General features: G+C 62.2%; 45 protein-coding genes (1 of these 45 running past the window's edge). 31 read left to right on the top strand and 14 right to left on the bottom strand.

Annotated elements, in window-relative coordinates; all coding sequences use genetic code 11:
- Positions 1 to 865 (top strand): alpha/beta fold hydrolase (locus KBB36_RS07080; protein ID WP_290978270.1); only part of this gene is annotated, 865 nt, incomplete at its 5' end.
- Between the two features lie 57 nt (positions 866 to 922).
- Here the strand turns inward: KBB36_RS07080 and KBB36_RS07075 are convergent.
- The 4 genes from KBB36_RS07075 to KBB36_RS07060 all read right to left on the bottom strand — a co-directional run bounded on the left by KBB36_RS07075 (position 923) and on the right by KBB36_RS07060 (position 3,880).
- Positions 923 to 1,336 carry a DUF2794 domain-containing protein gene (locus KBB36_RS07075; protein ID WP_290978269.1) on the bottom strand — a complete coding sequence of 138 codons (414 nt, stop codon included), beginning with the start codon at positions 1,334 to 1,336 and terminating at the stop codon, positions 923 to 925.
- Between the two features lie 93 nt (positions 1,337 to 1,429).
- Positions 1,430 to 1,981 carry a response regulator gene (locus KBB36_RS07070; RefSeq protein ID WP_290978268.1) on the bottom strand — a complete coding sequence of 184 codons (552 nt, stop codon included), beginning with the start codon at positions 1,979 to 1,981 and terminating at the stop codon, positions 1,430 to 1,432.
- 11 nt (positions 1,982 to 1,992) lie between these two features.
- The gene (locus tag KBB36_RS07065; RefSeq protein WP_290978267.1) at positions 1,993 to 2,640 is read right to left on the bottom strand and encodes a chemoreceptor glutamine deamidase CheD; all 648 of its coding nucleotides are present in this window, start codon (positions 2,638 to 2,640) and stop codon (positions 1,993 to 1,995) included.
- A gap of 10 nt (positions 2,641 to 2,650) precedes the next feature.
- Positions 2,651 to 3,880 (bottom strand): pentapeptide repeat-containing protein, encoded by a 1,230-nt coding sequence (locus KBB36_RS07060; protein WP_290978266.1) that lies wholly within the window; start codon positions 3,878 to 3,880, stop codon positions 2,651 to 2,653.
- A gap of 310 nt (positions 3,881 to 4,190) precedes the next feature.
- Here KBB36_RS07060 and KBB36_RS07055 point away from each other — a divergent pair, with 310 nt between their 5' ends.
- The 11 genes from KBB36_RS07055 to KBB36_RS07005 all read left to right on the top strand — a co-directional run bounded on the left by KBB36_RS07055 (position 4,191) and on the right by KBB36_RS07005 (position 12,661).
- Positions 4,191 to 4,766, top strand: coding sequence for a hypothetical protein (locus KBB36_RS07055; protein WP_290978265.1), 576 nt, complete (start codon positions 4,191 to 4,193; stop codon positions 4,764 to 4,766).
- A gap of 116 nt (positions 4,767 to 4,882) precedes the next feature.
- Complete coding sequence (locus tag KBB36_RS07050; protein WP_290978264.1) at positions 4,883 to 5,395, top strand: Hpt domain-containing protein; 513 nt, start codon at positions 4,883 to 4,885, stop codon at positions 5,393 to 5,395.
- Between the two features lie 171 nt (positions 5,396 to 5,566).
- The gene (locus KBB36_RS07045; RefSeq protein ID WP_290978263.1) at positions 5,567 to 5,989 is read left to right on the top strand and encodes a hypothetical protein; all 423 of its coding nucleotides are present in this window, start codon (positions 5,567 to 5,569) and stop codon (positions 5,987 to 5,989) included.
- Between the two features lie 171 nt (positions 5,990 to 6,160).
- A complete protein-coding gene (locus KBB36_RS07040) occupies positions 6,161 to 6,478 on the top strand; it encodes an STAS domain-containing protein (RefSeq protein WP_290978262.1) in 318 nt (105 codons plus the stop codon).
- A complete protein-coding gene (locus KBB36_RS07035) occupies positions 6,475 to 6,840 on the top strand; it encodes a response regulator (protein WP_290978261.1) in 366 nt (121 codons plus the stop codon). The genes KBB36_RS07040 and KBB36_RS07035 overlap by 4 nt, the downstream gene beginning before the upstream one ends.
- A gap of 49 nt (positions 6,841 to 6,889) precedes the next feature.
- A complete protein-coding gene (locus tag KBB36_RS07030) occupies positions 6,890 to 9,175 on the top strand; it encodes a chemotaxis protein CheA (protein WP_290978260.1) in 2,286 nt (761 codons plus the stop codon).
- Between the two features lie 19 nt (positions 9,176 to 9,194).
- Positions 9,195 to 9,752, top strand: a complete 558-nt coding sequence (locus KBB36_RS07025) for a chemotaxis protein CheW (protein WP_290978259.1) — start codon at positions 9,195 to 9,197, stop codon at positions 9,750 to 9,752.
- 15 nt (positions 9,753 to 9,767) lie between these two features.
- Positions 9,768 to 10,634, top strand: a complete 867-nt coding sequence (locus tag KBB36_RS07020; protein ID WP_290978258.1) for a protein-glutamate O-methyltransferase CheR — start codon at positions 9,768 to 9,770, stop codon at positions 10,632 to 10,634.
- A 23-nt stretch (positions 10,635 to 10,657) separates the two neighbouring features.
- Entirely contained in the window at positions 10,658 to 11,707 is a 1,050-nt protein-coding gene (locus KBB36_RS07015; protein ID WP_290978257.1) for a chemotaxis response regulator protein-glutamate methylesterase, read from the top strand.
- Positions 11,708 to 11,834: 127 nt separating this feature from the next.
- Positions 11,835 to 12,224: a response regulator gene (locus KBB36_RS07010; RefSeq protein WP_290978256.1), complete on the top strand. Its 390-nt coding sequence runs from the start codon at positions 11,835 to 11,837 to the stop codon at positions 12,222 to 12,224.
- Between the two features lie 8 nt (positions 12,225 to 12,232).
- The gene (locus KBB36_RS07005; protein ID WP_290978255.1) at positions 12,233 to 12,661 is read left to right on the top strand and encodes a MarR family transcriptional regulator; all 429 of its coding nucleotides are present in this window, start codon (positions 12,233 to 12,235) and stop codon (positions 12,659 to 12,661) included.
- On the opposite strand, the gene KBB36_RS07000 is transcribed toward KBB36_RS07005, so the two are convergent.
- Positions 12,658 to 13,602, bottom strand: a complete 945-nt coding sequence (locus KBB36_RS07000; protein ID WP_290978254.1) for an alpha/beta fold hydrolase — start codon at positions 13,600 to 13,602, stop codon at positions 12,658 to 12,660. The genes KBB36_RS07005 and KBB36_RS07000 overlap by 4 nt on opposite strands.
- A gap of 103 nt (positions 13,603 to 13,705) precedes the next feature.
- Between KBB36_RS07000 and KBB36_RS06995 the strand changes: the two genes are divergently transcribed.
- A complete protein-coding gene (locus KBB36_RS06995; protein ID WP_290978253.1) occupies positions 13,706 to 15,100 on the top strand; it encodes an aspartate aminotransferase family protein in 1,395 nt (464 codons plus the stop codon).
- A gap of 109 nt (positions 15,101 to 15,209) precedes the next feature.
- On the top strand, positions 15,210 to 16,046 hold the full coding sequence (locus KBB36_RS06990; RefSeq protein ID WP_290978252.1) for a hypothetical protein: 837 nt from the start codon (positions 15,210 to 15,212) through the stop codon (positions 16,044 to 16,046).
- A 3-nt stretch (positions 16,047 to 16,049) separates the two neighbouring features.
- On the opposite strand, the gene KBB36_RS06985 is transcribed toward KBB36_RS06990, so the two are convergent.
- Together KBB36_RS06985 and KBB36_RS06980 are read right to left on the bottom strand one after the other, a co-directional pair.
- On the bottom strand, positions 16,050 to 16,457 hold the full coding sequence (locus tag KBB36_RS06985; RefSeq protein ID WP_290978251.1) for a carboxymuconolactone decarboxylase family protein: 408 nt from the start codon (positions 16,455 to 16,457) through the stop codon (positions 16,050 to 16,052).
- A 17-nt stretch (positions 16,458 to 16,474) separates the two neighbouring features.
- Positions 16,475 to 17,512 (bottom strand): LLM class flavin-dependent oxidoreductase, encoded by a 1,038-nt coding sequence (locus KBB36_RS06980; protein ID WP_290978250.1) that lies wholly within the window; start codon positions 17,510 to 17,512, stop codon positions 16,475 to 16,477.
- Positions 17,513 to 17,553: 41 nt separating this feature from the next.
- Here KBB36_RS06980 and KBB36_RS06975 point away from each other — a divergent pair, with 41 nt between their 5' ends.
- Positions 17,554 to 18,873 carry an MFS transporter gene (locus tag KBB36_RS06975; RefSeq protein WP_290978249.1) on the top strand — a complete coding sequence of 440 codons (1,320 nt, stop codon included), beginning with the start codon at positions 17,554 to 17,556 and terminating at the stop codon, positions 18,871 to 18,873.
- Here the strand turns inward: KBB36_RS06975 and KBB36_RS06970 are convergent.
- The 5 genes from KBB36_RS06970 to hisN are packed head-to-tail and all read right to left on the bottom strand — an operon-like array spanning position 18,830 to position 24,457.
- A complete protein-coding gene (locus KBB36_RS06970) occupies positions 18,830 to 19,693 on the bottom strand; it encodes a type 1 glutamine amidotransferase (RefSeq protein WP_290978248.1) in 864 nt (287 codons plus the stop codon). The genes KBB36_RS06975 and KBB36_RS06970 overlap by 44 nt on opposite strands.
- Positions 19,694 to 19,697: 4 nt before the next feature.
- A complete protein-coding gene (locus tag KBB36_RS06965) occupies positions 19,698 to 20,873 on the bottom strand; it encodes an iron-containing alcohol dehydrogenase (protein WP_290978247.1) in 1,176 nt (391 codons plus the stop codon).
- Between the two features lie 18 nt (positions 20,874 to 20,891).
- Positions 20,892 to 22,274 (bottom strand): aldehyde dehydrogenase family protein, encoded by a 1,383-nt coding sequence (locus KBB36_RS06960; RefSeq protein ID WP_290978246.1) that lies wholly within the window; start codon positions 22,272 to 22,274, stop codon positions 20,892 to 20,894.
- Positions 22,275 to 22,286: 12 nt separating this feature from the next.
- Positions 22,287 to 23,660 carry a glutamine synthetase gene (locus tag KBB36_RS06955; RefSeq protein WP_290978245.1) on the bottom strand — a complete coding sequence of 458 codons (1,374 nt, stop codon included), beginning with the start codon at positions 23,658 to 23,660 and terminating at the stop codon, positions 22,287 to 22,289.
- Positions 23,661 to 23,662: 2 nt separating this feature from the next.
- Positions 23,663 to 24,457, bottom strand: a complete 795-nt coding sequence (gene hisN / locus KBB36_RS06950) for a histidinol-phosphatase (RefSeq protein ID WP_290978244.1) — start codon at positions 24,455 to 24,457, stop codon at positions 23,663 to 23,665.
- A gap of 101 nt (positions 24,458 to 24,558) precedes the next feature.
- On the opposite strand from hisN, the gene KBB36_RS06945 reads away from it, so the two are divergent.
- The 6 genes from KBB36_RS06945 to KBB36_RS06920 all read left to right on the top strand — a co-directional run bounded on the left by KBB36_RS06945 (position 24,559) and on the right by KBB36_RS06920 (position 31,921).
- Positions 24,559 to 25,575, top strand: coding sequence for an ABC transporter substrate-binding protein (locus tag KBB36_RS06945; protein ID WP_290978243.1), 1,017 nt, complete (start codon positions 24,559 to 24,561; stop codon positions 25,573 to 25,575).
- A gap of 59 nt (positions 25,576 to 25,634) precedes the next feature.
- Positions 25,635 to 26,627 (top strand): ATP-binding cassette domain-containing protein, encoded by a 993-nt coding sequence (locus KBB36_RS06940; RefSeq protein WP_290978242.1) that lies wholly within the window; start codon positions 25,635 to 25,637, stop codon positions 26,625 to 26,627.
- A 2-nt stretch (positions 26,628 to 26,629) separates the two neighbouring features.
- On the top strand, positions 26,630 to 28,318 hold the full coding sequence (locus KBB36_RS06935; protein WP_290978241.1) for an ABC transporter permease subunit: 1,689 nt from the start codon (positions 26,630 to 26,632) through the stop codon (positions 28,316 to 28,318).
- Between the two features lie 16 nt (positions 28,319 to 28,334).
- Positions 28,335 to 29,102: a DeoR/GlpR family DNA-binding transcription regulator gene (locus KBB36_RS06930; RefSeq protein ID WP_290978271.1), complete on the top strand. Its 768-nt coding sequence runs from the start codon at positions 28,335 to 28,337 to the stop codon at positions 29,100 to 29,102.
- 92 nt (positions 29,103 to 29,194) lie between these two features.
- On the top strand, positions 29,195 to 29,863 hold the full coding sequence (locus tag KBB36_RS06925) for a hypothetical protein (RefSeq protein ID WP_290978240.1): 669 nt from the start codon (positions 29,195 to 29,197) through the stop codon (positions 29,861 to 29,863).
- 3 nt (positions 29,864 to 29,866) lie between these two features.
- On the top strand, positions 29,867 to 31,921 hold the full coding sequence (locus tag KBB36_RS06920) for an adenylate/guanylate cyclase domain-containing protein (RefSeq protein WP_290978239.1): 2,055 nt from the start codon (positions 29,867 to 29,869) through the stop codon (positions 31,919 to 31,921).
- Between the two features lie 266 nt (positions 31,922 to 32,187).
- Here KBB36_RS06920 and KBB36_RS06915 read toward each other — a convergent pair whose 3' ends face one another.
- Positions 32,188 to 35,268 (bottom strand): CHAT domain-containing tetratricopeptide repeat protein, encoded by a 3,081-nt coding sequence (locus KBB36_RS06915; RefSeq protein ID WP_290978238.1) that lies wholly within the window; start codon positions 35,266 to 35,268, stop codon positions 32,188 to 32,190.
- Positions 35,269 to 35,476: 208 nt separating this feature from the next.
- Here KBB36_RS06915 and KBB36_RS06910 point away from each other — a divergent pair, with 208 nt between their 5' ends.
- Entirely contained in the window at positions 35,477 to 36,373 is an 897-nt protein-coding gene (locus tag KBB36_RS06910; protein ID WP_290978237.1) for a 3-hydroxyacyl-CoA dehydrogenase NAD-binding domain-containing protein, read from the top strand.
- Here the strand turns inward: KBB36_RS06910 and KBB36_RS06905 are convergent.
- A complete protein-coding gene (locus KBB36_RS06905; protein WP_290978236.1) occupies positions 36,357 to 36,773 on the bottom strand; it encodes a VOC family protein in 417 nt (138 codons plus the stop codon). The genes KBB36_RS06910 and KBB36_RS06905 overlap by 17 nt on opposite strands.
- A 271-nt stretch (positions 36,774 to 37,044) precedes the next feature.
- Between KBB36_RS06905 and KBB36_RS06900 the strand changes: the two genes are divergently transcribed.
- The 9 genes from KBB36_RS06900 to KBB36_RS06860 all read left to right on the top strand — a co-directional run.
- Positions 37,045 to 37,866 carry an ABC transporter ATP-binding protein gene (locus tag KBB36_RS06900; protein WP_290978235.1) on the top strand — a complete coding sequence of 274 codons (822 nt, stop codon included), beginning with the start codon at positions 37,045 to 37,047 and terminating at the stop codon, positions 37,864 to 37,866.
- Positions 37,866 to 39,779 (top strand): AMP-binding protein, encoded by a 1,914-nt coding sequence (locus KBB36_RS06895; RefSeq protein ID WP_290978234.1) that lies wholly within the window; start codon positions 37,866 to 37,868, stop codon positions 39,777 to 39,779. The genes KBB36_RS06900 and KBB36_RS06895 overlap by 1 nt, the downstream gene beginning before the upstream one ends.
- Positions 39,779 to 40,666: a branched-chain amino acid ABC transporter permease gene (locus KBB36_RS06890; protein WP_290978233.1), complete on the top strand. Its 888-nt coding sequence runs from the start codon at positions 39,779 to 39,781 to the stop codon at positions 40,664 to 40,666. Before KBB36_RS06895 ends, KBB36_RS06890 begins: the two co-directional genes overlap by 1 nt.
- Before the next feature lie 6 nt (positions 40,667 to 40,672).
- The gene (locus tag KBB36_RS06885; RefSeq protein WP_290978232.1) at positions 40,673 to 41,746 is read left to right on the top strand and encodes a branched-chain amino acid ABC transporter permease; all 1,074 of its coding nucleotides are present in this window, start codon (positions 40,673 to 40,675) and stop codon (positions 41,744 to 41,746) included.
- Positions 41,747 to 41,783: 37 nt separating this feature from the next.
- A complete protein-coding gene (locus KBB36_RS06880) occupies positions 41,784 to 43,046 on the top strand; it encodes an ABC transporter substrate-binding protein (RefSeq protein ID WP_290978231.1) in 1,263 nt (420 codons plus the stop codon).
- A 68-nt stretch (positions 43,047 to 43,114) separates the two neighbouring features.
- On the top strand, positions 43,115 to 43,906 hold the full coding sequence (locus KBB36_RS06875; RefSeq protein WP_290978230.1) for an ABC transporter ATP-binding protein: 792 nt from the start codon (positions 43,115 to 43,117) through the stop codon (positions 43,904 to 43,906).
- Positions 43,907 to 43,993: 87 nt separating this feature from the next.
- Positions 43,994 to 45,472: a biotin carboxylase N-terminal domain-containing protein gene (locus KBB36_RS06870; RefSeq protein WP_290978229.1), complete on the top strand. Its 1,479-nt coding sequence runs from the start codon at positions 43,994 to 43,996 to the stop codon at positions 45,470 to 45,472.
- Positions 45,473 to 45,474: 2 nt separating this feature from the next.
- A complete protein-coding gene (locus tag KBB36_RS06865) occupies positions 45,475 to 45,966 on the top strand; it encodes a biotin/lipoyl-containing protein (RefSeq protein ID WP_290978228.1) in 492 nt (163 codons plus the stop codon).
- Positions 45,963 to 46,078, top strand: the beginning of a protein-coding gene (locus KBB36_RS06860; RefSeq protein ID WP_290978227.1) for a carboxyl transferase domain-containing protein. The gene runs 1,492 nt beyond the window's last position; only the first 116 of its 1,608 coding nucleotides appear in the window; its start codon is at positions 45,963 to 45,965; its stop codon lies beyond the right edge, outside the window. Before KBB36_RS06865 ends, KBB36_RS06860 begins: the two co-directional genes overlap by 4 nt.

Genomic DNA, 46,078 nt, shown 5'->3' with positions numbered 1-46,078 from the left:
GGCCCCGGCCGTGCTGATCCTGCATGGCTCGCATGGCCTGGGCGACGGCTCGCTCTTCTATCCGCAGGCCAAGGCGCTGGCGGATCGTGGCATCTCCGCCTTTGTGGTGCATTATTTCGACGGCCTGGGCGCCGCCCGCAAGGCTGCGCCCTCGCTGCATGACGAGCGGGAGAAGGTGATTGCCGATGCAATCTCCTATGTCTCGCGGCTTGGTTATGTCGATGCCGAGAAGATTGGCGTGTTTGGCCTGTCGCTCGGCGGCTTCCACGCCCTCAGCCTGGGCAGCCGGGATCAGCGGGTGCAGGCGGTGGTGAACATGTTTGGCGCCATGCCGGCGGAAGTGCAGCGCCGCGGCGTTGACCGCATGCCGCCCACCCTGGTGCTGCATGGCGACCGCGATCGCATCGTGCCGGTGCGCAAGGCGCATGAACTGGCCAGCCTGCTCAAGGATGTTGGCGCCGAATATGAAGTGAAGATTTATAACGGCGAGGGCCATGCCTTCAGGGGCGCCGCCAAGGAAGACAGTATTTCGCGCACCACCGATTTCTTTGAGCGCCATCTCGGCAATGACCGCGGCCTGCTCGACAAGCCGATTGAACTGGATATCGCCCTGGCGCCGATGGTGCCGGATACCGACACATTGCCGATCCGCTCCTTCACCCTGGGTGATGAAGCCAGCCTGGGCAATCTGGCATTGGCGAGCCTGAATCTGGGCAATCTGGCCTCGGAACAGCAGGTTCTGGCCCGCGCCACGGCGGCCGATGATGCCGACGACACCCTGCGTGAATTGACGCCGGAAGAGATCAAGGCGGAAGCCGCCATGCTCGACCTGCCGCCGATGGCGGAAGACGTTCCGATCAACTGACCCGGCCCGATCATCTGATCCGGCCAATCAACTGATATCGACGCTTTGCCGCCGCGCTTACAGCAGCGCGTTCTGCCTCGGCGGCTCGAAATAGCGCAGCAGCACCGCCAGTTCACGCCCCCGGCGCAATATGCGCCCGCCCTGGCCCAGAATGGCGAAAGCACCCTGGCGGCGTGCCAGTTTTGGGGTTTTCACGATCCGGTAGAGAGCCCCGTCGGCACTGCGCCGGAACACTGCGAAGCTACAGCTTTCCTTATCATGGCCGATGGCATAGTCACGCCACTCGCCGCGCCCGACCATGCGCGAATACAGGTTTAGGATCAGGGAGAATTCGCGCCGGTCGAAAAAAATCGCCCGATCTGCCGGCAGCACCTTGTCGGCACCGGGCGACTTGTCGGTCCCTGGCGCCTTGGCCGCAGCCCGTTTGTCTGCGGCGTGGCGAAACTGATTTAGGGCGATGACTTCGCTCATGCCGCGACAGCCCACCTCCATGACGAATACATGACGCAAGCTTGGCCCGACAATGCCGGCCCGTCAACCCATCAAACAGCGCCGGCAGCCGGCTCAAAGTTCCTTGAGCAATTCCTCGACCGAATTTTCGTCCATCACCTGGTCGCCCTTGGCCAGCAAATCCTTGCGGCGTTCTTCGCCGGTGTAATTGGATACACGATGCCGACGACGATCTGGGCCGAAGAAATCATCCGTGCGCACGAATGTGCGCGGACTTTCGATCACCACAGTAATGCGCTTGGCCATGGTAGAGGCGGAAAACGGCTTGACCAGGAATTCGGTGACGCCAGCATCGCGGGCTTTCATCACTTTCCATTCCTCAGACTGCGCCGTCACCATCACGATCGGTACAAACACATTCTTGGAAGCCGGGTTTTTGCGGACCCATTGCACGAAGCCGATGCCATCCATCTCTCCGTCCATGTGCCATTCGGAAAAGATGATGTCGACCACGTTGTTTTCGAGATAGGCCAGAGCATCCTTGGCATTGATCGCCTCGGCCACCTTGGAAATGCCAAGCGGACGCAGCACTTCCTTGATCAATTGCATATGGTTGTTATTGCTCTCGACCACCAGGCAGGCAACATTGTTGAGCTTGTAAGCCATTGGGGCGGCCGCTAGTCGAACAGCTCGATGCTGCCAGCGGTATTCTGCACGGCGGTGATCTTCTTCGCCGTTTCGCGCTGGAACACTGCCTTGGCATTGGCATCCTCGATCTGCTTCATGCGCACCACCCCGGTCTCGGGGAAATACTGCACCTTGCGCGGCAGATTGCCGCGCAGGTCGGCGCCCAATATCCTGAATCCTTCTGCCTTGAGATACCGCTCGACAAAATCGGCATTCTGGTGGCCGATGCCGCGCAGGCCGGAAAGTACATTGGCGCCACCGAAGATTTTCACCTCCAGCCGCTCGCGCCGGCCACCCACAGCCAGAATGCCGTTGATCAACTGCTCCATCGAATAGCTGCCGTAACGCAAGCTGGCCGAGAAGGGCAGGTCAGGGTTATTGTCGCCGCCTTTATCCGGCAGCAGGAAATGATTCATGCCGCCCTTGCCTGCGATGGGATCGCGGATACAGGCGGCGATGCATGAGCCCAGCACCGTGGCCAGCATCTCGCCAGGCTGGGTGCTGACATAAAAATCACCCTGAAACACCTGCACCACATGCACCTTGAGCACAGGGTCATAGTAGCGGCGGCGCTCGCTCATGGGGGCGACGCCGAAGCCAGCTTCGTTGCGCTGTAATTTTATGACGGGCGTGCTCATGCTTTTTGCATCATGGACCGTTCACCGCCTCGGGTTCAAGGCCGGTGACATCATTGCGCACAGCATCATTCCATTGCACCCCGTCGAGCCGAGCGCCGCCCAGATTGGCGCCGCTCAGATCACAGCGCATGCGCCGTCCGGTGCGTTCGCCTTGGGCCGAGAGAATTTCAGCACTGCCAAACACCGCCTCGCCGAGATCGGCAAAGCGAAAATCGGCACCCGTCAGGCTGGAACCAAGAATAGTGACACCCGCTGCGCGTGCATCACGTGCATCAATCCCGGAAAGATCGGCGAAACGGAACACCGCACGCTCCAGCCGCGCCTCACGCAGCTTGGCGCCGCGCATTCTGATCCCGGACAAATCCTGCCCGCGCAGATCAAAGCCCGACAAATCAGCGCCGCGCAGGTTGGCTGGCTGGCCCCGGCCAGTCTGTACCCAGCGGCGATGCTCCTCCAGCGCCGCCATGATTTCCTCCGGGCTGAGCGGCTTGGGTGGTGCCAGCGGTTCGGGGGCCAGATTGGCCATCACCAGATTGGCGCCGTAGGTTTCCACCCCGGTCAGATCAACACCATGCAGATGTGCGTCGGTCAGGTTGGCGCCCTGCAGCGTGGCGCCGGCCAGCTTGGCACCACTCAACTCAGCACCCATCAGATTGGCGCCGACCAGGCTGGCACCGCCAAGATTGGCATTCGACAGATCAACCTGGGCCAATTGGCAATCGGTCAGCGCGGAATTCTCCAGATTGGCACCGGCCAGATTGCTACCGGTAAAATCAGCACCCAGAGCATCTACGCCAGCGAGATTTGCCCCAGCAAAATTGCTACCGGTGATATTCTGCCTTAGCACAGCAATGCCAGAGCCGGGCCCTGTAGCCGCAGCCGCCTCCGGCGGCGGGCCGAGCTCCAGGCCACGGCGGAAATTGACCCCCGCCATCACTGCATTGGAAAAGTTGGTCGCCTCCAGCACGGCGCCTCGCATATCGGCTCGGGTCAGGTCAGCGCCGCTGCAATCCGCCCCGCTTAGGTCGGCCTTAAAAAAGCTGCATTGCATCAGGCTGCTGCCCTGGAACTGGCAATTCCGCAACACTGCCTGGGTGAAATTTGCACGCCGCAAATCTGCTTTTGAGAGATCGGCGCCGCTCAGGTCCTTGCCCGTAAAATCGGCCGCCTTGCCCGTCGGCAAGCCCTTCAGCCAAAGCTGATGGTGATGCAGCATTTCCTTGATATCAAGCGCATCCATCGGCGGCTGTCATCCTCAAGACCGCAAGCGGCCGGCACATTTGTTACGGCCCGGGCCAAGCTGAAAAGTATCAGGAAACGGCCGGCAAACGATTGCCGGCCGCCTCCGCCACCGGAAGAATATGGGCCGACGCCGGCTCGCCTGCAATCGCTTAGATACGAGGCAATGCAGGGAAATCCGACGCCGGCATTAGAAGTTGGTAATTCCGGTTGCGGATTATTCGTAATTGCCGAACGGCAGATGCTTTTTGCCTCGGCTTGTGGCTAAATGGGCAATAAGGACGTTAACAATAAAACAACAGGGGATTCGCGTGGCGCGCAAAAACGGCGTGACACAGCCGCAGCGACAACCGGACCAGCGGGAAGTCGATGCCCGGAAAAAACAGCCGGCGGCAGATAAGCCGGCCGGAATCCGGAATCATGCGCCGCCAACCGCCGCAGAGCGTGAATTACTCGATTTCATTGCCCTGGTGATGCTGGCGATCAAGGAAGAGATTGAGGACCTGCGTAACGCCCAAGGCAAATCGGCCCAGGCTTTCAGCGCGCAGTTGATGGAAATCGGCAGCCAGTTGCCCGGCTCGCCGGCCATGGCGGCCATCGTTGGCCTGATGCAGGGCGACGACCTGCGCAACCAGCGCCAGCAACATGTGGTGAATGCACTGCGTTATGTGGAAGACCTGATTCGTGAACGCTGCGGTCGTGAATGGGAGCCAACCCTGACCGAACGCGCCACCGGCTGGGGCGAAGGCCTGCTGGCTGGCCAGAATCTTGAGCAGGTGCGGGCGCATTTTCATCACTATCTGCTTGGTTCCAGCGACATGCCGCCGCAGCAGCAAGCCAAGCCGGCAAAACAGCCGGCCCCTGACGAGGAAGTGGAACTTTTCTGAGGCTGGATGGCTTGCCGATTGCTTGTCTCGTTCGAAAGGATTAGCCTCAAGGCATACAACCGCCACAATGAATGATCGGGCCGCTTAGCTCGACCGCCTGAGGGTATTCCAACGCTATGTCGGATGAGAGCCAGAAAAAAGGCGAATTCATCGAACCGCCGAACTTTCTTAAAATGAAGGTTGGCGCTGGTGGTTTTGATAAGCAGGCAATCAAGGAAGCGGAAACGGCGGTCCAGGCGCTGGGCCAGAGGATGTATGAGCAATGGGCCGACAAAGACCTCGGCCGTATGCGCGAAGCTTTTGATGAATTGCGCAAAACCAACCTGGATGATCCGCAGGGCGTCCAGGCAATGCTGCGCATCTGCTGGGATATGAAGGGCCTGGGCGGCACTTTCGGCTTTCCGCTGGTCAGCGAAATCACGCATTTCCTCAGCAATTACCTGGAGCATTGCCTGAACAATCAGGATGCCAGGATCAGCAGCGCCGTGGTGCAGCCGCATATCGACGCGCTCTATGTGGTGCTGAGCCAGAAGATCGGCGGCGATGGCGGCGCCATCGGACGCGAACTGGTGCGAGGGCTGGAAACTGTGGTGCTGAAAACCGGCGCGCGTATCGGCGGGCGTGGCTGAAGCAACCTCACGCAACTTCTGATTCAAAATATTGTGTTGGCTTGTTGACAGAACCACTGCATGCAGCGGTTCTGCCTTGACCCTGCGACTCGGCAAGATTAAGGTCAAACCGAATCGGACAGAGCGCCGATTCGGTTGAGCCGAATCAAACCCTTATCGCAGGATTCCGCCTTGGACAGCGCGCGTTGGTCGCAGCAGCAGGAAGACGAGCGATTTGCCTTCGACGCCGAGGCGGTGATCGATGTGGAGGTGGAGGATTTGCCACCCCGCGACGAGCCGCGCCGCGACACCGCGCTACCCAGGCTAGCCGACCACTTTAATCCGGAGACGGAAATTCACGGCCAGAGCCTATCGCAACTTGCGGTCCATTCGCTTTGGATTGTTGACTACCTGCGCGGCTTGGGTCGCACTGAAATGGCCGATGGCGACCTGGATAGCCTGGTACGTTGCGCCGATGACCTGGAAAGCTCGATCATGCTGATGTTTCAGCTTGCAGGCGGCACCCGCCAGGAACTGCATCAGCGTTATGCCGAATTGAAGCTTGCCACTTTGGCGCGTCAGGCCGCCACCTTTACCATGTCGCGGCGGCAATAACCGCCCAGCAAAAGCCGGCCGATCAATTTCCGGCCCACCTGCGGCGATTTTAACCTTTGCATATGCTCAATTTAACAACGTAACCCCTTTGCCCGCGCCACCGGCTCGGCTAGGCTGCCTTCCAGCGGCGGAAAGCCGGTGTAAACTGTCTCGCCGCGAAGGGGGCAAAACATGCAGCCGTTCGGCATCGTCAAAACCGACGACGCAATCCAGCTCAAACTGGCGGCGACAATGGATTTGCGCGCCGCAGAGCCTTTGTTGCAATCCGTGCAGGAAGGCCTTGGTATGGGTGGCGGCAAGATGGTGGTGGATGCCTCCGCCGTCGACCGCCTGTCCACGCCCTGCGTTCAGGTTCTCATCGCCGCGCTCCAGCATATGGAGCAGAATGGCACACCTTTTGTCATCAAGTCGCCGAGCGATGCTTTCGTCTCCGCCTTCGATGACCTGGGGTTATTTTCGTATCTCATGAAATGGCCGGTAGAAACATGACTAAAACCGTCCTCACGGTCGACGATTCCAAGACCATGCTGCAAATGCTTCAGTTTGCACTGAAGCAGGGTGGCTATACTGTCATCCAAGGCGAAAACGGCCAGGAAGGCCTGGATTTGCTGGAACAGCATGACGTGGATGTCATCATCAGCGACATCAACATGCCTGTGATGGATGGCATCACCTTCATCAAGGAATTGCGCAAGTTGCCGAAATGCAAGGCGACGCCGGTGCTGATCCTGACCACCGAGAGCAGCCAGGCAAAAAAGGCCGAAGGCCGTGCCGCCGGCGCCACCGGCTGGATCGTCAAACCGTTCGACCCCGCCAAGCTGCTGGAAGTGATCCGCAAGGTCAGCCCATGATTATGCCTGGGCGCCAGAATGTGCGCCCCTGAGCCGAAGGACCAGTCCGATGGATGAACTGCAACAGTTCAAGCAGACTTTCTTCCAGGAATGCGAGGAGTTGCTCGGCGATCTGGAAGGCCATCTCATGGCCTTGCAGGCCGGCGAAGGCGACAGCAACACGCTGAACGCCGTTTTCCGCGCCATCCACTCGATCAAGGGCGGCGCTGGTGCTTTCGGCTTCGACCGATTGGTGAATTTCGCTCATATTTTCGAGACCGTGCTCGATCTGATGCGCGATGGCCGGCTGGAACCAAACCCGGATTCCGTGCTGCTGGTGCTGCGTTGCGCCGATATCCTGTCTGATCTGGTGCGCGCCGCGCAAACCGGTGGCGACCTGCCGCCCGAACATGAGAATGACGGCCGCCGTTCACTGATTGCGCTGGCAGCCACCGTGGGCGTGAATGCCGATCCGCATGCCGCAGATGCCGAACTGGCGGCGCTGGACGCCGAACTGGGCCTCAACAACATCGCCGCCGAGCCGGAACCGGAACCCGAACCGGCCAAGGTGCCCCAGCTTAAATATCTGGTCAAATTCGCGCCGCACGATGCGCTCTACCAGCGCGCCAACGAACCGCTGATCCTGATCCGGGAATTGCGCAATCTCGGCGGCTTCCTGGCCCGCGCCGATGCCAGCGCCCTGCCCAGCCTGGACCAGCTCAATCCCGAAGGCGCCTATATCCGCTGGGAATTTGATATCGAGACCGACCAGGGCGAAGACGCCATCCGCGATGTCTTCGAATTTGTGCTCGATGATTGCGACCTGGAAATCACCTGCCTCAATCCGCCGGCCGCATCCGCCATCGCGGCGCAAGCCGAAAGCCCGGCCGCCAGCCAGCCGGCCCCGGCGGCCATGGCCGTGTCGGCCACTGCTGACGCGGCCTCACAGGCGGTAGCGGAGTCCCATCCGGCAGCGTCGCAGCCACAAACGCCGGCTCATCCCGCCGACCATGATACGCATGGCGATACCCACAAGGCGGATCCTCATAAGGCCGATCCGCATGCCACCACCGCCAAGCCAAAGGCCGAAGGCGGCGGCGGCGGCGGTGAAACCAAGGCGGTGCGTTCGATCCGCGTTGATCTCGACCGTGTCGACAAGCTGGTCAACATGGTGGGCGAGCTGGTTATCACCCATGCCATGATCGCGCAGCAGACCGAGCATCTGCATGCCGATCAGCATCCTGAACTGGCCAATGGCCTGGCCGAATTGTCGCATCACATCCGCGATTTGCAGGAAAGTGTGATGGCGATGCGGGCCCAGCCAGTGAAAAGCGTGTTCGCGCGCCTGCCCCGCCTGGTGCGCGAACTGGCGCAGCTCACCAACAAGAAGATCCGGCTCGACATGAGTGGCGAGAATACCGAGATCGACAAGACGGTGATTGAGCAGCTTGGCGACCCGCTGACCCACATGATCCGCAATTCCTGCGACCACGGCATTGAAAGCCCGGAAGACCGCGTGGCGGTGGGTAAGCCGCCGGAGGGTGTGATCCATGTTTCGGCCGATCAGCGCGGCGGCCGGATCGTGATCGAAATCTCCGACGATGGCCGCGGTATCAACCGCGACAAGGTGATGAAGAAGGCGATCGAGAAGAAGCTGGTCGCCCCCGATGCAGTGCTGAGCAACGAGGAAATCGACAACCTGATTTTCCTGCCCGGCTTCTCCACCGCCGACCAGGTGTCGAATATTTCCGGCCGCGGCGTCGGCATGGATGTGGTGCGCCAGAATATCCAGTCGCTCGGCGGTCGCGTGCATATCCAGTCGCGGCCGAGCCAGGGCTCGTCTTTCATCCTCACCCTGCCCCTCACCCTGGCGGTGCTGGATGGCATGGTGTTGAAAGTTGGCGTGCAGAGCTACATCCTGCCGCTGGCCAATATCGTGGAAAGCCTGCGGCCGGAAGCCGATCAGATCAATGTGGTGGCCAATGCCAGCCAGTTGCTGCGCATCCGTGGCGAATATGTGCCGCTGGTCTATCTGCATCGTATTTTCAAGGTGCCGGACGGCATCGACGATCCAACCAAGGCGCTGGTTATCATTGTAGAACTGGAAGACAGCACCAAGATGGGCTTGGTGGTGGACGAAATCATTGGCCAGCAGCAGGTGGTTATCAAAAGCCTGGAAGAGAATTTTGACCCGATCCGGGGTGTTGGCGCCGCCACCATTCTCGGCAACGGCCGCGTGTCGCTGATTCTGGACGTTGCCGGCATCAAGTATATCGCTGAACGCGAAACGCAGCGGCCGGCGCTGCGCACAGTGGGCGGCAACGTGACGGCGCTCAGCGCCGCCGCGGCATCGTGACGTAACAGGAGGTCAGGACATGTCAGGCACAGCACAGGCCGGCACCGCCCAAGCCGCAGCAGAAGCGGCTAACCGCTCCAGCCGTACCATCCAGTTGATCTCCTTCACCGTGGGTAACGAAGAATACGGCGTTGACATCATGGCGGTGCGCGAAATTCGCGCCTGGTCGGAAACCACGCCGCTGCCCAATACGCCGGAAGTGGTGCGTGGCGTGATCAACATGCGCGGCGCCATTGTGCCGATCTTCGACCTGCGCGCCCGCTTCGGCATGCAGCGCACTGAACCGACCAAATACAATGTGGTGATCATCGTTTCCGTCGCCTCGCGCATCGTCGGCATCCTGGTGGATGCGGTATCCGACATCATCACCATCAATGAAGATGAAATCCGCTCGATGCCGGAGATGGAGCAGGTTTCCGGTATCGGTTTCATGGAAGGGCTGATCACGGTGGGCGAACGCATGGTGGGCCTGATCGGGCTGGACCGCATGTTCTCCGGCCGGATGCTGGAAGCTGCCGAAGGCATGCCGAAGCCGACCATGCTGGCCGGGCCGGCCGAAAATGCCGGCGCGGCCTGATCCGAGCTTAATGGAATGATCAGCAAGGCCTCAACTTCTGCCGACCCGGTGGCCGATGATCGTGAATTCACCTTCTCGACCGATGACTATGCTTTTCTGGCACGGCTGCTGAAGGAAAAGACCGGCATCGATCTCGGGCCATCGAAGCAGAACATGGTTTATGCACGCCTGGCCAAGCGCCTGCGCAAGCTGCATATCCCCAGTTTCCGCGCCTATTGCGATTTTATCGCCAGCCCGGAAGGTATCGACGAACTGGGCGCGACGCTGAACGCGCTGACCACCAACCTGACCAAGTTCTTTCGCGAGAATCATCATTTTGAACATCTCGCCGATCAGGGCCTGAGCGAAATCCGCAGTCGTGCCGCCACTGCCGGCAAGAAACTGCGCATCTGGTCGGCCGGCTGCTCATCCGGCGAGGAACCCTATTCCATTGCCATCACCCTGCGCCGCGCCATGCCCGATATCGGCCAGTGGGATGCCAAGATTCTGGCCACTGACATTGACACCGAGATGGTGCGGCGTGGCAACGAAGGCATCTACAATGCCGAGGCGCTGGAAGGCATGGCGCCCGATCTGCGCGAGAAATATTTTGAGCAGCACGGCCCCGGTAAGGTGCAGGTGAAGCCTGAAGTGCGCCAGATGATCAGCTTCAAACACCTCAATCTGATGGCGCAATGGCCGATGAAGGGGCCATTCGATGTCATCTTCTGCCGCAATGTGGTGATCTACTTCGACAAGGACACCCAGCGCGTGCTGTTCGACCGCTATGCCAATCTGCTAGTGCCGGGCGGCTTTCTCTATATCGGCCACTCGGAGAATCTGTTCGGTATTACCGAAAGGTTCAAACTGCTGGGCCGCAATATCCATCGCAAGATCGCTTAAGCGATCACAGACCGGGCATCGTCATGGCCAAGAAGATAAAAGTACTGATCGTCGACGATTCAGCTCTTATCCGGCAGTTGCTGACCTCTGCCCTGAGCAGCGACCCGGAAATTGAGGTGGTGGGCGCGGCGCCTGATCCATTGGTGGCGCGCACCATGATTAAGGAACTGAATCCAGATGTGCTGACCCTGGATGTGGAAATGCCGAATATGGACGGCATCTCCTTCCTGGAAAAAATCATGCGGCTGCGGCCGATGCCGGTGGTGATGGTTTCCACCCTGACCCAGAAGGGCGCCAGCATCACCATGCAGGCGCTTGAAATGGGCGCGGTGGATTTTGTGCCCAAGCCGACGCTGGATATCAAACACGCGCTGGAAGAGATCAAGGGCGATCTGCTGGCCAAGGTTAAGATGGCGGCCGGCGCCCGGGTCACGGCGCGCAGCCGACCGGTTGAAGGCGCGGTGCCGAAACGCCTCACCCCCGGCCCCGGCTTCACCTCCACCGACATCATCGTGGCCATCGGCTCATCCACTGGCGGCGTTGAGGCGTTGAAGGAAGTCATCACCGTGCTGCCGCCAGACAGCCCGCCGGTGCTGATCACCCAGCATATGCCGCCACGCTTCACCGGCAGCTTTGCCGCCCGGCTCGACTCGCTGTCGGCGGTCGCGGTTTCGGAGGCCAAGGACGGCGTGCGGGTGTTTCCCGGTCATGTCTATATCGCGCCGGGCGATTTTCATCTCACCCTGCACCGCTCGGGCGGACATTACTACACCAAGCTGAACAAGGAGCCGCCAGTTTCGGGCCATCGCCCCTCGGTGGATGTCTTGTTCACCTCGGTTGCCGAACATGCCGGCCATAACGCCATCGGCGTGATTCTGACCGGCATGGGCAAGGATGGCGCGGCGGGACTGAAAAAGATGCTGGAAGCCGGCGCCCAGACCATTGGCCAGGACGAGGCGACCAGCCTGGTCTATGGCATGCCGAAAGCAGCCAAGATCGTCGGCGCGGTGCAGCAGGAAGCACCAATCGGACAGATTGCGGCCGAGATACTCAACCGCTGCAAACAGCGCTGAGATGTTGCGATGCCGGGCTTCCGGCATTGAGATGATTGGGTTTTTGGGTTATTCATCGCGCAGTAACCGCTGCCACGGGTGGATTGGCGGCAGGGGTGACTGGTAAAGGGAAGGAGCGGGAACCGACATGCCGGCGGCCAGCCAACTTCGAGTTCTCATTGTCGACGATCAGATGAGCATGCGCGGCATTGCCCGCTATTGCTTGCAGGAAATCGGCATCAAAAATGTAGTCGAGGCCAAAAGCGGCAATGAAGCGCTGCTGGCCATGAATTCCAACAAGTTCGATCTCATCATTTCCGACTGGAACATGGATGGGATGGACGGCCTCACTTTGCTCAAGACCATTCGCGCCAATCCGCTGACCAAACGGATGCCCTTCATCATGGCGACCGGCCAGCGTGATACCGAATTGGTGAAAACCGCGATTACTGCCGGCGTGAACAATTACATGGTCAAGCCGTTCAACGCCGCCACGATGAAGCAGAAAATCGAAGCCGTGTTGGGCAAGCTCGGCTAAACCGGATCGTGACGCCGCTTGGCCTGGATGCTTTTCTTCCCTATCTGATCAATCGGACTGGCGTGCGTCTGGTGGCGCGCTTCACTGTGGTGTTGCGCCGCGAAGGCCTCAGCATCCAGGATTGGCGCGTTCTGGCCGCGCTGAACGAGCAGGATGGCCAGCGTCTGTCCGATCTGGCCGAGCGCACCTCGATCGAAATATCCACCTTGTCGCGCATCATCGGCAGCATGGAGAAGCAGCATCTGCTGAACCGCAGCCGCGCCAGCGGCGATGCCCGCGCCGTTGCCATCCGCTTGGCGCCGCGCGGCACCGAGATGGTGGCGCGACTGATCCCGGCGGCCCAGGCTTTGGAGCGCACTGCGCTGGCCGGCCTGGATGCCGAAGCGGAAGCGCAGCTCAAGGCCTTGCTGCGCCGGGTATATGCCAATCTGAGTTAAAGACAACGATCCAGGAAGCCGATCACATCGGCGGTCACAGCATCGCGGTTGAGATCATTGAGCAATTCATGCCGCGCCTGATCGTAGAAGATATGCTCCACGCGGCTGAGGCCCGCAGCCTTGTAGGCATCCAGCAACTGCACCAGGCCGCGCGTGCCGGCGGAAACCGGATCATGCCGGCCGGCTACCAGCAGCAAGGGCAGATCCTTCGGGATGCGCGCCTGTTCAACCGACGCACTCAATTGCGACAGGCCATCCAGGAAATCGATCCAGAATTGCGTTGTCATCTGGTGGCCGCAGAAGGGATCGGCGATATAGGCATCCACCTCGGCGGCATCGCGCGACAGCCAGTCGAATTCGGTCCGCGCCGGCTCGAAGCGTTTGTTGAAAGCGCCGAAGCTCATCTTGTGAATCAGCGCGCTATTGCCGCGCCGGCCCAGCCGCAGCCGCTCCAGCCGCGCAATCAGCTTGCCTAGGGCGGCGATCGGCGGCGGTTTGCCATTGGAGGCACACAACACCGCACCCCGGATGCTGCCGCCATGCAGCTGCACATAACGCTGCGCCATGAACGAGCCCATCGAATGGCCGAATAGCAAAACCGGCAGATCGCCCTCGGCGGCGGCACAGAAGCGATTGATCTGCGCCAGATCGGCAATGGCGTGGTTCCAGCCATCAGCATCGGCCATATGGCCCAGCATGCCGCCCTCGCCCTGGGCGCTGCGGCCATGGCCACGATGATCGAAGGCATAAACCGCATAACCGGCAGCATTCAGCGCCGCAGCAAAGCGGGCATAGCGCCCGGCATGTTCGGCCATGCCATGGGCAATCTGCACCACGGCTTTGGGCCTGGGCGCGGCGGCAGTGGGATCGGGGCGCCAGGCATCACCACGCAGGATCAGGCCATCGGCATCGGAGCGGAGTTCAAGTGCGGCATGGGTCATGGGCCCAGTTTAACCCGGCTCTGGACCCATTGTAAGGCGACATCTGCACCCTTGCCCCGGGCCGCTTTCCCAAGTCTAATTATTGTCACCGGAGGAATTCGACATGACCCATCTGCCTAATTCGCTGCAAGCCCGCGACATCGCCCATGTGCTGCACCCCTATACCAATCTGGTGAAACATGAGAAGGCCGGGCCGCTGGTGATCGAGCGTGGCAAGGGCATCTATGTCTATGACGACAGCGGCAAGGAATATATCGAGGGCATGGCCGGGCTGTGGTGCGCCGGGCTGGGCTTCGACGAGCCTGCCCTGGTGGATGCCGCCGTGGAGCAGATGCGCAAGCTGCCCTTCTACCATACTTTCGGCCACAAGAGCGCCGGGCCGGTGATTGACCTGGCCGAGAAGCTGAAAAGCCTGTCGCCGGTGCCGGTCTCCAAGGTGTTTTTTGTCAATTCCGGCTCGGAAGCCAACGACACCCAGATGAAATTTATCTGGTATTACAACAATGCCATCGGCCGGCCGAAGAAAAAGACCATCCTGTCGCGCCAGCGCGGCTATCACGGCGTCACCATCGCTTCCGGCAGCCTGACCGGCCTGCCGGCCAACCACCGCGCCTTCGATCTGCCGATTGCCGGCGTGAAGCATGTTGATTGCCCGCATTACTACCGCAACGCCGAACCGGGCGAGAGCGAGGCCGAATACACCGCCCGCCTGGCCCGCAATCTGGATGAGTTCATCCAGCGCGAAGGGCCGGATACCGTGGCCGCGTTTTTTGCCGAACCTGTACTGGGCGCCGGCGGCGTGATCGTGCCACCGGCGGGCTATTACCCGGCAATGCAAGCGGTGTTGCGCAAATACGATATCCTCAGCGTATCCGACGAAGTGATCTGCGGTTTTGGCCGCACCGGCAATGTGTGGGGCAGCCAGACACTGGATTACCAGCCCGACCTGATCTCCTGTGCCAAGCAGCTTTCCTCGGCCTATCTGCCGATTGCCGCCTGCCTGATCTCGGAGCCGGTTTACGAGGCGATCCGCGACCAATCCGGCACCATCGGCACCTTTGGCCATGGCTTCACCTATGGCGGCCATCCGGTTTCGGCGGCGGTGGCCTTGCGCACCCTGCAAATCTATGAGGAACGTAACATCTACGCCCATGTCGCGGCAGTTGCGCCGCATTTCCAGGCCCGCTTGCGCCGCCTGGCCGATCATCCTCTGGTGGGTGAGGCACGCGGCGTCGGCCTGATCGGCGCGGTGGAATTGGTGGCCAACAAAACCACCCGGCAGAATTTTGATCCGGCCAAGGCAGTGGGCGCCACCTGCGCCGCCTTTGCCCAGGAAGAAGGCCTGATCCAGCGCTCCCTGGCTGGTGATGCGCTGGCTTTCTGCCCGCCAATGATCATCACCGAAAGCGAAATCGACGAAATGTTTGACCGTTTTGAGCGCGCCCTGGCCCGCACCGAAGCCTGGATATCCGCCGAGGGGCTGCGCCCCGCTGCCTGAAATAGTGGCAGCATATAAATGTCATGTGATGGCTTGGGGCGGCGAAAACCCCATGCTATCCTTGGCTGTAGAACACAGCCCATAGATTGCCAGAACGCATAATCTCAGCATGATGATCGATCAGCATACCCAGGAAGGGAACGAGCTCGTTTCGCGCATTGAGGCGCGGGCGATGCAGATTTTCAAATTCACGGAAAATCCGGCCGAACGGCGCGACAATGTGATGGGATTCCGTCGTTTCAGCGCCATGATCGACGACTTCCATCAATCCGCCGAGGTGGCCGAAGGCCGGCTGACCCTGCTGAAATCCGACCGGCGCGACGAATTGCGCCGCTATGTGACCCAGATCCGCGCCAAAATCCTGAAAATGGAAATCGACATTACCCAGAGTTATCTGGAGGGGCTGATTGAGGCCCAGGCGCCGCTGCCCTATGGGGCGCGCGAATTCTTTTCGGCCCGCCTGCGGCGGCTTGGCGAACTGGCTCAGATGCTGTCAGACGGCCCGAATGCCGATGGTTCGGCCGACGAGCTGATGCAGCATATGCGCGCCATGTTGCAGATGCTGCTTGATCGCTCGCCGGAACTGGAAGTGTTTGAGCGCGACCCCAATCAGCGCCCGCTCGCCCGCAGCCGCCCGCCCACACCGACCACTGCCAAAGTGCGCGGCGGCGCCGTGGCCCCCGCCGCGCCGCCACCGCCCAAGCAGGTGCCATTGCCGGCCGTGGTGAAGCTGGAACACCGCGACGAATGGGGCCGCCTGTTCCTGTCAAAAGGCAGCTTCGACGTGGTGACCCAGGTTTGCCGCACCAAGGGCCTGTCGCTCGACAACATCGCCAGCAAGATGGGCGTGACCCGCATCGCCCTGACCCTGATCCTCAACGGCCAGGATCCGATCCCGCGCAACATGCTGGATGTGCTGCACCGTTCATTGAACGGCAGCCATTAAAAATCAGCCTGCGGCGGGCTTCACTTCGCCCAGTTCCACCAGCACTTCATTGGCGGCCTTGAAGGCATCCAGGCCGGCCGGAATGCCGCAATAGATCGTGGCTTGCAGCAGGATTTCGCGGATTTCGTCCACCGTCACGCCATTGGTGATGGCGCCGCGCACATGCAGCTTCAGTTCCGGCGTGCGGCCCAGCGCGGTCAGCATAGCCAGGTTCAGCATTGAGCGCGTCTTGCGCTCCAGCCCCGGCCGATCCCAGACATAGCCCCAGCAGAATTCAGTGGTGACATGCTGGAAGGTCATGGTGAAGTCGGTCGCCTTGGCCAGCGAGCCATCAACATAATCGCTGCCCAGCACCTCGCGCCGCACCTTCAAGCCGGCCTCGAACAATTCCTTGGTTTCCTTCACCGACATGTTTGCTGTTCCTCCGCTTATGATCCGCTCAGGTTAAATTCCCTGGCAAGCAATTGATAGCTTTTCAGCTTCACGGTCGGATCGTGGGTCCAGGTCAGGATCACCAATTCCTCCACCTGCAATTCAGCCGCCAGCTTGCGCAGCCGCGCGCCCAGTTCAGCCGGTGTGCCGATCAGCGCATGTTGTCGGTCGCGCTCCAGCTTGGCACGTTCGGCCGGGCTGTAGTCATAGGCCAAAGCGGCTTCCGGGGTTTGCAGCGCCAGCAATTCGCCGCGATCCCGCGCCTGGCGCCAGCGCGCCCGGGTCATGAACTGGTGCTCGGCCTCAGCCCGGGTTTCCGCCGCCAGCGCCCAGACACAAACCGAAGCCAGCGGCCGGGTCAAAGCCTGGCCCGGCTTGAAATAGCGCCGGTAGATTTCCAGTGCTTCGTCGGCGCCGCGCCCATCGGTGATGAAATAGGCAAACGAATAAGGCAGGCCAAAATGCGCCGCCAGTTGCGCGCCGTAATTCGACGAGCCGAGCATCCATAAATCCGGCCTGGTCGGGCTTTGCGGCAGGGCGCGGATGCCATGGCGCGGATCGCCTTCGGCTGGCGTATAGCCGGCCAGCCAGCCTTCCAGGTCACGCACCTGGGCCGGGAATTCATCGGCCTCGCTCATATGCGCATGCGGGTTGAGCGCATAGGCGGTGCGGCGATCAGCGCCCGGCGCGCGGCCAACACCGATATCGATACGGCCCGGCGCAAGCGCATCCAGCACGCGGAATTGCTCCGCCACTTTCAGCGCATTGTAATGCGGCAGCATCACCCCGGCGCTGCCGATGCGGATGCGGCTGGTGCGCGCTGCAATCGCCGCCATCAGGATTTCCGGCGCGGTGCCAACGATGCTGTCATGATTGTGATGCTCGGAAACCCAGAAGCGCTGATAGCCGAGCGCCTCGGCCTGTTCCGCCAGCGCCAGGGTCTCGCGAATAGCCTGGTCCTGGCCGCGTCCGGCAGCGGCGGTGGATTGATCAAGAATGGATAATTTCAGCATGCCGGCAAGATAACGCGGCAATCCGGTTTGCCCAGAGCCAGCACGGGCCTATCTTAAGCCTTGTGACCCGCCTCAGCCGCTTTCAGCTTCTGGCTTATGCCGCACCCGGCCTGCCCGGCGCCATGCTGCTTTTGCCGCTTTATGTGCATCTGCCCACCTTCTATGCCGAACAGGTTGGCCTGGGCCTCAGCGTTGTCGGCGGTGTGTTACTGGCAGCAAGGCTGTGGGATATCGCCATCGACCCCGCAATCGGCTGGCTCAGCGACCGCACCCGGAGCCGCCTTGGCCGGCGCAAGCCCTGGCTGATCGGCGCCCTGGTGCCGATCCTGCTCAGCGCCTGGATGCTGTTTATGCCGCCTGAAGGCGCCGGCTGGCAGCATCTGCTGCTATGGACCATGCTGCTTTATCTCGGCGCCGCCATGCTGCAAATCCCCTATCTTGCCTGGGGCGCCGAACTTTCATCGGATTATGCCGAACGCACCCGCATCACCGGCTGGCGCGAAGCCCTGATTGTGGCTGGCACGCTGATTGCGGTGCTGATCCCGGCGCTGCTACCGCAACATGGCCTGGCCGCCCTGGCGCTGACCATCAGCGTGCTGCTGCCGCCGGCAGTGCTGCTGGCCTGCCTGCGGCTGCGCCATGGCGATCAGACGGCTAGCGCCACTGCCCCCTTGGACCGCGCCGCGTTGCGGCAGCTTTGGCGCAACGGCCCATTCCGCAGATTATTGCTGGCCTGGCTGCTGAACGGCACCGCCAATGGCCTGCCGGCCACGCTGGTGTTGCTTTATGTCAGCCATGTGCTGCACATGCCGGAACTGGCAGGCGCCGTGCTGCTGGCCTATTTCGCCGCCGGCATTGCCGCCGTGCCGCTATGGCTGTGGCTTGCCGGCCGCTTTGGCAAACACCGGGTCTGGTGTGGCGCCATGCTGTGGACCTGCGGCTTTTTTCTGCTGGTGCCACTGCTTGGCCCCGGCGATGGCGCCTGGTTCATCGCCATTTCGGTTCTGACCGGCCTCAGCCTGGGCGCAGATCTGGCATTGCCACCGGCTATGCAGGCGGATGTGATCGATCTGGACGAAGCCCGCCATGGCCGCCAGCGCGCCGGGCTGTTTTTTGCCCTCTGGGGCATGGCCACCAAGGCAGCACTGGCGGCAGCGGTGGGCATCGCCTTCCCGCTGCTTGATCTGTTCGGCTTTTCGGCCCAGGGCAACAATAGCGCTGCGGCGCTGTTTGGCCTTACCGCGCTCTACTGCCTGGCGCCGGTCGGCTTCAAGCTGGCCGCCATACTGCTGATGCTGCGTTATCCGCTTGGCCCGGCACGCCAGGCGCGGCTGCGGCTCAGGATCGAGCGGCGCGGTTCTCGGCGCGCGGCAACAGAATGAAGTTTATCCAGTTGGCCAATTCGCGCTCGCGCTGACTGCGCTCCAGCACACTGCCGTCCAGGCCATGCGCCCAGGCCAGATCGTGGCGCGCGGGATCGGCATGCAGGGCGCGGAGATCACCAAGATAGCGCTGTAACGCCGCTGCATCGGCAAATAATCCATCTGCCAGCAGGTGCTTGCCGTAACGCTGCATCACCGCGGCAATTTCGTTGAAATCATATTCCGGGTGATACTGCACCGCCCAGGCATGCGGCCCGGCCAGGGCATCGCCATAACTGGCCGCCTGCACATCACTGATCGCATTGCCGGCCAGCACGCTCATGCCGGCTGGCACTTCCACCACTTCATCCAGATGCACGCAGATGGCATCAAACACCGCCCCCTTGCCATCCAGCAAAGGATGCGCGCCACCGGCCGCGCTACGCTGGATGCGGCGTGCAATGCCAATCTCGCGGCCTTTCGGATTTTTATGCACCCGGCCGCCAAGGGCCGTGGCGATCACCTGCAAGCCCCAGCACGAGCCGAACAGGCTGCAACCGGCATCCAAAGCCGCCTTGGCCAGATCAATCTGACGGGTGATTTCCGGCGACATGTCATAGACATTCAGCGCCGAGCCGGTGAAGGCGACACCATCGAATGCACCCAGCGCCAGCGCAGCCAGCGGCCCATCGGCAGGCTGCACGATGGCGATATCCGCCGCCGGGCAGATGCCGCGCAGCACAGCTGCATAACGCGGCCCGCTGGCCGAGCCGCCGGCGCGGCTATTGGCGGCATTGGTGGCGGCGGTGTTGCCATCCACCACAAGAATCCGGGGTGCCATGCTCTCAGCTCAGATCGCCGGCCACCGCCTTGCGGAAAATCGCCTCCAAAGCCGCCGCATCCACCGGGCAGGGATTGCCGCCGGCCGAGGGATCAGCCTCGGCCATGCGGCCGATCTCGGCCGCCCGATCCAGCGGCACCTTGATCTCGGCCAGGCTGTTGGGGATGCCCAATTCGCTGCGGAAGGCCAGCACCCAGCGGAATACCGCATCGTAATCCGCACCGGGCAGATCGAGCACACGGGCCAGCAAAGCCATACGCGCCGCAATGGCCGGCTTGTTATGCTGCATCACATAAGGCAGCAGCACGGCGTTGGTGAGGCCATGATGGGTGTCGTAAACCGCGCCGATCGGGTGCGCAAGGGCATGCACGCCGCCCAGGCCCTTCTGGAAGGCCGCAGCCCCCATCGAGGCCGCGGCCAGCATGCGCGAGCGCGCCTCGATATCCGTGCCGTCGCGATAGGCGCGCGGCAGGTAATCCTTGCACAGCCGCATGCCTTCCAGCGCGATGCCTTCGGCCATCGGATGAAAACCCGGTGCGCAATAAGCTTCGAAACAATGGATGAAGGCATCGATGCCGGTGGCTGCCGTGATATGCGGCGGCAGGCCCACGGTGAGTTCGGGGTCAGCAATCACCAATCCCGGCAGCATGCGCGGGTGGAAGATGATCTTCTTCTCATGGCTGTCTTCATTGGTGATGACCGAGGCGCGACCAACTTCCGAACCGGTGCCCGACGTGGTTGGCACCGCCACCACCGGCGCCATGCCGGCCACGTTCACGCGGTCGGCATTATCGCCAACATCCTCAAAATCCCAGAGCGGACGATCCTGGCCCACCATCAGCGCCACCGCCTTGGCCGCATCCAGCGCACTGCCGCCGCCAAAGGCGATCACGCCATCATGCTTGCCGGCCTTGAAAGCGGCCACGCCGGCATCCACGTTGGCACCGGTTGGATTGCCCTTCACGCCGGCAAACAGGCCGGTGGGCAGGCCGGCGGCCATGTTGCCGCTGATTGCGGCGCGGATCATCGCCGCATCCGCCAAGCCGGCATCGGTAATCAGCAGCGGACGCTGCATGCCGAGGCTGCGGCAGGCTTGCGGTAATTCCCTGATACGGCCGGGGCCGACCCACATCGTGGTGGGATAATTCCATTTGCCGGTGAGTGTGGGGCCGGTAAGCATGGGGCGGACTCCAGAAAATCAGGTGTGCAGACGGAGATGGAAGGATTTCGGCCGGGTCAGCGATTCGAACCCGACCGATGATAACGTACAGCCGCGGCCGGAATTCTTCACCCCGGTCCAGGCCAGTGCCGGGTCAAGATAATCGCAGCGGTTCATGAACACCGTGCCGGTCTCGATCAACTGGCCAAGCTGTTCCGCAGCCCCGGCATCGCGGGTCCAGATTGCCGCCGTGAGGCCATATTCGCTGTCATTCATCAGGCGTATAGCTTCCGCGTCAGAAGCAACCTTCATGATGCCGATGGCCGGGCCGAAGGTTTCCTCGCTCATCAGCCGCATCGAGTGATCAACGCCCACCAGCACCTGCGGCGCCAGATAGGGCGAACCTTCACGGTTGGCCGCGAACAGCGCCGGATCGATCAGGCTGCGGGCGCCACGCGCCACCGCTTCCGCCACCTGGCCACGCACAAAATCCGCAGCACTTGCGCGCACCATCGGGCCAAGATTGGTGCCGGCCTGGGTCGGATCGCCCAGCACGTATTTTTTGGTCAGATCAACGAAGCCATCAACAAAAGCATCGTAGAGTTTTTCATGCACATAGATGCGCTCTATGCCACAGCAGGATTGCCCGGAATTGAAGAAGGCGCCATCCACCAGATTTTCCACCGCATGCGCCAGATCGGCATCTTCGCGCACATAGGCCGGGTCCTTGCCGCCCAATTCCAGGCCGGCGCCGATGAAGCGGTCGGCCAGGGCATGCTGCACAGCGGCGCCGCCCGCCACCGAACCGGTGAAAGCGACAAAGCCTACGCGCGGATCACGCATCGCCACTTCGGTATCGGCATGGCTGAGATGCAGATACTGGAACACACCATCGGGCAGTCCGGCAGCGCGGAAGGCTTCGGCATAACGTTCGGCACAAAGCGGCGTCTGGTGTGAATGTTTGAGCAGCACGGTATTGCCGGCCAGCAAGGCCGGAATCACCGCATTCACCGAGGTAAGATAGGGATAATTCCAGGGCGCGATGACAAATACCACGCCATGCGCCTCACGCCGGATATAGCGGGTGAAACCGTCTTTCGCCGCTGGCACCACATCGGCCAGCGCCGCGGGCGCGATATCGATCATGTAGCTGGCGCGCTCGTTGAATCCGCGCACCTCGCCCGGCGTCTGGCCGAGCGGGCGGCCCATCTGCCAGGTCAGTTCCTCGGCAATGGCCGGGCCATTGGCGACAAAAGCCGCCACCGCCTTGCGCAATAGCTGCTGCCGCTGTTCAAGCGGCGTGGCGCGCCAAGCAGCACCGGCAGCCTCCGCCTTAGCCAAAGCGGCCTCGATGGCCGCGCCGCCGCTCAATTCCCGCTCCACATAGACCCGACCATCCACCGGGCTGATGCATTTCAACATGACAAATCTGCCTCAGATGATTTCGAAATAGCGCGCCAACTGCCAGTCAGTGATCGCCTTGCGGTATTCCCGCTCCTCCCATTCGCGGCTGGCGGCATAATGCTCCACGAAGGCATCGCCGAACAGATCGCGCGCCGGCTTGCTTTTCCTGAGCCGCCCTGCCGCTTCGAACAGCGTGCGTGGCAACTGGTATTTCGCCGGCAAGTCCACCGCATAGGCATTACCTTGCAGGGCCGGGGTCGGCTCGATCTTGTTTTCCACACCCCAGAGGCCGGCACCGATGGCGGCGGCCATGGCGATATAGGGATTGATATCGGCAGCGGCGATGCGGAATTCCACACGCTGTGACTTGGCCGAGCCGGGAATGGCGCGCAACGCTGTGGTGCGGTTCTCAACGCCCCATGAGGCTTGCGTCGGCGCCCAGAAACCCGGGATCAGCCTGGTGTAGCTGTTCACCGTGCAGGCCACCATGCTGAGCAGTTCCGGCAGCAAAGCCTGCTGGCCGCCGATGAAATGCCGCATCGTGTCGGAGATGTTATGCGGCTGCTTCGGATCGTGGAAAGCGGTCTTGCCATCCTTCTTCTTCAGCGACAGATGGATATGGCCGCTCTGGCCTGGCCAATCATGCGACCATTTCGCCATGAAGGTGGCCATGCGGCCCTGGCGTTGCAACAACGCCTTGGTGAAGGTCTTGAATAACGAAGCCTTGTCGGCCGCCTTCAGCGCTTCATCCACCGTGATCGCGGCTTCCAGCACGCCGGCGCCGGTTTCGGTATGGAGGCCCTCCAGCGGGAAATCCATCTTGATGCCGAGATCGATCAGATCGTGGTACAGCCCCGACTCGACCGAATTGCGCAGCACCGAATAGCCGAAAAAACCCGGCGTGATCGGCTTAAGGCCGCGATAGCCCTTTTCCCGAATCGAATGCGGCGTTTCGTCGAACACGAAGAATTCAAATTCACAGGCGCCCAGCACTTTGTAGCCCAGGCTGTCGGCGCGGCTCAGCACCCGACGCAGCACGGCACGCGGGCAGACAGTTTCGGCCGGCGGCGAGAATTCGCCGAGAAAGAACAGGGTATTCGGCTCCCACGGAATCTCACGGCAGGTATCCGGCAGCACCCGCACCGGCGCATCGGGATAGGCGGTGTGCCAGCCGGTATATTGCACATTGTCATAAAGCTGGTCATTGGAATCCCAGCCCAGCACCACGTCGCAGAAACCGAAGCCGCTATCCAGCGCCGAGAGGAATTTCTCGGTCGAGATATATTTGCCGCGCAGCACGCCATCAACGTCGAAGACACCAACCTTGACCCGGTCGATCTTACGCTCGGTGACGATACGGCGTGCGTCGCTCGCCGTCTTCACCTGCCTTGGTAACAACGCCATGCTCATCCCCCGTTGATCGTGCGCAACGCCCATTGATGCAATGCCGGCGAGGCCGCCGCCACCACGCGGCCATCCGAAGCAAGACCGAGCGGCTGGCCGGCCCAGTCAGTGACCACACCGCCCGCCCCTTCAATCACCGCCACCAGCGGCAGATAATCATAGGGTTGCAGGCCAACCTCGATCACCAGATCGACATGGCCGGCCGCCAGCAGGCCATAAGCGTAACAATCGCCGCCAAAACGCCGCAGCCGCACCGTCTGGCTGACCCGCTCGAAGCCGGCGCGGGACGCGCCCTCGAACATATCCGGCGAGGTGGCGTAAAGCACTGCTTCGGCCGGATCGGTGCAGCCGCTGGCGCGGCAAAGCGCATTGTTGAACCGCGTCGGCTGGCCGGCCTCGCCGATCCAGGTTTCGCTCAGCACCGGCATGTCGATCAGGCCCAGGCGCGGCACGCCGTTTTCCAGCAGAGCCACCAGGGTGCCGAATAGCGGCAGGCCGGTAACAAAACTCTTGGTGCCGTCGATCGGGTCGATCACCCAGGTGAAACGGGCGCCCAGCCGCTCGGCGCCATGCTCCTCGCCAAAAATTGCATGATCCGGGTGGCGCTCGGTCAGAATCGAGCGCATCGCCGCTTCGATGGAACGGTCTGCCACGGTTACCGGGCTGTCATCCGCCTTATGCTCAACCGCCAGTTTCTGCCTGAAATACTGCTTGGCAATCGGCCGCGCCGCCGCCGCCAGGGCTTCGGCCGTGGCACGGTGGGAATGGGGGCTGGCGGGATGGGTGGCGAGTGGCATTTTTGGTGTTTTGTGGATTTATGTGTGGTTTTTATATAGACGGCTTTCCGGTTCTCTGCAAGAATTCGTGCCAGAATTCGCTACATAACAGGGGGATTACCATGCAGCACAAAATTTTTGGCTGGGCGGCAGGTACTTTGCTGCTGGCAGCGGCCACAATCGCCAACACGGCACTGGCCGGCTCGATCACCGTGTATACCGCGCTGGAAGAAGACGAAATCGCCGATTATGTGGCCCAGGCCAAGAAAGACATTCCGGACGTGACCGTGAATGTGCTGCGCCTGTCCACCGGCGATCTCGGCGCCCGCATTCTGGCTGAAGCCGGCAATCCGCAGCATGACGTGATCTGGGGCTGGGCCGTCACCAACATGATGGACCCGCGCGTGCTGGCCCTGGTGGAACCCTATGCCGCCAAGGGCAGCGAAAAGATGGGCGCCGCCTATGTCGCCGCCGACAAGAAGTGGTTTGCCGCCACCGGCTATATCGGCGCCTTCTGCGTCAATACCGAACGCCTGAAGCAGAAGAACCTACCGATGCCGAAAAGCTGGGCCGACCTGCTTAATCCAGCCTTCAAGGGCGAAATCGCCATGCCGAACCCGGTATCGTCCGGCACCGGCTATCTACAGATCGTGTCGATCCTCCAGAATATGGGCGAGGAAAAGGGCTGGGCCTTCCTCAAGCAGCTTGATGGCAACGTCAATCAATATATCAAGTCCGGCTCGCGGCCCTGCCGCCAGGCCCGGGCCGGCGAATTCGCCATCGGCACTTCCCTGGCTTTCGCTGCGATCAAGTCGATCGAGGAAGGCTTCCCGCTGGCCATGGTGCTGCCGGCCGAAGGCGCCGGCTATGAACTGGAAGCCTCCGGCCTGATGGCTGCATCGAAGAACAAGGCTGATGCAAAGAAATTCCTCGACTGGACACTCTCGGCCAATGCCGCCGGGCTGTATGGCAAGTACAAGGAGTTGGTGACACTGCCGGGCTTCAAACCGGGCAAGGTGGCGCGCGAGGCCGGCATGCCGGAAGATCCGGGCAGCATTCTCTACAAGATGGATTTCGCGGCTTCGGCGCAACAGCGCGATGCCATCCTGGCACGCTGGAACAAGGAAATCGGCCGCTGAGGCCTGCCAGCCCCGGGCAGTTTTTTGTCCGGGGCTTTTTTCTGCATGATGGGTATCCGATGCATCTGGTTCTCGACAGCGTGCGCAAGAGTTTCGGCCCGCTTGTGGCATTGGACAATGTCTCGCTGGGTGTTGCTGCCGGCGAGTTCGTCTGCCTGCTCGGCCCCTCCGGCTGCGGCAAGACCACGCTTTTGCGCATCATCGCCGGGCTGCTGACCATGGATGCCGGCCGCCTCACCCTGGCCGGACGTGATCTGACCCAGGTGCCGGCGCGGCAGCGCGGCTTCGGCATTGTGTTTCAATCTTATTCACTGTTCCCCAACATGACCGTTGCCGACAATATCGGCTATGGCCTGAAACTGCGCGGCACGTCCAGGGAGCAGATCAACGCGCGCGTGCTTGAATTGCTGGCACTGATCAAGCTGCCGCAGATTGCCGAGCGTTTTCCCTGGGAATTGTCGGGCGGCCAGCAGCAGCGTGTGGCGCTGGCCCGCGCCATCGCCGCCGATCCGGCCTTGCTGCTGCTGGACGAACCGCTTTCGGCACTGGATGCCAAAGTGCGGGCCGAGCTGCGCGAGGAAATCCGCGATTTGCAGCGCCGCCTGCAAATCCCCACCGTGATGGTGACGCATGACCAGGAGGAGGCGCTCAGTCTGGCCGACCGCATCATCTGCATGAGCCGGGGCCGCATCGAACAGGCCGGCAGCCCGGCCGATCTGTATTTGCATCCGGCCACCCGCTTCGTGGCCGATTTCATGGGCGTGAGCAACCTGATCGCGCCTGAAAGGCTGGCGGCGGCGCGGCCCGAATTGATGCAGGGCTGCCCGGGCAACGACCATCTGCTCTGCCTGCGGCCCGAGCATGTTGGCATCGCACCCGGCAGTTTCGGCACCGTGCAGACGGTCAGCTTCCTGGGCAACATCACCCGGCTCAAGCTTGAAACCCCACTAGGCCCGTTGGTGGCGGAGCAGAATGGCCGCTCCAGCTTCAATCCCGGTGATGGCGTTGAGATCGCGGTTGATCCGGCGCGCGCTGCCTGGGTTGCGGCCTGAGCATGCCGGCGCAGCCGAGCCCGCCGCTGGCGCAGGATCGCGCCGACCGCCTGTTCAATCTGTTCTGCCTGCTGCTGCCCGGCGCTGCCCTGCTGCTGTTCTTCGCCTATCCGATCGGCATGATGGGCTATCGCAGCCTGCTGGAGCCCGATGGCGCACTTGGCCTTGGCAATTTCACGCGCATTCTTGGTTCACGCGGCTTTCTCAAGGCATTGCAGAACAGCCTTGTGATGGGCCTGGCCACCACGCTCCTCACCGTACTGCTCGGCCTGCTGGTGGCTTTTGCGCTGCATCGCTGCCGGCTCTGGCTCAAGGCCGTGCTGCTGGCCATCATCTCGCTGCCGATCATCGCACCATCACTGGTGCAGGGCCTGGGCCTGATCTTCCTGCTTGGCCGCAACGGGTTGATAAACAAGAGTTTTGGCCTGAATGTCGAAATCTATGGCTTCTGGGGCCTGCTGATCGCCAACACGCTTTATGCCCTGCCGCAGGCGGCGATGATCATCGGCGCCGCCTTGCGCCATGCCGATGCAAGATTGTTCGAGGCGGCGGAAGTGATGGGCGCCTCGGGCTGGCGCCGCTTCGTTGACCTGACCCTGCCCAACATCCGCTATGGCCTGCTCAGCGCGGTATTTGTGGTTTTCACAGTCACCATCACCGATTTTGGCAATGCCGCCGTGATCGGCGGCGATTACACCGTGCTGGCGATCGAGATCTATAATCAGGTGATCGGCCAGATGAATCTTAACCTCGGCGCCGTGGTGGGCATGCTGCTGCTGCTGCCCACCTTGCTGGCCTTCTATTTTGAACGACTGGCAACACAGCGCCAGTTCGGCACACAATCGGAAGCCGCCGTGCCCTATCGGCCGGGCCGCGATCCCTGGCGCGACGGCATCATCGGCACGCTGGCCTGGCTGCTGGCGCTGGCGCCGCTCAGTGTGGTGGGCGTGGTGGTGTATGCCAGTTTCATGCGGCTGTGGCCCTATCGGCTGGATTTCACCTTGCGGCATTACGATATCAAGCTGGCGGGCGGCTATGATCCACTCTGGATCAGCATCGGTGTATCGGCTGCGGCTGCCGGCTTCGGCACAGTGTTTCTGCTGTTGCTGGCCGTGGCCTTGAAACGCATGCAGGGGCCGCAGGGCAATATCCTGGCGCGCGTAATCTATTTCATCGCCATGCTGCCGGCCGCCGTGCCCGGCCTGGTGCTGGGCCTTGCCTATGTCTTTGCCTTCAACCAGCCCGGCACACCGCTGGTGCTGCTTTATGGCAGCGCCACCTTGCTGGCGATGTGCAATTTCTATCACTACCACACCCAGGGTTTTGCCACGATGACCACCGGCCTGCGCCAGATTCCGCCGGCGCTGGAAGAAGCCGCCACCTGCATCGGCGCGTCTACCTGGGCGGTGGTGCGGGATGTTTATGTGCCTTATATATTGCCCACGCTGGTCTCGGTGTTTTTCTTCCTGTTCATGAGTTCGATGGTGACGCTTTCCGCAGTGATCTTCCTGGTGACGCCAAAGCTGATGCTGGCTGCCGTCACCGTGATGCGGCTCGACGAGGGCGGTTACACCTCGCAGGCCGCCGCCTTCTCCACCGTGATCATGACAGTGGTGGCCGCTGCGCTGCTGCTGGCGCGCGGTACGGTCTATCTGGCACAGCGCCGCACCCGATTGCCCGAGGCGGCGTGATGATGGAACCAGCGTGATGTGGGCGCAGGAACGCCATCGCCGTATCCAGGGGCTGCTACATCAGTTCAAGCAGATATCGGCCGACGATCTGGCGCGTGACCTGGATGTCTCACGCGAGACCATCCGCCGTGACTTGCTGGAACTGGAAGCCGCCGGGCTGCTGAAGCGCGTGCATGGCGGCGCAGTGCTGCCCGAACCACCAAGCGAAGCGCCGTTTGCCGACCGCCTACAAGTAAGACGCAAGGAAAAGCAGGCCATTGCCCGCGCCGCCGCCCGTGAGGTCAAACCCGGCCAAGTCTGTTTCATTGATGCCGGCTCCACCACTGCCATCCTGGCCGCCGAACTGGGCAAGATTGCCGGCCTGACCATCATTACCAACTCCATCGACGTGGCAAACACGCTGAACGGATTGCGCCAGGATGTGACCACGCTGCTGCTGGGTGGCCGGCTGCATAGCGATGTGCCAGGCACGTATGGGGAATTGACATTGAGCGAGATTGCCCGTTTCCGCGCCGATATCGCCCTGCTTTCGCCGGTTGGCATCCATCCCGATCACGGCGCCACCGATTTTGTGTTGCATGAGGCGGAAATCGCCCGCGCCATGATCCAGCAGAGCCAGCGTGTGCTGTTCCTCGCCGACCACGCCAAGTTGGGTCATGCCAGCCGTGTTGCAATCTGCCCCTGCAATCGCATCGACCTGCTGGTGACCGATACCGGCGCCGACCGCAAGCTGCTGGCAGCCCTGCGCCGCGCCGGCCTGGGTGAAACCCTGGTGGCGGATTGAGGTCATAATAATATGGCCGGTGGAATTCTTGGGCGCCGCCGCAGAACGCGCTAGACTATCCGTGTAAGCATTTTTGTGGAGTACTCAGCGCCATGCGTTTCCAGATGCGCCACCTGCCTTTGCTCGCCTTGCCGTTGTTGCTTTCCGCACAGCCCGGTCAGGCCGCCGAACCGGCAGCCATTGTTGAAGATGTGAGCGGCGCTGTGTCCGGCATTGCCGCCTTCGATTACCTGGATGCCGGCCAGAGCATCACTTTGCCGCCCGGTGCCACGCTGGTGCTGGGATATCTGAAATCCTGCAATCGTGAGACCATCAAGGGCGGCAAGGTCAGCATCGGCGCCGAAGCCTCAAGCGTGACCGGTGGCAGCCTGAGCCGTGAGACGCTGAAATGCAGCGGCAACCTTAACCTGACCACGGCCCAGGCCGGTAAAAGCGGCGCCATGGTGTTTCGCGGCGGGCCAGGCAGCGGCAAATCCCGCCCCGGCGAGCCGGAAGCCAGCCTGACAGTGAATTCCACCATGCCGGTTTTCTCGGTGCATGCCACTGGCATGGAGCTGGTGCTGGAGCGGCTGGACAAGCCAAGCACGCCACGCGGCTTCACCGTTACCGGCCCGGTGGTGGACCTGGCCAAGGAAGGCGTGGAACTGTTCCAGGGTGGCCTGTACCGCGCCAAACTGGGCGACCATAGCGTGATTTTCCGCGTCGCCATGGATGCCACCAGCGGCGCCGGCCCGCTGCTGACCCGCCTGATCCGCTTATAGAATATGCGCTGGCGCGACCTCGGCGCGCTGGCCGCCCTGGCCCTGCTGCTGGCCTTGCTGGCGGCATCACCGCTAGCCGTCTGGCTGGCCGGGCCGTCGCTGGATACCGCCATGGCTTTGCGCCACCGCCTGCCGGGCCTGCAAGCCATGCCGGTGGAAAGTGCCGCCGTGGTGGTGGCGCTGGACGAGGAAACCTATCGGCGCCCGCCTTTTCAGGCCACCCCGCAGGCCGCCTGGACACCGCATCTGGCCAAGGTGCTGCGCGCCGTGCATGAAGCCGGCGCCGGTGTGATCGGCTTCGACTTGGTGTTTCCCACCTCGCTGGAGACCATGCAGCGCGGCTATGACCGCGATTTCCTGTTGACACTGCGCCAGGTGGCGCGTGACGGCAAGCTGGTGCTGGGCAAGGTGCAACATGCGGCACAGCCGATCCAGCCGCATCCGATGCAGCAACTGGCCGTGGGCGGCGGCGCCAATATCCGCTCGCTGAATGTGCTGGAAGATGGCGATGGCATCATCCGGCGCCTGCCGCTCAGCTTTGCCCTGCCCGATGGCGCCGGGCGCGAGCCGGCCTTTGCCGCCGAACTGGCGCAGCGCCTGAAGCCGGCTCTGGCACTGCCGGAAGCCAGCACCGGCTCGCTGCTGCTGAATTTCAGCACCAGGCCGGGCGCCATCCCGAGCTATTCCCTGGCCGACTTGCTGGCCTGTGCCGAAGCCGGCGATACGGCATATTTCGCCCGCCACTTTGCCGGCAAGGCGGTGTTGTTCGCCACTGTGCTGGATGTGGAGGATCGCCGCCTCACGTCGCTGCGTCATGCCACGGTGCCGGAAGGCAGCGCATCCCCGCCGCGCTGCAAGCTGGAGCCTTTGCTGTTGCATCGTGCCGATCTGGCGCGTGACAGCATCCCCGGCGCCTTTATCCATGCCACCGCGATCAACAACCTGCTGCATGACAATGCCTTGCGCGAGGTGCCGGTTCTGGCCTTGTTTGGCGCTGCGCTGATCCTGGCTGGCGGCATGCTGCTGGCGGCTTTTGCCTTGCCGCTAACCGCCGCCGGTGGCATCGCGGCAGCCCTGCTGGTGATTGTGCCGACCGGCGCCGCCTGGCTGCTGCACCAGGGTTATGCCCTGCCCTGGATCGGCCTGGAAGCCGCTGTGATTCTGGCTTTGGGCACCGGCACCGGCTATCGCATGGTTGTTACCGATCATGACAAGCGCCTGATTGCCAAGCTGTTTGCGCTTTATCTGCCAAGTTCAGTGATCGACGGCATGCTGCGCTCGGGCCGCCTGCCGGAACTGGGCGGCGAGGAGCGCGAGGTGACGGTGCTGTTTTCCGACATCGCCGGCTTCACCCATATTGCCGAGAATGCCCGGCCAACCCTACTGGTGCAGGCGCTGAACAATTATTTCTCCGCCATGACTGAGATCATCGAAGCGCATGGCGGCTTTGTCGACAAATTCATCGGCGATGCCATCGTGGCCGTGTTTGGTGCGCCGGCCGACGACCCGCAGCATGCCGCCCAGGCGGTGCGCGCGGCGCTGGCGATGCGCAACCGGCTGCGGCGGGCCGGCACCGCTTTCGGCATAGACGGCGCCACATTCCAGACCCGCATCGGCTTGAATAGCGGCCGGGTGCTGATCGGCAATATCGGCGCGCCGCGCCGCTTCAATTACACCGTAATCGGCGATGCGGTTAATCTGGCGGCGCGGCTGGAAGGCGCCAACAAATATTACGGCAGCAGCATACTGGCCAGCGAAACCACCAAGCAGGCGGTGGGCGACATTTGCCACTGGCGGCTTATCGATCATGCCCGGGTGCTGGGGCGCGAGCAGCCGGTGGCTTTGCTGGAACCACTGGACGACACCGAAGCCGCCCGGTCCGAGACTTTCACCGCTGCCTGGTCCGCCATTCAGCAGCGTGATTTCAGCGCCGCCGCCACTATCCTGTCAGCATTGCATCAGGATACAGCGGCGCAACAATTGCTCGCCCGGCTGCAAAGCCTGCAAGCGGCGCCGGCCAGCCCATGGCCGCCAGTGACCGACCTGACCGGCAAGTAATTAGAGCGTGATGCCATCATATTGAAGCGCTACGCCGAGGTGAATTTGGCCTTCGGGTAGGAGCGCGGCGCAGCGCGTAGTGGGGCTACGGGCAAGCCGTGCGACACACCCGAAGGCCAAATTCACCCGGCCCGCAGGGTTTCGCCTGGAGGCGGCATCCACGTCGTCGAAACGCTTGCAGGTACGAATGTACCTGCTGCGCGCTTCTCCTAGTGGGCTACCGCCTCCAGACGAAACGTAGCGTTTCAATATGGTGTCATCACGCTCTAGCTGCCATCACCCATCAGCGTGTACGGCGCCCAGAAGATCGGATGCGCATAGCTGAACAGGCTGCGGCCATCTTCCTGATAGCCCGGGCCATCCAGCAACCCCAGCATTGCCCGGCGCAGAGCCTCGGCCCGCCCCAGGCCGGCATCCTCGGCCTGGCGCCGGAACAGATCGGTGACCAGATCCTTGGCGGAAGCCGAATGCACCGACCAATTGGTCAGCAGCAAGGCGCGGGTGCCGGCGTAGAAAAAGGCGCGGCCCAGGCCGGAAGCCGCTTCGGCACCCGCCCCCGAGCCGGTGCCGGTATTACAAGCCGAGAGCACCACCCAGTCGGCATTCAGCTTGAGGCCAAGGATTTCCTCCATATCCAGCAGGCCATCGCCTTCAACACCGGCCACATCCGGCGCCGACAGCGCGAGGGCCGGCTGGGTCAGGCCATCCAGCTCACCGGGCACCAGACCATGGGTGGCAAAGGCCAGCACGCGATACTTTGTCAGATTGGTGCGCTTCACCACCGCTTCATTGGCATCCTTGCCAAAATGCAGGCTGCGGCCGGGATCGGCGCGCATCGCTGCGGCCACCGAGCGCAATTCATCGGCGGTATCAGGCAGGCGCGGCAGATCACTCAACTGGGCCGAATCAGCCGAGAAAGTGCTGGGCGCATTGCGCCGCTTCAGCCGCGCACCACGCACCTGCACCGGATCGGCCGAGGCAATGCGGCTGCCGGCACCATCGCTGAGGCCAGCTTGTTCGGCATTGAACAGCGGATCGCCGAAGCCGATCAGCGGTTCACGATTGGCATCGCCACGCCCCAGGCTGCGCAGCGTCTTGAGTGCCGAGGCTGCCGGCAATTGTGTCACCGCATGGCTGCGCGCCAGCCAGGCCACATCCTTGTATTCGGCAAATAGCGGCGCCGTGCCGACAGGCTTTGGCGCGGCAGGCGGCGCGGTGGGCAGCAGGCTAAGCGGCAATAATCCAAGCGCACCATTGCTGACAACGATCAGGCTACGCGCCGATTTCCAGCCCGCTTCCACCGGTTGCAGCAGGTCGGCGTACAGCCGGTATGCCAGTGCCAGATCAAAGGCCGGGATATCGCCCAGCGTTTCCGCCTGTGGTTCCAGCGCCAGGCGCAGCTTGGTTACCGTGGCGGCAATATCATCGCTACTGCGCGGAATGGCAGAAAATACCATGGTGCCATCATGCGGCAGCGCCCAGACAAAACTGACATCCGGCGCCAGATAGACGGAAATGAAAGCCTCACCCGGGCGCAAGCTGGCGCGGATATCGGCAGCTGTCGGTGGTCGGGGGTCAATCAGATTGACATAATCCGGGAATTGCCGCTCGATCTCGCCGCGCAGTCTGGCTCGCTCGGTGCGCTCACGATCCAGCTCAACGCGCAGATTGTTCAACACTTTCTCGTCGCGCTGTTCCGGTGGCAGGGCCAGCAATGTGCCAAGCAAGCCAAAGCCGGCACCGATCCGCTTCTGGCTATCCTGTTCACTGCGCACCAGGTCGGCCAGGCGCTGATCGCGGGTCAGGGCGCGAGCGGCAGAAGCCGCCAGGGCGCGCTGCACGGCGCGGCCGCGTGCTGCATCAGCCAGGCGGAAACTCTCCGCCGCCGCATCCAGGCCGCTAGCCAGTTCAGTGCCGCCGATTTTGGACAGCAGCACCATGTAGCCTTCGATAATCGACTGCACAAAGAAATCGCGCGTTGCCAAAGCAGAATCTTCGGTCTCAGCCTGGCGCGATGCGGAAAGCAGGATCGGCATCGCGGCCTGGAAGGCTTTCAGCGCCTCGGCATGGCGCCCCGTTTCAGAAAGTGAAATGCCATACACGCCCTGGGCAACGGCGGTGTCAAAATGCTTCTCGCCAAACCGCTCACTCTTCAACTCGATATAACGTCCGGCAAGGTCTACCGCTGCAGCGCCCTGGCCACTACGCGCCAAGGCAAGAATACGGCCTGGATCGCGCACGATCTTGTTGCTGCGGCGCTGCATCCAGCGCGAGGTCAGGGCAGCCGCCTGTTCGAACTGAGCGCTGGCAGCCGCCCAGTTGCGCTGCAACAGCAGCACATAGCCGATATCGCGCTGCGCGGTGACCATGGTTTCCGAATCTTCATCCTGGCCCACCTGCTTGAAAATCTCGAGCGCGGTGCGATACAGCTTTTCGGCTTCCGGCAGGCGGTTCTGCTCCAGCACCAGATTGCCGAGCCGCGCAACCAGAAAGCCGGTGGTGGCGTTATCTTTGCCTGAATTCTTCAACGACGACAGCAAAGCCTGCCGGATATCAACTTCAGCTTCGCGCATGCGGCCTTGCGCCAGCTTGATCTCACCCAATCGCCCCAGCATGGTGTCGGATAACATCAGCATGTTGCTATCAAAAACGCTGCTGCGCTCCATTGCCTGCATCTTGCTCTTGTTCATGCCGGCCATGGCGACGGTGAAATGACGTTCGGCCACGGCATGATTGCCGCGCCCCTCGGCCAGTATGCCTTTGGATAATTCCACTTCGGCGCGCCAGATTTCCACCAGATGCCCCGGGATGCGCGGATTGCCCTGGATTTCCTTGAGCATACCCTCGGCATAGCCGGTATATTCCTCTGCTTGGCGCATATCGCCCAGAATCACGCTGCTCTGGATGATATTGCGATAGAGCGGAAATAGCCGCCCGATCATTTGCCGGCTCTTCTCAATTTGCGCGGCGGCAACACGAAATACCCGCAACGCATCCTGTGGCCGGCCCATCAGGCGATAGGCGGCACCCAGGCTCATGCGGGCGCGGAAGGAATCATCACCAACCTTTTCCAGCAGCGGAATGGCACGCTCCAGATCGGCAATCGAGGCTTCCTGGCGGCCAATCACACCAAGCGATACGCCACGCTCCAGCAGAAATCGCCCCAGCACACGATTATCTGCTCCGGCAGGCTCGGCAGCTTCGGCAGCCTTGAGCTGCTGGGCGCGGCGCACCGGATCAGGCTGCTGTTGATCCAGGATGGCAACAATATCAGCAACACTGCGTGGTGGCGCCAGATCAGTCGACAAGGCAGCAAAGGCCGGGCTTGCCGCCAGCAAGGCAGTCATAAATACCGCCGGATAAAAGAACCGCCACGCCATTGTCATGCTTCCCCACTCGATTGAGCTGGTTATCCTAGCTCATTGCCGCCGCGACAAACAGACCGCCCCGTTACCTCAGCCTAGCGCAACAGCCTGGCCGGGCTTGTGATGGCGGCTACGAATGCCGCATATTCCCCCCGAAGCCGGAATACAAGCCAAGCGAGGAGCAAGCCCCATGCCAGCCATTGCCATTATCGGCGCCGGCCTGATCGGCGCCAGTTGGGCGGCTTTGTTCACTGCCCGGGGCCATGATGTGCTGGCCTGGGACCCGGCAGCCGCAGCGCGCGCCGATTTTGCCGTTCGCACCCGCAGCATGCAGCGCCAGTTGCGGCCTCTCGGTCTTAAGGGCAAGGGCCGCATCGGCGTAGTTGCCACGCTGGCTGAAGCTGTTCGCGATGCCATCTGGATTCAGGAAAACGGGCCTGAGTTAATTCCGCTCAAGCGCGCCCTCTATGCCGAGATCGAGGCCGCCAACAAACGCGCCATCATCGCCTCATCCACCTCCTCCTTCCAATGGTCGCAACTCAGCCAGGGCATGAAACGACCGGGCCGGCTGATTGTGGCGCATCCATTTAATCCGCCGCATCTGGTGCCGCTGGTGGAAATCTATGCCCGCAGCAAGCCTGTGGCCGACCAAGCTTTTGCCTTTTATGAAGCCATGGGCAAGGTGCCGATCCGTATTCGGCGGGAGGCCCCCGGCCATGTCGCCAACCGGCTAGCCTCGGCATTGTGGCGCGAAGCGGTGAATATCGTGGCGGAGGGCATCGCCGATGTGGCCGATGTGGACAAGGCGCTGGTGGAAGGCCCCGGCCTGCGCTGGGCGATCCAGGGCGCGCATATGACCTATCATCTTGGCGGTGGCCCCGGCGGCATCGCGCATTACCTGGAGCATCTCGGCCCAAGCCAGGAAAAGCGCTGGGCCTCGCTGGGCAACCCCAAACTGGATGCCAGCACCCGGCAGAAGCTGATCCGCGGCGTGGCCCGCGAGGCCGCCGGCCGCAGCATTGCCGACCTGGCCGCCGAACGCGACGCCATGCTGCTGGCGCTGCTGAAGCTCAAAGCCCGAAAGTGATGCGGCCCTCAGCATCCATGGCCCAGGCCGGATTCCAGGCGATTTCCCAGGCATGGCCATCCGGATCGGCGACATAGCCACAATAGCCGCCATGCGGCGGCGCCAGCGCCGCGCGCAGCAAACTGCCGCCAGCCGCGATCAGGCGCTGCATCAGCGGCTCCACCGCGTCCTGCCGGCCCAGATTATGCGCCAGCGCAAAGGCGCCGATCGAGCCTGACAGCCGGCCGGTATCGGCATCCAGCGCGGTTTTCAGCCAAGTGGCAAGCACCAGGCCATTCATCTGGTAAAATACGATTTCTTGATTCTCGAACACCGGCGACCAGCCGAAACCGGCGCCATAGAACTGCTTTGAGCGCGCCAGATCGGCGATGCCCAGGGTGATCAGGGATATCTGCTGCATGAAACACGCTGCCGCTTGGCCGGCACGGGATGCGCCGGGTTCAGGATCGCCATTTTACCCTCTGCCAGCAAGGGGGTGGTGAATATGCCATGGCCGGCATTGTCTGATTGACTCGGCTTAATGAATGACGTTCAATAAGCCCATCGCGAGGCCGGACCATAGAGAATCGGCCCATGAGGAGGAAACGGATGCGGCGCGCGGCAGGCGAGCCCATCGGCCAGGGTTTTATCTTGCCTGGCCGGCAGGGAATTGTTTTCAGAGGATTCACGTCTTGAAGCCGGCAGCAGGCATGGCGCCGGGCGAGCGCATTCTGGAATGTCGCGGCATCGAGCGTTCCTTTGGCGGCCTCAAGGCGCTGAAGGGGGTTGATCTGCATGTTGATCGCGGCGAGATATTCGGCCTGGTCGGGCCGAATGGCTCGGGCAAGACCACCATGGTTAATGTCATCACCGGCTTCTATCCGCCCAATGCTGGCAACGTGCAGCTTTTTGGCCAGGATATCACGGCGATCAAGCCGAACCGCGTGGCCGGCCTGGGCGTGGCGCGCACCTTCCAGAATCTGGCGCTGTTCCGTGGCATGAGTGTGCTCGACAACATCCTGCTTGGCCGCCATGTGCGCATGCGGCCGAGTGCGCTGGCCTCGCTGTTTTACTGGGTTTGGGCCGCACGCGAGGAAGTGGAGCATCGCCGCGCCGCCGAGGATGTGATTGATTTCATGCAGTTGCAGGATATCCGCGACGAGCCGGTGGAAACCATCCCGATGGGCCTGCAAAAGCGCGTGGAACTGGCGCGCGCCCTGGTGGCCGAGCCGCGCTTCTTGATCCTGGACGAGCCGATGGCCGGCATGAACCAGGAAGAGAAGGAATATATCGCCCGCTTCATCCTGGATGCCCGCGAGGAGCGCGGCGTCACCATCCTGCTGATCGAGCATCACATGGATGTGGTGACGGCGATCTGCGACCGCATCGTGGTGCTGAGCTATGGCGAGATCATTGCCGAAGGCGAACCCAATCAGGCGATTGCCAAGCCCGAGGTGATTTCGGCCTATCTTGGCAAACGCGCCGCCGCCCGTGTGGCAGCGGGAGGCCATTGATGAACGTGGCTCATTTAGAAGAACCGACAACACTGGTCGGCGCTCTGGCGCGCAATGCCGCCGCCTATCCGAGCCGGATTGGTTTTCGCGAGCGCGATTACGGCATCTGGCAGGAATATACCTGGCCGCAGGTGCGCGACCGGGTGCTGGCATTGGCCGCCGGCTTTGAGCAATTGGGCGTTGAGCCCGGCCATGCCGTGATTGTGGTGGGTGATAACCGCGCCAATCTGTATTTCTCCATGCTGGCGGCAAATGTGCTGCGCGCCTTCCCCTCGCCGATCTATCCCGATGTGCCGGTGGATGAGCTGGACACCTTCACCCGCTTCGGCAATCCCAAGCTGGCAGTGGCGGAAGATCAGGAACAGGTGGACAAGCTGGTTGGCCTGCGCGAGCGCATCGGCCGGCCGCAGGTGATCCTGTATGACGATCCGCGCGGCCTGGGCCATGACCGGCCGGACGGCGTGTTTGCGCTGGATGAAGTGGCCGAGCGTGGCCGGGCACGGCTGGCTGCCGATGCCAGTCTGGCCGAGAATATGCTCGCCCGCGCCCAGCCTGACGATATTACCGTATTGCTCTATTCCTCAGGCACCACCGGTTTGCCAAAGGGCATTCCGCTGCGCCATCGCAATGTGGTGGGCGGCGTGGAAAATGCGCGCCAGGGCGGCTATTTCCGCATGCATGAGGAATTGTTCGCCTATCTGCCCACGGCCTGGGTTGGCGATTTTGTCTTCACCCTCGGCGCCGGGCTGCTGCTCACTGCCACGATCAATATCCCCGAGCGCCAGGAAACCGTGCTGGCCGATATCCGCGCCGTGGCACCGACCTTCTATCTCGCCGCACCGCGCGCCTGGGACAATATGCTGACCCGGGTGCAGGTCGGCATGGCCGATTCCACGCCGCTGAAACGCCGCCTGTTTGATTATTTCATGCCGCATGCGGTTGAAGTGGAACGTAACCGCCTGGGCGGACGCGAACCCAGCCTGTGGGACCGCCTAAAACTGGCCGTTGGCGAAATCTGCGTCTACGGCCCGATCAAGGATTATCTCGGCCTGAGCCGCGCCGAACGCGCCTTCACCGGCGGCGAGGCGATGGGCGAGGATACTTTCCTGTTCTTCCGTGCGCTGGGCATCAAGCTGAAGCAATTTTACGGCCAGACCGAAACCGCTGCGCTTTCGGCGGCGCAGGTGGAAGGCTCGGTGAAATTGCAGACCGTGGGCCGGCCGATGCCGGGTGTGGATATCCGCATCGACGAAAGCGGCGAAATCCTGATCCGCTCGGCTTCGGTGATCGACGGCTATGTTGATGACCCGGAAGCCAGCGCCAAAGCCTTGCAGGATGGCTGGCTGCGCACCGGCGATGCCGGCTATCTGGACGAGGATGGCCAGCTTGCCGTGCTTGGCCGTGTCAGCGAAGTGGTGCGCACCGCGAGCGGCGAACGCTACATTCCGAATTACATCGAGAACCGGCTGAAATTCAGCCAATATGTGCGCAATGTGGCGGTGCTCGGCGCTGGCAAACCGCACCTCACCGCGATCCTGTGTATCGACCTGGAGGCTGTGGGCCATTGGGCCGAGAAACGCGCCATCACCTATACTTCCTATGCTGAATTGTCGCAGCGGCCGGAAGTGCTGGGGCTGATCGAGGGCGTGGTGGCGCATGTCAACACGCTGCAACCGGCCGGGCTGCGGATCAAACGCTTTGTCAATCTGCACAAGGATTTTGATGCGGATGACGGCGAGATCACGCGCACCCGCAAGCTGCGCCGCAATGTGATTGAGGAACGCTACGGCAAGCTGATCGATGCGCTCTACAGCGATGCCCGCGACGTGACTTTCGAGGCCGAAATATCCTACGAGGACGGCTCGAAGGGTAAACTGAGCCGTGCGCTCGCCATTCGTGAGGTACCGGCCTGATGGACTATTTGCTGATCCTCGAACTGGCTGTGAACGGCGTTTTTGTCGGCCTGATGTATGCGCTGGTGGCGCTTGGCATGGTGCTTATCTACAAGACTTCGGGCATCGCCAATCTGGCCCAGGGCGCATTGGCGATGACCGGCGCCTATATGGCCTGGATGGTCTCCGGCCCGCTTGGCATTCCGATCTGGCTTGCCGTGCCGGTGGCTGTGGCTGGCATGTTCGGCCTTGGCGCCGCCACCGAACGCCTGGCTTTGCGCCGCATGATCGGCCAGCCGGTGATCATGGCCATCATGCTCACCCTGGGCATCGAGATCATGCTGCGCGGCCTGCTGCCGGGCTTTGCCGGCTCGGCCGTGAAGCGACTGGATATCGGCATTCCCGGTACGCCGCTGTTTATCGGCGACCTGCTGATCAACCGTTCAACGATGATCGGCGGCGCGGTATCGCTGGCGATGATCGTGCTGTCGCTATTCCTGTTCAACTCGCGGCTTGGCGTGGTGATGCGCGCGGTGTCTGACGATCAGACCGCCTCCTGGGCGGTTGGCATCCGGGTGGAACGCGCCATTGCCATCTCCTGGGGCCTGGCCGCTGCCAGCGCCACCATTGCCGGTGTGATGTGGGGCGCCACCCAGGGTGTTGACTGGTCGCTATCGCTGCTGCTGATCAAGGCTCTGGCCATCGCCATCCTGGGCGGCCTGGATTCCATTCCCGGCGTGCTGATTGCCGGGCTGATTGTCGGCGTGGCCGAAAGTGTTGCCACTGGCGTGCTTGACCCGCTGGTGGGCGGCGGCACCCGCGATGTGGTGGCCTCGGTCATCATCCTGCTCACCCTGCTCTTGAAGCCGCACGGCCTGTTTGGCCGCGAGCATATCGAGAGGATTTAACACACCATGTTTTATCGCCGCGCCGGCATCCGCTTCACCCGTTATCGCGACGAGCGCCAGCTCTGGCCGCTGCCGCTTGACCGCCGCCTGGCCGGCTTCATGCTGCTGCTGGCCGTGGCGGCGCCCTTCATTGTCGACCGCCTCTATCTGGTCGGCTACCTGCTGCCCTGGATCATCTGGTCCACGGCAGCGCTTGGCCTCAACATGCTGATGGGCATGGCCGGCCAGGTGCATCTGGGTTATGGCGCGGTGATCGGCATCGGCGCCTATGCCTCGGTGCATGCGGTGCGCGCCGGCGTGCCGTTTGAACTGGCGATGCTGCTGGGCGGCCTGACCAGTGCCGGCATCGGGATTATCTTTGGCGCCGCCGCGTTGCGCGTGAAGGGCCTGTATCTCGCCATGGCCACTCTGGCGATGCAGTATATCGTCGATTTCACCATTTCGCATTTCTCAGTGATCAGCGGCGGCAACCAGGCTTCCATCACGGTGCCGCCCATCACCTTCCTCGGCATCCCGGTGCAGGGCGACAAGGCAGTGTATTATCTGGCGCTGGCGATCTGTGTCATCGTTGCCCTGTTCATGCTCAACCTGCGCCGCACCAGCCTGGGCCGCGCATTGGCCGCCGTGCGCGAGAAGGATTATGCCGCCGAAGTGATCGGGGTGGATACCTTCCGCTTCAAGCTGCTGGCCTTCTGGGTCTCGTCCTTCATCGGCGGCGTGGTCGGCGCCGTGCTGGCGGTGTGCTACCTGCGGCAGATTTCACCCGAGCAATTCCATATCGAATTGTCGATCCAGCTTGTGGCCATGGTGATCGTTGGTGGCATGGGCAGCGTGCTGGGCAGCTTCTTCGGCGCCGCGCTGATCCTGTTCGCGCCGATTGTGCTGAACAATTTCATCGGCCTGCTGGCCACCACATTCGAGTGGCAGCTCAGCGCCGATCTGCGCGCCCATGTGCCGCTGATGCTGTATGGCGCCATGATCGTCGGTTTCCTGCTCTGGGAGCCGCTCGGCCTGGCCAAGATCTACAACAACATGCGCAACTATTTCCTGGTATGGCCGTTCCGCCATGCCCAACGCTGAAGTGAACCATAAGAAACAAACACAGGAGAGAACGCCCATGACCGTCGATCGTCGCACCCTGCTTACCGGCGCCGGTGCCGCCGCTTTGCTCGCTTCGCAGCCAATCAAGCTGGCCTTCGGCCAGGACAAGACCATCCGCTTCCTGATGACGCAGGATTTCACCAAGGTTTACACCTTCGTGACCGCCGAATACAGCCAGGGCCAGCGCGACTATATCACGCTGATCAACGAGCGCGGCGGCATCGGCGGCCACAAGATCGTGGCCGAGGTGACCGACCACGGCAACGATCTGCCGCGCGCCATCGAATCCTATGAACGCGCCAAGGGCCAGGGCATGGTGCTGGTGGACCCGCTTTCCACACCGGTGGCGCGCGCCCTGGTGCCGCGCGTGCTGGCCGACAAGATCAACATGGTCACCGCCTTTTCCGGCCGCTCGGACGCCGCTGACGGCACCGTGTTCCCCTATATCTTCCCGCTATCGCCGAATTACTGGACGCAGATGGGCCTGATCCTGGATTACGCCAACAAGCAGGATGGCGGCCTGAAGGGCAAGAAGATTGCCTATGTGCATATCGACACGCCGTTTGGCAAGGAGCCGCTGCCGATCCTGGAAGCGCTGCGCGACAAGCTGGGCTTTGAATTGCAGACCTTCCCCTATACGCCGCCGGGCAACGACCAGTCGGCGATCTGGCCGCAGGTGCGGCGCGCGCGCCCGGATTGGGTGATCTTCTGGGGCGCCGGCGTGGGCCAGACCGTGGCCCTGACCGAAGCCGTGCGCAACGGCATCCGCATGGATCGCATGTGCTCCAGCGTCTGGATTTCCGAATCCGACATGGACGTGGCCGGCCGCGATGCGGTGAAGGGCGTGATGAAGGTTGATCCCTGCGTGCTCGGCCGCGAACCGAAGCCGATCCAGGACATCCTCAAGAACGTGGTGGCTGCCGGCAAGGGCGCCGGGCCGGAAAACAAGGTGGGCACGGTCTACTACAATTACGGCGTGATGATTATCGCCACCATCCTGGAAGGCGTGCGCAAGGCGTTTGAAATCGCGCCGAACGGCCCGGTTTCCGGCCCCTGGCTTAATGCCGGCCTGCAAGCGATCAAGGGCTTCACGGCGGATGGCATGATGCCCTCCACCACCGTGACCAATGCCGATCACCAGGGCGGCGGCATGGGCCGCATATCGCAATGGGATGGCAAGGGCTTCCAGGCCAAGACCGATTGGTTCTCGGCCAATCAGGATGTGGTGTGGGCGGAGATCAAGAAATACTCCTCCGAATTCGCCAAGAGCGGCAAGTAAAACTGCCGGGCGCGGCGGCAGCCTTGCTGCCGCGCCCTTTCTTTTCATTGCCCGGATAGATGGATGCCATGTCGCTGCTGGCCCTGAACAATGTTGAAGTGGTTTACGATCAGGTATTCCTGGCCGTGAAGGGCATTTCCATCGATGTGCCGGAAGGTGGCCTGGTGGCCCTGCTTGGCGCCAATGGCGCCGGCAAGAGCACGGTGCTGAAAACCGTCAGCGGCCTGCTGAAACCGGAACGCGGCGCCGTGACGCGCGGCGATGTCACCTTCAACGGCGAGGATATTCTCAAGATCGATGCGCCCGAACGGGTGCGCAAGGGTATTGTGCATTGCCTGGAAGGCCGCCGCGTCTTCGGCCATCTGACTCCGGCGGAAAACCTGATCGCCGCCACCTCCATGCATAACGACCGCGCCCGGGTGCGCGACCTGATGGAGCGCATGTTTGACCTGTTCCCGCGCCTGCGCGACCGCGCCAAGGCCAAGGCGGGCTACCTTTCCGGCGGCGAACAGCAGATGCTGGCAATTGCCCGCGCGCTGATGACCGAGCCGAAACTGATCATGCTCGACGAGCCGAGCCTGGGCCTGGCGCCCTATCTGGTGGACGAAATCTTTGACATCATCCGCCGCATCAACACTGAGCAGAAGGTGGCCGTGCTGCTGGTGGAACAGAATGCCGCTGCCGCGCTTGACGTGGCGCATACCGCCTATCTGATCGAGAATGGCCGCGTGGTGATGAACGGCACTGCCGAGGTGCTGCGCGCCAATCCCGATGTGCAGGATGCCTATCTGGGTGGCGTGGCCAAGGTGGATTATCACGCTGTGAAACATTATCGCCGCCGCAAGCGCTGGCTCGCCTGATCAACGCATAACAACCGGAGCCACCATGCCATTCTGTTTGCTCCACGCCAAATTAATGAACCGAATTCATTACGGAGGGTTTCGCGCATGAGCCTGTTTCCTGCCGTATTGGTGGCCAATCGCGGCGAGATTGCTTGCCGGGTCATCCGCAGCCTGCAACGCCTCGGTATCCGCGCCGTGGCGGTGTATCATTTTGAAGATCGCAAGGCGCCGCATTTCGCCATGGCCGATGCCGCTGTGGAACTGCTCGGCAGCGTGCCAACTGCCGCCTATCTGGATGGGGCGCAGATCATTGCCGCTGCCAAGGCGCAGCAGGCGGCAGCGATCCATCCCGGCTATGGCTTCCTCTCTGAAAATGCCGGCTTCGCCCAGGCTGTTGCTGATGCCGGGCTGGTTTTCATCGGCCCTGATCCGGCCAGCATGCATCTGATGGGCGACAAAATCCGCTCACGTGACTATGCCCGCGCCCAGGGCGTGCCGGTGGCGCCCAGCATCGATCTGAGCGGCGATGCCGCTGCCATTGCAGCGCAAGCCGCCAGCGTTGGCTTTCCGCTACTGATCAAGGCTTCCGCCGGCGGCGGCGGCAAGGGCATGAAAATTGTGCGCGGCCCGGATGAACTGGCCGAAGCGGCAACTATGGCAGCCGGCGAAGCCAAGCGCTATTTCGGCGATGGCCGTGTCTATGCCGAAAAACTGGTGGAAATGCCGCGCCATATCGAAGTGCAGGTGCTAGGCGATGGCCAGGGCAATGTGCTGCATTTCGGCGAGCGCGAATGTTCATTGCAGCGCCGCTATCAGAAGATCGTGGAGGAAGCCCCGGCACCCAATCTGCCCGAGGCGTTGCGTGATGCGATTTGCAACGCCGCCGTGAAGCTGGCCGGCGCGGCGAAATATCGCAATGCCGGCACGGTGGAATTCATTCTCGGCAAGGATGGCGCCTTCTATTTCCTGGAGATGAATACCCGGCTGCAAGTGGAGCATCCGGTAACCGAACTGGTCTATGGCGTTGACCTTGTTGAGCAGCAATTACGCATTGCCGCAGGCCTGCCGCTGCCCTGCGCACAAGGCGATTTGCGCCGCCACGGCCATGCCATCGAAGTGCGGCTTTGCGCCGAGGAGCCGGAACGCGACTTCCGCCCCGCCACCGGCCGCATCGGCCTGTTGCATATTCCGCAGGGCGACGGCCTGCGCTGGGATGGCGGTATCCTGGCCGGCCAGGCAGTGACACCGGCTTTTGATTCCATGCTGGCCAAGCTGATTGCCCATGGCGCCAATCGCGATGAAGCCGCCAGCCGCCTGCAAGCCGGGCTGGAGCAATTGGCGCTGCTGGGTGTGAACCATAACGGGGATTATCTGGCGCGCATCATGGCGCATGCCGAATTCCGCGCCGGGCGGCTGCATACCGGCTTCCTGGCCGAACAGGCCGAAAGCCTGGCTGCACCGCCCTTGCCTGCAAGCACGCAGCAAGCCGCCCTGGCCGCCGCCGCTTTGGGCCTTGTTGATATCCGGCAAAGTCTGCTGGATGTGCCCGAGCCTTTCGCCAGCATCGGCGCCTGGAGGAATTGAGCATGGCGTATCGTTTTGATCTGAACGGCCAGAGCTGCGAACTGGATGTGCTGGCACGGCGGCCTGACTTGCGCTTGGCGCTGGATGGCAGCGCCTTTAATGTCAGCGAGCAGCCCGGCACTGGTGGCGCCTTCAGCCTGCTGGTGAATGGCCAAAGCGTTCAGGGCTGGCGCCTGGTGGTGGGCGACGATATCTACCTGCGCATCGCCGGCCGCAACATCCATCTGCGCCGCCAGAGCGAAGCCGGAGACGCGGCCCAGGCCGGTGCCGCGGCGAATGAAATCCTGGCCGATATGCCGGGCACCGTGATCAGCCTGCATGCCGCCCCAGGCCAGGAGGTGGCCGAGGGCGACAAGCTGCTGGTGATCGAAAGCATGAAACTGCAAATGAGCATCCTGGCGCCTCGCGCCGGCCGCATTGCCAAACTGCATGTGACCGAGAATGCCACTTTCGACCGTGGCGCGGTGCTGATCAGCTTCGGAGATGCAGCATGAGCGTTCTGAAATCCGCTATTCGCACCAGCGATGAGGAATTCCGCCTGCGCTATGCCGCCAATAAGGCGCTGGCGCAGAGCTTGCACGAGAACCAGCGCATCGCGCGCCATGA

Source organism: Ferrovibrio sp., assembly GCF_017994015.1.
Taxonomy (GTDB): Bacteria; Pseudomonadota; Alphaproteobacteria; order Ferrovibrionales; family Ferrovibrionaceae; genus Ferrovibrio.
Note: the sequence above shows the minus strand (reverse complement) of the source record. Positions and strands in the feature narration are given on the sequence as shown.

Excerpts from the sequence above, each read along its gene's own strand:
- KBB36_RS07075 (WP_290978269.1), bottom strand. The coding sequence starts at position 1,336 with ATGAGCGAAGTCATCGCCCTAAATCAGTTTCGCCACGCCGCAGACAAA.
- KBB36_RS07070 (WP_290978268.1), bottom strand. The coding sequence starts at position 1,981 with ATGGCTTACAAGCTCAACAATGTTGCCTGCCTGGTGGTCGAGAGCAAT.
- KBB36_RS07065 (WP_290978267.1), bottom strand. The coding sequence starts at position 2,640 with ATGAGCACGCCCGTCATAAAATTACAGCGCAACGAAGCTGGCTTCGGC.
- KBB36_RS07060 (WP_290978266.1), bottom strand. The coding sequence starts at position 3,880 with ATGGATGCGCTTGATATCAAGGAAATGCTGCATCACCATCAGCTTTGG.
- KBB36_RS07050 (WP_290978264.1), top strand. The coding sequence starts at position 4,883 with ATGTCGGATGAGAGCCAGAAAAAAGGCGAATTCATCGAACCGCCGAAC.
- KBB36_RS07040 (WP_290978262.1), top strand. The coding sequence starts at position 6,161 with ATGCAGCCGTTCGGCATCGTCAAAACCGACGACGCAATCCAGCTCAAA.
- KBB36_RS07035 (WP_290978261.1), top strand. The coding sequence starts at position 6,475 with ATGACTAAAACCGTCCTCACGGTCGACGATTCCAAGACCATGCTGCAA.
- KBB36_RS07030 (WP_290978260.1), top strand. The coding sequence starts at position 6,890 with ATGGATGAACTGCAACAGTTCAAGCAGACTTTCTTCCAGGAATGCGAG.
- KBB36_RS07025 (WP_290978259.1), top strand. The coding sequence starts at position 9,195 with ATGTCAGGCACAGCACAGGCCGGCACCGCCCAAGCCGCAGCAGAAGCG.
- KBB36_RS07020 (WP_290978258.1), top strand. The coding sequence starts at position 9,768 with ATGATCAGCAAGGCCTCAACTTCTGCCGACCCGGTGGCCGATGATCGT.
- KBB36_RS07015 (WP_290978257.1), top strand. The coding sequence starts at position 10,658 with ATGGCCAAGAAGATAAAAGTACTGATCGTCGACGATTCAGCTCTTATC.
- KBB36_RS07010 (WP_290978256.1), top strand. The coding sequence starts at position 11,835 with ATGCCGGCGGCCAGCCAACTTCGAGTTCTCATTGTCGACGATCAGATG.
- KBB36_RS07000 (WP_290978254.1), bottom strand. The coding sequence starts at position 13,602 with ATGACCCATGCCGCACTTGAACTCCGCTCCGATGCCGATGGCCTGATC.
- KBB36_RS06995 (WP_290978253.1), top strand. The coding sequence starts at position 13,706 with ATGACCCATCTGCCTAATTCGCTGCAAGCCCGCGACATCGCCCATGTG.
- KBB36_RS06990 (WP_290978252.1), top strand. The coding sequence starts at position 15,210 with ATGATGATCGATCAGCATACCCAGGAAGGGAACGAGCTCGTTTCGCGC.
- KBB36_RS06985 (WP_290978251.1), bottom strand. The coding sequence starts at position 16,457 with ATGTCGGTGAAGGAAACCAAGGAATTGTTCGAGGCCGGCTTGAAGGTG.
- KBB36_RS06970 (WP_290978248.1), bottom strand. The coding sequence starts at position 19,693 with ATGGCACCCCGGATTCTTGTGGTGGATGGCAACACCGCCGCCACCAAT.
- KBB36_RS06965 (WP_290978247.1), bottom strand. The coding sequence starts at position 20,873 with ATGCTTACCGGCCCCACACTCACCGGCAAATGGAATTATCCCACCACG.
- KBB36_RS06960 (WP_290978246.1), bottom strand. The coding sequence starts at position 22,274 with ATGTTGAAATGCATCAGCCCGGTGGATGGTCGGGTCTATGTGGAGCGG.
- KBB36_RS06955 (WP_290978245.1), bottom strand. The coding sequence starts at position 23,660 with ATGGCGTTGTTACCAAGGCAGGTGAAGACGGCGAGCGACGCACGCCGT.
- hisN (WP_290978244.1), bottom strand. The coding sequence starts at position 24,457 with ATGCCACTCGCCACCCATCCCGCCAGCCCCCATTCCCACCGTGCCACG.
- KBB36_RS06945 (WP_290978243.1), top strand. The coding sequence starts at position 24,559 with ATGCAGCACAAAATTTTTGGCTGGGCGGCAGGTACTTTGCTGCTGGCA.
- KBB36_RS06940 (WP_290978242.1), top strand. The coding sequence starts at position 25,635 with ATGCATCTGGTTCTCGACAGCGTGCGCAAGAGTTTCGGCCCGCTTGTG.
- KBB36_RS06935 (WP_290978241.1), top strand. The coding sequence starts at position 26,630 with ATGCCGGCGCAGCCGAGCCCGCCGCTGGCGCAGGATCGCGCCGACCGC.
- KBB36_RS06930 (WP_290978271.1), top strand. The coding sequence starts at position 28,335 with ATGTGGGCGCAGGAACGCCATCGCCGTATCCAGGGGCTGCTACATCAG.
- KBB36_RS06925 (WP_290978240.1), top strand. The coding sequence starts at position 29,195 with ATGCGTTTCCAGATGCGCCACCTGCCTTTGCTCGCCTTGCCGTTGTTG.
- KBB36_RS06920 (WP_290978239.1), top strand. The coding sequence starts at position 29,867 with ATGCGCTGGCGCGACCTCGGCGCGCTGGCCGCCCTGGCCCTGCTGCTG.
- KBB36_RS06915 (WP_290978238.1), bottom strand. The coding sequence starts at position 35,268 with ATGACTGCCTTGCTGGCGGCAAGCCCGGCCTTTGCTGCCTTGTCGACT.
- KBB36_RS06910 (WP_290978237.1), top strand. The coding sequence starts at position 35,477 with ATGCCAGCCATTGCCATTATCGGCGCCGGCCTGATCGGCGCCAGTTGG.
- KBB36_RS06905 (WP_290978236.1), bottom strand. The coding sequence starts at position 36,773 with ATGCAGCAGATATCCCTGATCACCCTGGGCATCGCCGATCTGGCGCGC.
- KBB36_RS06895 (WP_290978234.1), top strand. The coding sequence starts at position 37,866 with ATGAACGTGGCTCATTTAGAAGAACCGACAACACTGGTCGGCGCTCTG.
- KBB36_RS06890 (WP_290978233.1), top strand. The coding sequence starts at position 39,779 with ATGGACTATTTGCTGATCCTCGAACTGGCTGTGAACGGCGTTTTTGTC.
- KBB36_RS06885 (WP_290978232.1), top strand. The coding sequence starts at position 40,673 with ATGTTTTATCGCCGCGCCGGCATCCGCTTCACCCGTTATCGCGACGAG.
- KBB36_RS06880 (WP_290978231.1), top strand. The coding sequence starts at position 41,784 with ATGACCGTCGATCGTCGCACCCTGCTTACCGGCGCCGGTGCCGCCGCT.
- KBB36_RS06875 (WP_290978230.1), top strand. The coding sequence starts at position 43,115 with ATGTCGCTGCTGGCCCTGAACAATGTTGAAGTGGTTTACGATCAGGTA.
- KBB36_RS06870 (WP_290978229.1), top strand. The coding sequence starts at position 43,994 with ATGAGCCTGTTTCCTGCCGTATTGGTGGCCAATCGCGGCGAGATTGCT.
- KBB36_RS06865 (WP_290978228.1), top strand. The coding sequence starts at position 45,475 with ATGGCGTATCGTTTTGATCTGAACGGCCAGAGCTGCGAACTGGATGTG.